This is a genomic window from Nonomuraea africana (genome assembly GCF_014873535.1).
Lineage (GTDB): Bacteria > Actinomycetota > Actinomycetes > Streptosporangiales > Streptosporangiaceae > Nonomuraea > Nonomuraea africana.
On record NZ_JADBEF010000001.1, the window covers coordinates 3,895,643 to 3,950,361 of the forward strand.

Here is a 54,719-nt window from a genome sequence, read left to right on the forward strand (position 1 = left end):
GCCGTCCTGGCCCGCTCGACGGCCTTCATGTAGCGCAGCGAGTCGGTGACCGCGTCGTCGGCGGAGCGGCCCGAGGTCTCCTGCCAGGAGCGGGCGACGGAGGCGGGATGGCGCAGCAGGAAGACGTAGCGGGCGTCGGGCCAGCAGGCGGCGATGCGCCGGTAGGCGAAGGCGTTGGCGGGCGTCTTGTCGACGACGATGCGCTTGCCGCTCCTGACCAGTTCGCGGTGCAGGACCCGGTCCCACAGCAGGTGCTCCAGGTCGGCCCGGTTGTAGCCGAGGGCGTCCATGGCCCGCTCGACCAGCGGCGTGCCGTACCCGACGGTCAGCCTGCGCACGTGCAGCTCGTGCGGGGCGTGGATCATGGAGTGGGCGTTGAGCACGGCGCGCAGGAGCGTCGAGCCCGACCTGACCGGGCACAGCAGGAACACCGGCGCGCGCAGGAGCCGGTCGGAGCCGGGATCGGCGGGCGGTCTGACCTCGGGCTCCGGTTCGGATGCGGCGACGGGCAGCCTGGTGAGCTGGAAGCCCGTCAGGTCTCCGAAGGTTTTGTTGACCCTTCGTCTCCAGTTCATGTCGAGGGAGGCTAACAACCGGAACTGGGGATTGCCTGGGCTTCCGCTCACCGGAAGCACATAGTGGCGCCGGCGGAGACTGCTGGGACCGTGAGCGCATGAAGGTCGGCAAGGTGGTCGGTTCGGCGGCGGAGGCCGTCGCCGAGGTCGGTGACGGCGCGTCGCTGGCCGTGGGCGGGTTCGGGTTGTGCGGGGTGCCGTCGGTGCTGATCGACGCGCTTTACGAGAAGGGCGCGCGCGGGCTGCGGGTGGTGTCGAACAACTGCGGCGTCGACGGGCGCGGCCTCGGGCTGCTGCTGGCGGCGGGCCGGATCGCCAGGGCGACGGGCTCCTACATCGGCGAGAACAAGGAACTCGCCAGGCGCTATCTCAGCGGGGAGATCGAGGTGGAGCTGGTGCCGCAGGGCACGCTGGCCGAGCGCCTGCGGGCCGGCGGCAGCGGGATCCCCGCCTTCTACACTCCCGCGGGCGTCGGCACGCTGGTGGCCGAGGGCGGGCTGCCGTGGCGCTACGCGGCCGACGGGAGCGTGGCGGTGGCCTCACCCGCCAAGGAGGTGCGCGAGTTCGGCGGCGTGCCGTACGTGCTGGAGGAGTCGATCACGACCGACTTCGCGCTGGTCAGGGCGGCCAAGGGCGACCGGTACGGCAACCTCGTCTTCGACAAGAGCGCGCGCAACTTCAACCCGCTGGCCGCGATGGCGGGGCGGGTCACGATCGCGGAGGTCGAGCAGCTGTGCGAGCTCGACCCCGACGAGGTCCACCTGCCGGGTGTGTTCGTCCAGCGGGTCGTGGCACTCACCCCCGAGCAGGCCGCCGACAAGCACGTGGAGAAGAGGACGGTGCGCGCCTGATGGCATGGAGCAGGGAGCAGATCGCGGCCAGGGCGGCGGCCGAGCTGGCCGACGGCTCCTACGTCAACCTGGGGATCGGGCTGCCGACGCTGATCCCGGCGTTCATCCCGCCGGGTGTGCACGTGGTCGTCCACTCCGAGAACGGCGTGCTGGGCGTGGGTCCCTACCCGCGGGAGGACGAGGTCGACCCCGGCCTCATCAACGCGGGCAAGGAGACGGTGACCGTCCTGCCGGGGGCGTCGTTCTTCGACTCGGCGCTGTCGTTCGGCATGATCCGCGGCGGCCACATCGACGTGGCGGTGCTCGGCGCGATGCAGGTCTCGGCCCGCGGCGACCTGGCCAACTGGGCGGTGCCCGGAAAGATGATCAAGGGCATGGGCGGCGCCATGGACCTGGTCCACGGCGCGCGCAGAGTCATCGTGGTCATGGAGCACCTCACCCGCGACGGCGCGCCGAAGATCGTCAAGGAGTGCTCGCTGCCGCTGACGGGCGTGGCCTGCGTCCATCGGATCATCACCGACCTGGCCGTGCTCGACGTGACGCCCGGCGGCGTGGTGCTGGTGGAGACGGCGCCTGGAGTGAGCGAGGAGGAGGTCAGGGCGGCCACCGAGCCCGAGCTCCTGCTGGAGGGTTAGGATCCGGACATGCCGCCCCCAAGCGTCGCCGGCAAGGTGATGGCGATCCTCGACGCGTTCTCCCATGGAGAGGTGCGGCTGACGCTCACCGAGATCTGCCGCAGGGCGGACCTGCCGCTGGCCACGGGGCATCGGCTGATCGGCGAGCTGACCAGGGGCGGCTTCGTCGAGCGGATGCCCGACGGCGCCTACCGGGTCGGCATCAGATTGTGGCGCATCGGCGCCCAGGCGGCCGCCGCCGCCGACCTGCGGGAGCTGGCGCTGCCGTACATGGAGGACCTGTACGAGGTCACGCACGCCAACGTGCAGCTGGCCGTACGGCGCGGCCTGAAGGCGCTCTACCTCGAACGGCTGCGCGGTCCCTCCTCGGTGCCGATCGTGAGCAGGGTGGGCGGCGAGCTGCCGCTGCACGCCACGGGGGTGGGCAGGGTGCTGCTCGCCTTCGCACCCGAGCGGGTGACCGAGGAGGTGGTCTCCTCCGGGCTGCCCGCCCTGACCAGGCACACCGTGACCGACCCGGCCAGGCTGCGGGCCGCGCTGGCCGAGGTGCGCAGGACAGGGGTGGCCGTCACCCGCGAGGAGATGACGCTCGGCACCTGCTCGGTCGCCGCGCCGGTGCGCGGCGCGGGCGGCGAGGTGATCGCCGCGCTGTCGATCGTCACCAGGCCGCGCGCCGACCTGCGCGCGGTCGTGCCGACCCTGGTCACCACGGCGCGGGCGCTGTCGCGTGACGTGAGCGGACACTACTGATGAGTTCCACTGACCGGAAGACCGGCGGCTGAGCGAGCACGCCCGAGCACGAGGATCAGGCCATGCGTACCCAGGTAGCGATCATCGGCGCCGGCCCCGCGGGCCTGCTGCTGTCCCATCTGCTGGAGCGGCGCGGCATCGACGCGGTGGTGCTGGAGAGCCGAGACAGGGCCTACTGCGAGCAGCGCCAGCGCGCGGGCATGCTGGAGCAGGGCACGGTCGACGTGCTGAGGGCCTGCGGCGCGGGCGCCAGGCTCGACCGCGAGGGCCTCACCCACCACGGGCTCGAGCTGCGCTTCGGCGGGCGGGGGCACCGGATCCCGCTCAGCGAGCTCACCGGCGGCAAGACCGTGACGATCTACGCGCAGACCGAGATCGTCAAGGACCTCATCGCGCTCGCGCCCGAGGGCAGGATCCGGTTCGGGGCCGAGGTCGTCGAGGTCGACGCCAGCACACCGCGCGTGACCTACCGCGAGAACGGCCGGCTGCACACTCTCGACTGCGACCTGATCGCCGGGTGTGACGGCTTCCACGGCGTCTCGCGCGCCGCCGTGCCGAACGCGACGGTCCACGAGCGCGAGTACCCGTACGCGTGGCTCGGCGTGCTGGCCGACGTGCCGCCCTCGACCGAGGAGCTGATCTACTGCCACCACGAGCGCGGCTTCGCCCTGCACAGCCTGCGCTCCCCCGAGGTCAGCCGCCTCTACCTGCAGGTCTCCCCCACCGACGAGCTGGCCGCGTGGCCCGACGAGCGGATCTGGGCGGAGCTGCGCACGCGGCTGGCCACCGGCGACGGCTGGACGCTCAAGGACGGCCCGATCAGGGAGAAGGCCATCACCCCGATGCGCAGCTTCGTCACCGAGCCGATGAGGCACGAGCGGCTCTTCCTGGCGGGCGACGCCGCGCACATCGTCCCGCCGACCGGCGCCAAGGGGCTCAACCTGGCCGTCTCCGACGTCACCGCGCTGGCGGCGGCGATCGCCGACGGCGGGCTCGACGGCTACTCGGAGTCGCGGCTGCGGCAGGTGTGGCGGGCCGAGCACTTCTCCTACTGGATGACCACCCTGCTGCACACCGACCACTCCGCCGACGCCTTCGCCAGGCGCCTGCAGCTGTCCCATCTCGACTACGTGGTCTCCTCCACGGCGGCCGCCACCACTCTCGCGGAGAACTACGTAGGCTTCGCCTATGACGGCCGCTGACCTGCTGCCCCATCTGCGCCGCGCCCGCGACCTGGCCGATCGCCGCTACGGCGAGCCGCTCGACCTCGACGCGCTGGCCGGCGCCGCGGGCTGCTCGCGCTTCCACTTCGCCCGCTCCTTCAAGCGGGTGTACGGCGAGACGCCCGCCCGCTATCTGACCTCCCGCCGCATCGAACGGGCCAAGGACCTGCTGCGCGCCACCAATCTCAACGTCACCGAGATCTGCGTCATGGTGGGCTTCTCCAGCCTCGGCTCGTTCAGCTCCCGCTTCACCGCCCTGGTCGGCAGGTCGCCGAGCGCCTTCAGGGAGGAGTCCGTACGGCAGGGCGGCCCGCCCCCGATCCCCGGCTGCTTCGTGCTGATGTGCACCCGCCCGCCGTTCGAGCAATCTCGAAGAAGCGGGCCCGCGGGACCGACCCCTACTGTCGGTGAGGAGGACGACGACAGAGGAGCAGTGTCATGATCACCGGAATGTCCCACACCTGCGTCTACGTGCTGGACCAGGACGAGGCCAAGGCCTTCTACACCGGCCCTCTCGGCTTCGAGGAGCGCGAGGACGTGCGGCTCGGCGACTACCGCTGGCTGACCGTCGGGCCGAAGGGCCGGCCCGAGGTCACCATCGTCCTGTCCGCGATCGGCGCGCCGCACTTCGACGAGGAGACCGCCGAGCAGATGCGCGCGGTCGTCTCGAAGGGGGCGATGGGCCCCGGCGTCATGGCGACCGACGACTGCCACAAGACCTTCGAGGAGCTGTCGGCCAAGGGCGTGGAGTTCGTGCAGGAGCCCGCCGACCGCCCCTACGGCATCGAGGCGGTCTTCCGCGACAACTCGGGCAACTGGTTCAGCCTCACGCAGCGCAGGAGCTAGCCGAGCAGGCCCTTGAGGAAGGTCCTGGTGCGCTCCCTCTCGGCGAACTCCGCCGCCACGAAGTCGGTGACCCCGGCCTTGGCCAGGCCGTCGATCTGGGCGCGCACGGCCTCCTCGTCGCCCACGATCGCCACGTCGCCGGGCGTGGCCGCGCCCTCCCTGTCCAGCATCGCCCGGTAGGAGGGCAGCTGGCCGTACACGGAGAAAACCTCGGCGGCCCGCGCCCTGGCGGCGGCCGGATCGTCGGTGACGCAGACCGGCAGCGCGCAGACCACGCGCGGCGCGGGACGGCCGGCCCCGTGCGCGGCCCCGGTGATCGCGGGCACGACGTGCTCGGCCACCGTCTTCGGCCCTGTCATCCACAGCACGGTGCCGTCGGCGACCGCGCCCGCCAGGGCCAGCATGCGGGGGGCGAGGGCGGCGATCAGCACGGGCAGGCCGGTGCCGGGGGTGCTGAGCTTGATGTTGGCCTTGAGCGTCTCGCCGCTGACCTCCGCCTTCTCGCCGCGGGCGAGAGGGAGCAGGATGTCGAGGTACTCCTTCATGTGCCGGGCGGGATGCGAGAAGTCGTAGCCGAACATGTGCTCGATGACGATCTGGTGCGACAGGCCGATGCCGAGCGCGAGGCGGCCGCCGAGGGCGGCGTTGGCGGTCAGCGCCTGCTGGGCGAGGGCGGCGGGATGGCGGGGGTAGGTGGGCACGACTGCGGTGCCGAGCTCGATGCCGGGTGTCTGGCCGCCCGCGACTGCCAGCGCGGTGATCGCGTCCAGGCCGAAGACGTGGGACAGCCAGGCCGAGGCGAACCCGTCGTCGGCGGCTTGGGCGATGGCCTCCCGCAGACCGCCGATCGGGTCGGGGCCCTGGGGCTCGTTGAGGAGCAGTCCTACTCGCATCGCAACCGAACTCCATTCTGTTTGGCTGCGGCGAGTCTAACCCGCCGGACGCCGTCGGCCGCGTCCGCCACGGCTTCGGTCAGGCTCAATCTGTAGAGTGGATCTCATGACGCACGAGCGCGCCGGGCAGCCCGCCCAGCCCTCCGACCTGGTCGACGTGGCCCGCCTGGTGACCGCGTACTACGCGCTGCACCCCGACCCCTCGGAGGTGTCGCAGCGCGTCGCGTTCGGCACCTCGGGGCACCGGGGCTCGGCCTTCGACACCGCCTTCAACGAGGACCACATCCTGGCCACGAGCCAGGCGATCGTGGAGTACCGCGCAGCGCAGGGCGTCACGGGGCCGCTGTTCCTCGGCGCCGACACGCACGCGCTGTCGGAGCCCGCGAAGATCTCGGCGCTGGAGGTCTTCGCCGCCAACGACGTGACCGTGCTGGTCGACAGCCGCGACGGGTACACGCCCACGCCCGCCGTCTCGCACGCGATCCTCACCCATCCGGGCTCCGACGGCGTCGTGGTCACGCCGTCGCACAACCCGCCCCGAGACGGCGGCTTCAAGTACAACCCGCCGAACGGCGGCCCGGCCGACACCGACGCCACCTCCTGGATCCAGGATCGCGCCAACGCGCTCATCGCGGGCGGCCTGAAGGACGTGCGGCGGGTGCCGTACCGCGCGTCGCTGGGCGAGCGCCACGACTTCCTCGCCCACTACGTCGACGACCTGCCCAGCGTGATCGACCTCGACGCGATCAGGTCGGCGGGGGTGCGCGTCGGCGCCGACCCGCTCGGCGGGGCGAGCGTGGCCTACTGGGGCGAGATCGCCGACCGGCACCGCCTCGACCTGACGGTCGTGAACCCGCTCGTCGATCCGACCTGGCGGTTCATGACCCTCGACTGGGACGGCAAGATCCGCATGGACTGCTCCTCCCCCTACGCGATGGCCTCGCTGATCCACAACAGGTCGCGCTTCGACATCTCCACCGGCAACGACGCCGACGCCGACAGGCACGGCATCGTCACGCCCGACGGCGGGCTGATGAACCCCAACCACTACCTGGCCGTGGCCATCTCCTACCTCTTCGGCCACCGTCCCTCCTGGCCGTCGACGGCGGGGATCGGCAAGACGCTGGTCAGCAGCAGCATGATCGACAGGGTGGCGGCCGACCTCGGCCGGCGCCTGCACGAGGTGCCCGTCGGGTTCAAGTGGTTCGTCTCCGGCCTGCTCGACGGCTCGCTCGGCTTCGGCGGCGAGGAGAGCGCGGGCGCCTCGTTCCTGCGGCGCGACGGGTCGGCGTGGAGCACCGACAAGGACGGCATCATCCTGGCACTGCTGGCCTCGGAGATCCTCGCGGTCACCGGCTCCTCCCCCAGCGCCCACTACGAGCAGCTCACCTCGCGGTTCGGCGCCCCCGCCTACGCCCGCGTCGACGCGCCCGCCACGCGGGAGGAGAAGGCGGTGCTGGCCAAGCTGTCGGCCACGCAGGTGACGGCGGACACGCTCGCCGGCGAGCCCATCACGCAGGTGCTGACCAGCGCGCCGGGCAACGGGGCGGCGCTGGGCGGGGTGAAGGTGTGCACCGAGAACGCCTGGTTCGCGGCCAGGCCCTCGGGCACCGAGGACGTCTACAAGATCTACGCGGAGTCGTTCAAGGGACCCGAGCACCTGGCCCAGGTCCAGGAGGAGGCCCGGGCGGTCGTCTCGGCGGCCCTCGGCTGACCCCCTGCCGTAGCGGAGGTCAGTGGATGGCGGAGCGGGAGAGGTCGGCGCGGCGGGCGGCCGAGACACCGTCGCGGTAGCCGCCACCGCTCATCCTCGGCACGCTGCGCCGGATCTTCGGGTAGACCTCGGCGACCGCCTGCTCCACCTCCGCCTTGCGGTCGGCCAGCACCAGCGCGGTCCCCGGCGCGCCCGACGCCGCCGCCTTCGACTCGGCCGCCGTCAGCAGCCGGTAGATCTCGTCGGTGAAGCCGAGCATCCACGACCGCCGGTAGGCCCGCGCCCCTTCGGGCGGCACGGGCACCCGGGCCAGGCCCGAGGCCATCTGCAGCAGCAGCGACGTGGCCAGCAGGTCGGCCCGCTCCAGGTCGGCGGCGAAGCCGAAGACGTGCACCCGCTGCCCGCCGTCCCCCTTGCCGATCAGCACGGGACGGCAGCGCAGGGCGTCGGCGACCAGGTACACCAGCCGCGCCTTCTCCCGCGCCCACGGGTCGCCCACGGTGACGACCCGGTTGCCCGGCCCGCGCGGTGACGGCTCGGCGACGGCCGAGATGCCGTACTTGGCCATCAACGCCGTCGCCGCGGCCATGAACGTCTCGCGCTCGTGCTCGTTGTCGGTGCCCTCGGCCTTGGCCAGCAGCTTCCGCACCCTGTCGAGGGTGCGGCTCATCCCCGGGTCGCTCACCCGGTGAGGATACGGTCGCCGTCCGCGATGATGGGGAAGGTACCGGTGTCGACGATGCCGTGTTCCTGGTAGAGGGCCTCGATCAGCGCGTGCGCCTGCGGCTCGAGCTTCCACAGCGCGCGGTACTCCCTCGCCGTCGCCAGCGAGATGCCGATCTCCTGGGCGATGTCGACCGTGCGGGGCACGATCCGCTTGGCGATCTGCCGGTCCCAGTACTCGCGGGCGGCCCGCATCAGCGCGGCGCGCTGGGCGGTGTCCATGACCTGCGGGGTGGTGTCGAGGACCGCGATGTCCTCGTCCTCGTCCTCCACCAGGCGGGCCAGCGCGGGCGGCAGGGCCGGCCTGGCGGGCACGTGGTGGTGGTCGGTGGCGAGCTGGTCTTGAGTGTCCCACGGCACGCGCGGGTCGGCGTCGATCAGCTTGGCGGTGTTGTAGAGCGCGCCGATCTGCTGCAGCAGCGCCTCCTGGCGGGCCGGGTCGACGGCCAGGCCGGTGTGCTCGACCGCCTGGTCCATCGCCCGGTCGAGGCGCGCCATCGCCACGCGCAGCTTGCGCTCGGAGGCGCCCTGCTCGCGCAGCGACCTGGCCTTCTTGGCGGCCAGTGCGACGCGGGTGAGCCTGCGGTGCGCGTCGACCTCGCTGGCCGTACGGTCGGACACCTCGGCCAGCCCCATCCGCACCAGCACCCGCTCGGGCGTGAAGCGCCAGTTGATGCGGCCGGTGCCGCGGATGCGGTGCCGTTCGATCGCCATGCCGCGCTCCCACAGCCAGGCGGCCACCAGCGGCGCGGCGAGCCTGAAGATCGCCTCGGCGAGGCTGCGCGCGTCCATGCTGGACAGCACCGCCGTCAGGCAGGTCAGCGCCCAGACGGCGATGCCGTCGATGCCGGCCGAGAAGTTCTCCCGCATGTTGCGCCGCGCCCGCACCGCCGAGGTGACGATCGCGACCTCGATGAAGGCGAACAGCAGCAGCCGCAGCGGGCCGTCGAGGCCCAGCACGTCGCCGGAGAAGCGCCACATGCCCTGCGCGGAGACTCCGGTGGCGATGGAGGCGGCGACGATCGTAAGGATGTCCTCGATCGGACGAGGAGCCACGACCTGCAGGTAGAAGCGCGTGCAGGCGCGGAGTGCGACGCGCAGGACGAGGAAGGCAAGCGCCAGGGCGATCAGGGCCAGCAGGCAGATGAACGCCGTGCCGACCGGGTGCTCCGACGCGAAAGTGGCGGCTTGCTCGAAGAGAGGCATCAGTCACTTTCCGTCAGTCTTGATGTCCGACTGTATATCAACGAGATCGTTGAGATTATCAGTCGGGCATACCTCCCTTTGGTCGGATCATCAAACTGATGGCTGGAGAAATCAGCCGGCCGGCGGCGCTCCTCAGGACTGGGCGGCTTGGTGCAGCGCCCTCCAGGCGGCGTGCCTGTCGTCGACGTCCGACCACCACGGGTGGCGGTTGATCTCCTCCACCAGGCGGAGGCGGTCGGACCTGGCCTCCACCAGTTCGGCCTGCCGTTCCACGTCGAACTCGACCTTCCCCTCGAGGACGGCGACGTTGGACGGCAGGGCGGCGGAGATCTCGGCGCAGCGGGCGTCTATGACGTTGAAGGCTCTCTTGAGCTCGAGCAGATCGGTCGGCGGTTCGAAGTCGGCCATCGTTCCCCCAGGTCGGCGCGGTGATGAGCCGATACTAGGACGGGCCGTGAGCGGGGCAGGTGACCGCCCCGCCGCGCCGCCGACAACCCTTTTGCCATAGGGCTTCTGGCTCGAACCGAATACGGCCGTTCGACACCATTGGCCGCTCATTCGGAGATCTTGTTGACCAGCCTGATCCAGAAGGCCGTCAGCTCCTGGCCGGTGTAGCGCCGGAAGTGGATGCGCTCGTGGCCCCGGTAGACGGCGACCTCGGTCAGGGGCGCGCCCTCCTCGTCGAAGGAGGTGTACAGGCTCGTCCAGTCGTCGTCGCCCGGCTGCCACTCGGGGAAGGCCAGGGCGGCGGCTCGGTCGCGCAGCGCGCTCAGCCACCGCTCCTCTCCCGGCGTGTCCATACTCCACGGTGACAGCCAGGACACCAAGGGTGGGCAAAACCATCCTCATGACGAGAAAGCCGGCGGCAGGCGGGTAGGGGAGCCCCATGTCGCAACAGGAACCTGAGGAAGAGCCGGACTTCGCGGAGGAGTTCACCCCCTCCCCCTCCGACCCGGCCAACCAGCCGGAGGAGGATCCCGACGAGGAGGTGTACGGAGCCGCCGAAGGGTACGACAGGCCAACCGATCTTCCACCGTCAGGATGAGTCGCATCTCATCCCAGGGGATCACATAACCGGCACCCCCTCCCCCTACGCTGAAGGTCGTGTCTGAAAACGAGTTTCCGCTCGTGCAGTTCATGCGCGAGGGCTTCGACCCCGTGGCCGAGCTCGCCCGGATCCGCACGGAGCAGCCGGTCTTCCCCATGCAGATCCCCGGCGGGCAGACTGTGTGGCTGGCCACCCGCTACGAGGACGTGCGGGCCGTCCTCGGCGACACCGGACGATTCAGCAACGACTTCGGCAACGTGACCGGCATGGGCGCCACGCAGGACGACCCGGGCGGCCTCGGCTTCCGCGACCCGCCCGAGCACACCAGGCTGCGGCGCTACCTGACCCCCGAGTTCACCATGCGGCGGCTGCGCAGGCTGGAGCCGCGCATCGAGGCCATCGTCGAGGAGCACCTCGACGCGATGGAGCGCAAGGGCTCGCCCGTCGACCTGGTCGAGGCGTTCGCGCTGCCGATCCCCTCACTGGTGGTGTGCGAGCTGCTCGGCGTGCCGTACGAGGAGCGGGCCGACTTCCTCCGGCTCAGCACCGACAGGTTCGACTTCTCCGCGGGCCCCGAGGCCTCGCTGGACGCGGTGAACGAGTCGATGGCCTACCTCACCGAGCTGGCCGTCAGAGAGCGCAAGAACCCCGGCGACGGCCTGCTGGGCCAGCTGGTGCGCGACTACGGCGACGAGATCTCCGACAAGGAGCTGGCCGGGTTCGCCGACGGGCTGCTGACCGGCGGTCACGACACCAGCACCAGCATGCTCGCGCTGGGCACGCTGTGGCTGCTGGAGAACCCCGACGAGCTGGCGAAGGTCCGCGAGGGCGGCGAGCACGTCACCAGAGTGGTGGAGGAGCTGCTGCGCTACCTGACCGTGGTGCAGGTGGCCTTCCCCCGCTTCGCCCGCGAGGACCTCGATCTAGCCGGGCAGCGCATCGCCAAGGGCGAGATGGTGCTGTGCTCGCTCACCGCGGCCAACCGCGACCCCGCGCTCGGCCCCGACATGGACAGCGTGAACCCGCTCCGCGACGTGCCCTCCCACCTGGCCTTCGGGCACGGGGTCCACCGCTGCATCGGCGCGCCCCTCGCGCAGATGGAGATGCGGATCGCCTACCCCGCGCTGCTGCGGCGCTTCCCCTCGCTCAGGCTGGCCGTGCCGTACGACGAGGTGCCCTTCAGGGAGCTGGCGATCGTCTACGGCGTGAAGGAGCTCCAGGTCGCCTTCTAGGTCAGGATCAGCAGCGTCACCACGGCGACCGCGACCACGCCGAGCGTCATCACCACCACGGTGGCCAGCAGCACTCGCACGTTCAAGACTTGGCCACTCCCCGCATGGCATGTCAAGGCGTAGCGTCAGTGATGTGCCAGCAATCGATCTGAGCGGGATCAGGGCCGTCGTGTTCGACACCGACGGCGTCGTCACGGACACCGCCCGTGTCCACGCCGCCGCGTGGAAGAGCGTGCTCGACCCCTTCCTGCGCGGGCGTTCGGAGCCGTTCGACGTGCGCGAGGACTACCTCTGCCACGTCGACGGCCGCACGCGCCTCGACGGGGCGCGCACCTTCCTCGCCTCCAGGGGCCTCAGCCCCACCGAGGAGGAGGTGGCCGCCCTCGGCGCGGCCAAGGACCGCGTCTTCGTGGAACAGATCGAGCGGTACGGCGTGGCCGCCTTCCCCGCCGCCGTCCGGCTCCTGCACGAGCTGCGGCACCGGGGCTGCCGCACCGCCGCGGTCTCCGCCAGCACGCACTGCCACAAGGTGGTGACGGCGGCCGGCCTCATGCACCTGTTCGACGTGGTGGTCGACGGCCGCCACGACCAGCCGGGCCCCGCCTCCTTCGAGGAGGGCGCCGCCCTGCTGGGGGTGCCGCCTGCGGAGGTCGCGGTGGTGGGCGACACGCTGCCCGGCATCGAGGCGGCCGGTCGCGGCGGGTTCGGACTGATCGTGGCGGTCGACCGGGCGGGGCTCGCCTTCAAGGAGCCCTTCAAGGAGCTGGGCGCGCACGTCGTCATCTCCGATCTCGCGGAGCTGGACGTCACAGGGCGTGTTCGCCTATAACGTGCGGACTATGACCGACAATCTCGATCTCGCCGCCCGCGCCCAGGAATTCGCCGACAACGCTCCGGCTGGGTCGCTCAGCCGTACGGCCGCCCATTCGGTGGCGATCACGCTCGCGACCACACGGGACACCGACCACGCGAGGAGCGTGCTGGACGGCCTGGACCCGGCGGAGGTACGCCAGGCCGCCCTCGACCTCTTCGGAGACCTGACGCAGGCCTGACGGGGGTCTGGCGGGGGTCTGGGGGAGGCGGTCGTCCTCCCCCGCTCTGGCGGCGCTCATCATCCGGGAACGGATGGCGGGCCGCCGGGCGGGTTTGGGGCCGGGCTGGGAGGGGAAGCGGGGACCCGGCGTCATATCCTGGAGTCGCCCTTGTCCGCCGACCCAAACGGTGATCTTCATGTTCGAGGTCTTCTCGGCTCTCGCGCCTCCCGCGATCGTGGCCACCGCCTTCCTGCTGGGCGTGCGTGCCCTGCTCAACCACGAGAAGGCCGCCAGGGCCGAGGAACGTCGTCAGGCTCTCGCCGAGCGGCAGGCCGCCGCCGGACAGTAGCGCTCAGGCCGCCTCCTCCGGCGCCTCGAGCCCCGCGAGGAGGTTGAAGGCCCCCGTCATCAGGTTGAGCGCGACCAGGCCGACGATCTCCGCGATCACCCGGTCGCTCCATCCGTGGCCGCGCAGTTCCGCCACGTCCGTGTCGGTGATCGACCCGGGCTCGGCCAGCACCCGCACCGCCACCGCGATCAGCGCCGCCTCCCTCGCGTCGGCCGAGGTGCCCTGCCTGGCCAGCTCGATGTCGGCCGCGCTGAGGCCCGCCGTACGCGCCGCCTGGGTGTGCGCCGCCATGCACAGACCGCACCCGATCCACTCCTGCAGCGCCAGCGAGACCTTCTCGCTGAGCGCCCGGGGCATCTTGACGCGTTTCATGGCGCGCGAGAAGTCGAGATAGCCCTGGAGCAGCGCGGGCGAGTGCGCCATCGTCGAGACCATCTCCCCCGCTCTGCCATGACGCTCGACGATTCCGCTGAGCAGTTCTCTCGACTTCTCCGGTGCCTGCTCGGGCTCCACCCGGTCCAGACGTCTCATGTCTCCTCCTTGGATCTTCCGCATCGAACCATACCCCCCTAGGGTTTATTCCTGCGAGAGGCCCGGCGGGCTTTCCACGGGCCCAGCGAAGGGCGCCGCGACGGTGCTCGACGAGGCGAGGAGGTGTCAGGCAGAGGGCGGTGGGCGATTGTTGAACACCAAGCGCGCGGGTCTTCCCAAAGATCGTCGGTGAATCTAGCGTCGCACTCAACGGCCCGACTTTTCGGCTGACGGGAAGGGACACCGGGATGTCCGATGCGTCGATCACCACCGAGTTATCCGATGACGGTCTCGCCCGCGACGACTACGCGCTCCAGCGGGTGCCCGCCTCCGCCCGCTACGGCTGGGTGACGGTCGCCGTCCAGCGCTTCGGCATGCTGAGCGCGCTCAGCCAGTTCCTGCTCGGCGCCACCCTCGGCATGGGCATGACCTTCTGGGACGCGGTGCTGGCCATCACGCTCGGCGCTGTCATCCTCGAGGTCGTCGCGATCGCCATCGGCATCGCGGGCATGCGCGAGGGCCTGTCGACGACCGTGCTCGCCCGCTGGGCCGGGTTCGGCAGGTACGGCGCGGGCATCGTCGGCATGGTCGTCGCGATCTGCCTGCTCGGCTGGTTCGGCGTGCAGTCGGCGGTCCTGGCCCAGGGCCTCGCCGCGCTGCTGGGCGGGCCGCCCGTGTGGGTGTGGTCGATCCTGGCGGGGCTGGCGGTGACCGCGATCGTCGTGCACGGCTTCGCGGGAATGGCCTGGACCGCGTGGATCACCGTTCCCGCCTTCCTCGTCCTGGCGGGGTGGGCGATCGCCGTGGAGCTGTCGAAGCAGTCGCTCGGCACCCTGGTCGCCTCGGCGCCACCGGGACCGGCCATGAGCCTCGCCGAGGGCGCCACCATCGTCGCGGGCGGGTTCATCGTCGGCGCGGTCATCTCCCCCGACATGTGCCGGTGGAACCGCAGCGCGGCCGACGTGGTCAAGCAGACCGTGCTCGGCATCACGCTCGGCGAGTACGTCGTGGCCCTGGTCGGGGTCCTGCTCGCCCACGCGCTGCGCACCGGCGACGTGATCGCCATCGTCACCACCACCTCGGGCGCGGTGGGCACGATCGTCCTGGTCACCGCCACCTTGAAGATCAACGACTGGAACCTCTACGCCGCCTCTCTCGGCATGACCAACACCCTGCACACCGCGTTCGGCAAGCGCGCGAACCGGGCCGCCGTCACCGTCGCACTCGGCGTGATCGGCACCGGCCTGGCCGCGGCGGGCATCCTCGACCATCTCGTCGACTTCTTCGTCCTGCTCGGCGTCGCCATCCCGCCCGTCGCCGGCATCATGGTCGCCGAGTACTACGTCGTCCGCCGATGGCGACCCGCGCTCGACGCCTCACGAGCCTCCGGCGCGCTCCCGGACACGGCGCCTGGCTGGGCGCCGGCCGCGCTGATCATCTGGCTCGTCTCCGCGCTGGTCGGCAAGTACGTCGCGTGGGGCATCCCCGCCCTCAACGCCCTGCTCGTGGCGTTCGCCGCCTACGCGGTCGCGGGCAGGCTGGGCCTCACAGGGGCGCCGCGGGACGAGCGAGCCGTCCTCTGATCGTTTTCCACTGACGCAGACAGGAGCAGCATTCGTGCGTGTCGGGATCGACGTGGGCGGCACCCACACCGACGCCGTCCTGATGGCGGGGACCACCGTCCTGGCCGAGATCAAGACAGCTACCACTCTCGACGTGACCGGCGGCGTCGTCACCGCCCTGGAACGACTGCTGGCCGCCTCCGGCGTCGACCGGGCGCGCGTCACCGCCGTGATGATCGGGACGACCCACTTCACCAACGCGCTGGTGACCGGCCGCCGCCTGGCCCGCACCGCGGTGGTACGGCTGGCGCTGCCCGCCACCGCCGCGCTGCCGCCCATGGTCGACTGGCCCGACCGGTTGACCAAGGCGATCGATCCCAGCGTCCATCTGTGCGACGGCGGCCACGAGTTCGACGGCCGCCCGATCTCGCCGCTCGATCCGGACCAGCTCAAGCGCATCGCGGCCGGCCTGGGTGGTCAGGGGATCAACACCGTCGCCATCAGCAGCGTCTTCTCCCCCGTCAACGCGGAACTCGAGGAGCGGGCCGCCGAGATCTTCCTCGCGGAGCTGCCTCACCTGCATGTGAGCCTGTCCCATCAGATCGGCAGGGTGGGACTGCTGGAGCGGGAGAACGCCACCGTCGTCAACGCCTGCCTGCGCGATCTGGCCGACGAGATCGTCGACGCCTTTGCCGAGGCGCTCCGGGCGGTCGGCATCCGGGCGCCGCTGTACCTGTCGCAGAACGACGGCACGCTGATGGACGCCGAGTACACCCGCCGCTACCCCGTTCGCACGTTCGCCTCAGGGCCGACCAACTCCATGCGGGGCGCGGCGTTCCTGGCCGACCTGGCCGACTGCGCCGTGGTCGACATCGGCGGCACCACCACCGACGTCGGCGTGCTGAGCGGCGGCTACCCCCGCCAGGCCACCGGCGAGGTGGACATCGGCGGCGTGCGCACCAACTTCCGCATGCCGGACGTGCTGTCGATCGGGCTCGGCGGCGGCAGCCGCGTCACCGGCGCGCCGATGCCGGAGATCGGGCCCGACAGCGTCGGCTACGAGTTGACCAGTCAGGCGCTGGTCTTCGGCGGCCAGGTCCTCACCGCCACCGACCTCGCGGTCGCCGCGGGGCTGGCCGACATCGGCGACGCCTCCCTCGTCCGCCATCTCGGCAAGGACCTGGTCAGGAACGGAGTGGCGTGGATGTCCGGCAGGGTGGCCGAGCTCGTCGACCAGATGCGCGTCTCGGCCCGGCCGCTGCCGGTCGTCGTGGTCGGCGGCGGCAGCGTCCTGATGCCCGACCACCTGCCGGGCGTGCCGGCCGTCCACCGGCCCGAACATCACGCGGTGGCCAACGCCATCGGCGCCGCGACCGGCCAGATCGGCGGCGACGTCGACCGGCTGTTCGCCATCACCGCCGCCCGCACCCGCGAGGACGTGCTCGACCAGGCCCGCGCCGAGGCCGTCGAGCGGGCCATCGCGGCAGGGGCCGACCCCGACACCGTCGACGTGGTCGACGTCGACGAGGTGCACGTGGCCTACCTGCCCGGCAACGCCGTGCGGGTGCGGGTCAAGGCCGTCGGCGACCTTCGCCTCAGCGATCCCGCGACCACCGAGGAGGTGCAGGTGTGATGGGCGTGGACCTGACGGTCGACGCGCTGCGCGATCTGGCCGAGGGCGCCGCCGTCCTGGGCACCGGCGGCGGGGGCGACCCCTACATCGGCAGGCTCCTGGTCGAACGGCAGCTGCGCGAAGGCCGCCGGGTGACCATCATCCCGGTCGACGAGTTGCCCGACGACGCGCTCGTGCTGCCGTCGGCGATGATGGGCGCGCCCACCGTCTTCGTCGAACGGCCGCCCTCTGGCAAGGGCAACGTCGCCGCTCTGCGCGCCCTGGAAAGGCATCTGGGCCGTACGGCGGCCGCCACCATGCCCATCGAGTGCGGCGGTCTCAACAGCATGATGCCGCTGCTGCTCGGCGCCCAGCTCGGCCTGCCGGTCATCGACGCCGACGGCATGGGCAGGGCCTTCCCCGAGCTGCAGATGGAGACGTTCGCCGTGTACGGCGTGCCGGGCTCGCCCATGTCGATCGCCTCCGACCACGGCGACGTCGCCATCATCGACGCCCTCGACAACGTCCGCATGGAACGGCTGGCCCGCGTCATGACGGTCGAGATGGGCGGCGCCGCCTACATCTGCGACTACCCGATGGACGCGGCCACCGTGCGCCGCACCGCCGTACCGGGCACGCTGACCCTGGGCATGCGGATCGGCGCGGCGCTCCGGACCGCGCGCGAGCGGCACGACGACCCCTTCGACGCGCTCACGGCGGCGCTGGCCGGCACCATCTACAGCCACGGCCTGGTGTTGTTCAGGGGCAAGGTCGTCGACATCGACCGCAGGACCGTCGACGGATTCGCCCGCGGCCAGGTGACGCTGGCCGCGCTCGACGACCCGGCCGACCAGCTGGTGATCACATTCCAGAACGAGCATCTCGTCGCCCGCAGTAACGGCGAGGTGGTCGCGATCGTGCCCGATCTGATCTGCACGCTCAACGCCGACACCGGAGCGCCCGTGACGACCGAGGCGCTGGCCTACGGGCAGCGGCTGACCGTCTACGCCATCTCCACACCCGAGATCATGCGCAGCCCCGCGGCGCTGGACTGCTTCGGCCCCGCGGCGTTCGGCCTCACCGACCCCTATACCCCCGTCGAGCGGCTCGCCGCCAGAGCACGGGCCGGCGCCTGACCCCCTGGACACCGCCACCACCTCACCGCACCACGTCGCCGCACCGCACCACTTCGCCGCCGGAGCGGCCCGGCCCGGCGGCGGCGACGCAGGCGCCAGGGTGCGAGCCGGCTCTTGAGGCGCCCTTGATCAACCAGACTGCCTACAAATCCTGACTTATCCCGCTAAGGTGCATGAGGTTGATCTCGCCCGCCTCAGGAGTCACTCCTCATGCCGCAAGCCGCACCCCTGCGTGAAGGTGACCCGGCCGCGATAGGCGCCTACGTGATCGTCGGCCGGCTCGGAGAGGGCGGCCAGGGCGTCGTGTATCTCGGCCGGGCCCCCGACGGCAGGCTCGTGGCCGTCAAGGTCCTGCGCGACGGCGTCGCCGCCGACGACCGCTTCGCCAAGGAGATCGCCGCCGCGCGCAGGGTGGAGCCGTTCTGCGTCGCCCAGGTGCTCGACGCGTCGCTGAGCGGCCGGCCGTACATCGTGACCGAGTACGTCGACGGCCCCACCCTGCAGCAGGCGGGCCGCCACAGCGGGGCGGACCTGCAGCGGCTGGCCGTGGCCACGGCGACCGCGCTGGCGGCGATCCACCAGGCAGGGGTCGTCCACCGGGACTTCAAGCCGGCGAACGTGCTGCTGGGCCCGGGCGGCCCGCGGGTCATCGACTTCGGCATCGCCCGCGCGGCGGACTCCGCCCTCACCGTCACCAGCAGCGTCGTCGGCACCCCCTCCTACATGGCCCCCGAGCAGCTCGCGGGCGCGCAGGTGGGTCCGGCGACGGACGTGTTCGCGTGGGCGTCGGTGATGGTGTGGGCCGCCACGGGCGCGCCGCCGTTCGGCGAGGACACCCTTCCCGCGATCATCAACCGCATCCTGCACAACGAGCCCTGGCTGGGCGACCTCCCCGAGCCGCTGCGTTCGATCGTCCACGACTGCCTGGCCAAGGACCCGGCGCACCGGCCCACCATGCGGGACGTCCTCCTGCGGCTCCTCGGCGGGGGCGGGCAGTCCACGGCGCCCACGGCGCCCACGCGCGGCCGCCGCGCGGTTCCCGGCCGGAGGCGCGTCCTCGTCCCCCTGGTCGCGGGAGGCGCCGTCGTGGTGTCCGCGGCGCTGGTGGCGGCCGTCGTCTGGCGGATGCCCGCGGCGGACGGCTCCGGGCCCCCTGCGCTCGCCGCCGTCACCACGTCGTCCGATGCAACCACGTCGTCCGATGCGACCACGTCGTCCGACGACACCACGCAGTCCCCGTCGCCGGCCAAGCCGTCCAAGAGCAGGCCGCCGAGGGCGAAGACCCCCAGGCCCACGCCGTCCGGCGAGCCCGGCGCCGCGCCCAGCCGCACGCCCTCGGACCGGGCCACCACGCGCACCACCAGGCCGTCCCCCACGGCCACGCGCACCACGCGCAAACCCGCGGCGAGCCTCGACGTCGACATCCAGCCCATCAGCCTGTCCGGAGGGCCCGGCCAGGTCGAGGCCGAGGGCTGCTACATGCCTCCGGTGCACTTCCAGACCACGGCGTCGGCGAGCAGGAAGGGGTTGTGGCTCTCCTACCAGTGGCTCGTGGACGGGAAGGTGAAGGAGAGCAGCAGGAGCTGGGTCCCCGAGGACGACTACACCGCGTTCATCACCGCGGGGCAGTACATGCTGGACGCCGGGCGGCACACCGTCTCCCTGCGGATCACCTCGCCGGCCACCGCCAGCAGGAGCATCTCGTTCTCCGTCTGCTCCCTGGAACACTGATGACGGCGTCCTTCATCGGCCCCTACCGGGTCGTCAGACCGCTCGGCGAGGGCGGCCAGGGTGTGGTCTATCTCGCCACCGCGCCTGACGGACGGCCCGTGGCGGTCAAGACGCTGCGCGAGGGGTTCGCAGGAGACGACCGCTTCGCCAAGGAGATCGCCGCCGCGCGCCGGGTGGAGCCGTTCTGCATCGCCCAGGTGCTCGACGCGTCGCTGGGCGGCCGGCCGTACATCGTGACCGAGTACGTCGAGGGCCCCTCCCTGCAGGAGGCGGGCCGCCACCTGGGCGCCGACCTGCAACGGCTGGCGATCAGCACCGCCACCGCGCTGGCCGCCATCCACCGGGCGGGCGTCGTGCACAGGGACTTCAAGCCCGCCAACGTCCTGCTCGGCAGGGACGGGCCGCGGGTCATCGACTTCGGCATCGCCCGCGCGGCGGACTCCGCGCTCACCGTCACCAGCAGCGTCGTCGGCACCCCCTCCTACATGGCTCCCGAGCAGCTCGCGGGCGAGGAGGTCGGGCCCGCCACGGACGTGTTCGCCTGGGCGGGGGTGATGGTGTTCGCCGCCACCGGCACGCCGCCCTTCGGCAGAGGGTCGCTGCCCGAGGTGATCAGGAGGGTTCAGTACGGCGAGCCGCACCTGGACGCGGTGCCGGACGCGCTGCGCCCGATCGTGGCCCGCTGCCTGGACAAGGAGCCCGCCCGCCGTCCGAGCATGCAGGACGTGCTCTTCGAGCTCATCGGCGGCCAGACACTTCCGAGAAGCGCTCCCGCCCGCCGCCGCCCCCGTCCCGCGCTCGTGGCGGGCGGCGCGGCGCTAGCCGTGACCTGCGTCGCCGCCGCCGCGTGGGGAGCCGCCTCGTTCTGGGACGGCGGCGCCGGCACGGCCGCCGTCCCCCTCCCTTCCGTCGAGCAGACCGGGAAAATCGAGCAGACCGGGAAGACGTCGCAGACCAGGAAGACACCGCAAACCGGGAAGACACCGCAGCCCGGGAAGACATCGCAGGCCGGGCAGACGGAGAGCGAGCGCCTGGCGGGGAAGACGCGCAGGCCCGAACCCACCAGGAGCCCGACTCCCACCATGAAGCCCGCTCCCACCAGGGCCGTCACCTCGCCCGCGAGCAAGCCCACCGCGTCGCCCACGACCAAGAGGCCCACCAGCGGCGGTGGGGTGAGCTCGGCGACCCTGCGCTACGAGGGCATCAGGCTGGGCGACTGCTGGCGCTATGACCTGAACATCTTCGCCGATGTGAAGGCCTCGGGCACGTTCAGCTACCGGTGGCTGGTCAACGGGCAGAACATGGGCCGGCACGAGGCCCGCTCCGGCGACAAGGTGGTGCTCCCTTCCATCACGTGGAAGCAGGCGGGCTCGTATCGCGTCGTGTTCGAGGTGATCACCCCCTCGGCCGTACGGCGCGGCGTCACGGTCGACATCTGCGACTTCGACGAGGGCTGGTAGGGCGTTCCGCTTGACCCAGCGTAGTCATGCGGTTACAACTCTGAGGGCCAGTCTTCCCAGCGAAAGGTTCTCCGCACATGCGCACAGCTCTCAGGACAGCCGCACTCACGGTCACCGGCCTCGCCGTGAGCCTGCTCGCCCTTCCCGGCCAGGCAGGTGCCTCGGCCGCGGCGATCCCCGCGGGGAACGCGCCGACCTGCGTCACCGTCTGGGAGCACACGGGCCGCATCACCAAGACCGGCTACGCCAGGAACGACTGCAGGTACACGCTGAATTTGAAGATCGTCTGGGCCCGGGGCACCGATGGGCCCTGCCGCACCGTACGGCCGGGAGAGACGATCAGCACCCAGGTCCCGCGCGGTATCCGCTCGTTCGACGGCGCCGACCGCTGCTGACCTGACCCGCTGGACGCCGCCGCCCCGTCCACCGGCCGGAACGCCGGACCGTCCGCCAACCGGAGGGCGGTGCGGCGCGCTCCATCGGACCGCTCACCGGCGCACAGCAGACAGCATGCGCGACCGCACACTCCATCAGACCGCTCGCGCGCGGCCCTCCTTCGGCCGCTCTGGGCAGGAGACGGCGCACGCCGCGCGGTCGTCCTTGGCACAAGCACAGGAGACGGCGTGCCGGGCGGTCCTCTTCGGCGGAGGTGCTCGCTAGGACGCGAGGATGTCGAAGTGGAAGCCCACGGCCAGCAGGATGGCCGCGAGCCCGTAGACGACCGGCTCCCACCGGCTGGCGAACAGCCTGCCCAGCCCGCGAACGATCCCGACCAGGAGCGCCGGGATCGCCACCCCGATCAGACCGGTGATCAGCGCACCGAGGACGTACAACCAGACGCTGGACAGGAAGTCGACTCCCGCGCCCGCCAGGACCTGAATCTGCATCACCATGACGATGGGCACTCCGACGAACATGAGACGCTGCCTGACCCGCTCCTGGTCCGCGGTCCACTTGCCGAACTGCTGCAGGCGTTCGGCACCGATGGCGTCCAGGATGATCGTCGCCCCGCTGACGAAGCTGATGACCTTGCCGATGCGCCCCCACCACAGCAGCTGGAGCCCCCACAGGTCATAGCCGGCCACCGGCTTGCCCGCCTGCCACATCGCCCACGCCTCGAAGTAGCTGATGTCCGCCACTACCTGAGCGTAGAGGCGACGGCCACGGCTGACCAGTGGCGTCAGGACGGCCGCGACCCGGCGATCCCGCCGGTCACCGCGTCAGCCACCACACCGCCACCACGACGACGGCGAAGAGGAGGGCGACGCCGTATCCGAGGAGCGCTCGGCCGATTCGCCGCACGACGTAGCCACGCCGATGCCGATCGACAGTCAAGGTGTCGCCCCCCTGCTGAGATGAACGGGTCCCCAACGAGAGCAGGTCCCTCCCGTGGTCGTGTGCCGAGATTATCGGCAGGCGTCGTGAGACGCGCGGTGGAGTCAGGCCGGCGATCTGGAGGGGGACAGGAGATGGGCCGGATCCACCCCTCAGATGCAGGGTCACCCAGTCAGTCACTCGGAAGATCAAAAAGGCCGCTTCCCGAAACGGGAAGCGGCCTTTGAGCTGGTGGGCGATACTGGGATCGAACCAGTGACCTCTTCGGTGTGAACGAAGCGCTCTCCCCCTGAGCTAATCGCCCGCCCTGTCTGGCTCCTTGCGGCGCCGACGGGGAAAACCATACCGCACTTCCGGCCCGCTGGCGAAGCGACGCCGCACACCGCTGGGTCACGGGCCTGAGGCGGGTTTCGGGCCAATGGGGGCGGTTGCCCGTCAGCATGGTGGCTCGTTGGCATACCATCAAGCTGTTCCGGAAGGCCCCGATCGCCCGAAAGGTCGTAGAGGGGCGCGCTGGAACGACGCCAGCAACGCGCAAAACCCTCGCAAACATCACCCAGTTGATGATGTTTAGCCAGGTAGATGCCCAAATGTCCAGCTGTGAGTTGCGTTACAGAAGGGCCTGGAGGCGGAATCTTTCCTACAGGTTTCTTCGTTCCGCGTCATAGCTCAGGACGAAGTCCGTCAGAGCAGTGAAAGCCCCGAAGAGGGGACCGTACGACGAAAAGGTTTGGCTGACGATGAACAGCACCACCGTCTCCGCCGAGCTTGGCCTTCGGCTTGTGGTCCCCGACCGTACCACCGTCCCCCTGCTCGCCGGACTGAGTTACACAGCCGACGACCCGTACGCCATCCGCATGGCCTTCCACGTAGGGAACGACGAACCGGTCGAGTGGATCTTCGCCCGAGAACTACTGACTGTAGGCATTGTGAGACGTGTCGGCGACGGCGACGTGCAGGTTTGGCCCGCACGCGCCGACGGCGAGCGCACGCTTCACATCAGCCTGACGTCACCGTTCGGACAGGCGCTCTTCGAAGTCCCGCTGGCTCCTCTCACCGAGTTCCTGCACCGCACGTACGACCTCGTGCCCGCAGGCCGGGAGACCGATTTCATGGACCTGGACGCCGAGCTGACCAACATGCTCTGGCCGTCCTGACCTTCTCCACCCCCCGAAAGCCCCCGAAAACCCCGAAAGCCCCCTGAAAGCCTGGCGAGCCCACACCCCCAAGGCGCTCCCGCGATGCCCATGCCGTCCCGGCATGGGCATTGTGATCTACGGGGTCAGCAGCTCCCGCATGCGGGCGATCTCGATGCCCTGGCCCGCGAAGACGTCGTCGGCCATGAGGCGCATCGTCTGGTCCCGCCCGCCGGACAGCTCCTCCCGTGCCATCCGCCGCGCGCCCTCGTGATGTCTGATCATCAGTTCCAGGAAGAGCCGGTCGAAGGCGGCGCCGCGCGCCGCGCGCAGCCTGTTCATCTCCTCCAGCGAGGCCATCCCGTAGCCGTCACCGCCCCCGTGTGAGCTGTGATCGGGTACGGCCCGGCCGAGGCCGTCCAGCCAGTCGGACATCAGCGTGATCTCGGGCTGCTGGGTGAGCGTGATCTGCCGTGCCACGGCGCGCACGCTCTTGGTGGTGGTGCGCGCGTCGACGAGTCCGGCCATCTCCAGCGCCTGCCGGTGGTGGGGGATCATGCCCTCGGCGAAGCGCACGTCCGCCGCGACCGCCGTCCAGTCCCTGGTCGGCAGGCTCTCCCCCGGCCCTGCCGTACGGCCTGCCTCGCCCGGGCCGCCTGGAACGATCACCGGCGCGCCCGGGCCAACGGGCGAGGGCCCCTGGGGTCCCGCCGAGCATCCCGCGAGCGTCAATGTCGTCATAACCGTGACGAGAACCCCGCACGCTTGGACCTTGGCTGACATAGCTTCCATACTGGTTCATAATTTCGAAGGGGGCGCATGTGATCTTTTCCCGATTGGGTGGCGTGGCGGCGTTGGTGCTGGTGGTGTCGGCGTGCGCGTCGTCTCCACCACCCTCGCGCTCCCCGCAGGCGGCCCCCTCCTCGCCCCCGGCGACCTCCGCCGCCTCCCCCTCGGTCACCGCCGCCCCCGGCGACGTGATGACCAGCGACAACGTCAAGCTGGTCGCGAACCTGCCGCGTGAGGCGCCGCTCGACGGCGACATGGATCTGAACTCCGACCTGGCCTTCCAGGGCGACTACGCGTTCGTGGGGAACTTCGGCGGTTTCACCGTCTACGACATCAGCAATCCCACCAGCCCGAAGCGGGTCAGCACGGTCGCCTGCGAGTCCCAGCAGAACGACGTCTCGGTCTACGGTGACCTGCTGTTCCTGTCAGTGGACGAGCCCCGCTCCGACGAGACCTGCCAGTCCAAGCCGCTGAGCGCGGACGGCGGGCAGGGCGGCAGGCCGTGGGAGGGCATCCGCGTCTTCGACATCAGCGACAAGACCGCGCCGAAGTACGTGAGCTCGGTGGCGACCGACTGCGGCTCGCACACGCACACGATGGTGCCCGGCAAGGATCCCGACACGCTCTACATCTACGTCTCCTCGCCGGGCTCGGCCGGCCCGGAGTCCGACTCCCCGACCTGCCCCTCGCCGCACGAGCTGATCCAGATCGTCGAGGTGCCCGTCAAGGATCCGAAGCAGGCCAAGGTCGTTGCCTCGCCCAACATCTTCCCCGAGGGACAGGGCGAGGGATCCTTCGCGGCCGGCTGCCACGACATCACCGCCTTCCCGGAGAAGAACCTGGCCGCGGCCGCCTGCTTCGGCGACGGCGTGCTGCTCGACATCACCGACCCGGTGCAGCCGAAGGTGCTCCAACAGGTCAAGGACAGGGAGAACTTCGAGATCTGGCACTCGGCGACGTTCAACAACGACGCCACGAAGGTGGTCTTCGGCGACGAGCTCGGCGGCGGCGGGATGCCGACCTGTGACGCCAGGACCCCCGCGACGAAGGGCGCGAACGCGATCTACGACATCGTGGACGGCAAGCTCGAGCGGCGCGGATACTTCAAGATGCCGCGTGAGCAGACGTCCAAGGAGAACTGCGTCGCGCACAACGGCTCGCTGATCCCGGTCAAGGGCAAGGACATCATGGTCCAGTCGTGGTACCAGGGCGGAGTGTCGATCTGGGACTTCACCAACTCCGACGCGCCCAAGGAGATCGGCTTCTTCGAGCGCGGCCCTGAGCCGCAGGACGGCGTGATCGCGGGATCGTGGTCGGCGTACTACTACAACGGCTACATCTACTCCAGCGACATGCTGCGCGGCCTGGACGTCATCGAGATCACCGATCCGCTGACCGACCCGGCGAAGTCGGTGCGTATGACCGACTTCAACGTGCAGACCCAGAAGGTCTACTGACCGCTCATGCGTGAAGGGCCCTCTTACGGCAAGCCCGCCGTGAGGGCCCTTGTCCGCGGCATGAGCGTTCCCCTTGCCCTGCTCGGCCTGCTCGACCGGGAGCCGAGCCATGGGTAGAACTCAACCGCGACTACGACATCACCGCGCTGGCGGTGTCGTGGTGCTGCTCGAGTCGGCGCTGCCGCCGGTCCTGGCCGCCGGAGCGGGGTCGGGCCGCCGTCACCTCGGCCGGGCCCGGGTGCGGGATCCGGCACTCGGGAAACGGGCGACGTGACGGCGGGGACCGGAGTCCCGCTGGAGGACGCGTGATGGACGGGCGGTCAGCGGTGACCCCGGTGGCCTTGGGGCGGCCTGCCGTACCGGACGGTCAGCGGGGGTCGGGGTCGGCCGCGGCACGGGCCGCGAAGATCTCCTGCGCCTTGGCGGTGACCGGCCCCGGCGCGGACGGCAGGACGGTGCCGTCGACCAGGCGGATCGGCTGGATGTCGCGGGTCGTGGAGGTGAGGAACGCCTCGTCGGCCTCGTAGAGCGCCGCCAGCGGCACGTCGGCCTCCTCGCCGCCGCACCACTCCAGCGTCAGCGCGCGCGTGACACCCGCCAGGCAGCCGGACGCCAGGGTCGGGGTGATCAGCCTGCCGCCCTGGACCAGGAAGACGTTGGAGCCGGTGCCCTCGCAGAGGTTACCGGCCAGGTTCTCGAAGATGGCCTCGCCACCGCCGCGGGCCTTGGCGAAGGCCAGCGCCTTGGCGTTGTCGCCGTACGACGTCGACTTGACCCCGGCCAGCGCCCCGCGCTCATTGCGCGGCCACGGAACCACGGTCACGTCGGCGGTGAGCGGGAAGGGCGCCTGCTCGCCCACGATGACGATCGCGGTGGCGCCCTCGTTGCCCCGGTCGGAGCCGAGCGGGCCGGGCCCGCTGGTGTAGGTGATGCGGATGCGGCCGAGCGGCCAGGCGGGGGCCGCGGCCAGGCAGCGGCGCACGCCGTCGGCGATGGCGTCGAGGTCGGGCTCGGGCAGGTCCATGCGCTGGGCCGACAGCTTGAGCCGGTCGAGGTGCCTGGTGAGCGCGAACGACTGGCCGCCCACGGCCTTGACGGTCTCGAACACGCCGTCGCCGACCATCAGCCCGTGGTCGAACACCGAGACGGTGGCCTGCGCCGGATCCAGCAGTTCCCCGTTGACCCAGACGGGAACGTTCATCGATTTCCTCCTGAGGATGCCAAAGTGATGAGCCGCGACGCCTTCAGCTCGGTTTCGCGCCACTCGCGGCGAGGGTCGCTGCCCCAGGTGATGCCCGCTCCTGTGCCGAAGCGGATCTCCCCGGCGGTGATCCAGAACGTGCGGATCCCGACGGCCAGCGCCGCCGTGCGCCGGTCGGCGTCGACCCAGCCCACCGCCCCACAGTACGGCCCTCGCGGCTCGGGTTCGAGCTCATTGATGATGCGCAGGGCCGAAGATTTCGGAGCTCCGGTGACCGAGCCGGGCGGGAAGGTGGCGGCGAACAACTCGGACCAGCCCATCCCCTCGGCCAGCCTGGCCCTGACGGTCGAGACCAGGTGCACCGAGCCCGGGTAGTCCTCCACCTCGCAGAGCGAGGGGACGGTGACCGAGCCCACCTCGGCGACCCTGCCCAGGTCGTTGCGGACCAGGTCGACGATCATGACGTTCTCGGCGTAGTCCTTGTCGAGCAGGTCGTCGGCGGTGACGCCGGTGCCCTTGATCGGCCTGGACTCCACCACGTCGCCGTCGCGCGAGAGGTAGAGCTCGGGCGAGGCCGACACGACGCTCGTGCCCGGTACGTCGATGACGGCCGCGTACGCGGCGGGGTTGCCCTGCCTGAGCCGGTGCGCCAGGGCCAGCGGGTCGGCGCCGGACGGCAGCGGCGCCGACAGGACGCGGCAGAGGTTGGCCTGGTAGACCTCGCCCTGCTCGATGTAGTCGCGGATGCGCTGGACGCCGCGCTCGTAGGCGGCCTGGTCGAGCGAGCTGCGCCACTCGCCCGGCCCGATCCACGGGCCCGACTTGGGCAGCGGCGCGGGCCGTACGTCGTCGAAGCGCGCGCACGTCACCTTGCCCTCGTAGTCGACCACGACCGCCCACCAGCCCGCGCTGTCGAGCGCGGCCAGATCGGTCGTGAGATCACGGAGCCTGGTCGCCAGGAGCCCCCCGACATGGGCGAAACTGTCGTGCACGACCCTATTGTCCCAGTAGTTCGACGAACGCGAGCGCGGACGGCAGCGGCACCTCGGGCAGCGCCGCGTAGACAGTCCTGCGCGGCCCCTCCTCGGAGATCGGCCGGAGCACCACGTCGTCGGGCACGGCGCGGGCGGCGAGCTCGGGCACCAGCGTCACCCCGAGGCCCGCGGCCACGTAGCCGAACTTGCCGGTCCACTCGGCCACGCGCAGCCCGCCGCGCGGGGTGAACCCCGCCCGCGCGCAGGCCGCCTGCAGGATCGTCGGCTGACCTCGTGGAGCCGCCTCGATCCATGTCTCCCGCGCCAGGTCGCGCAGGTCGATCACCTCGCGGTCGGCGAGACGGTGCCCCTGGGGCAGCGCCACCAGCAGCCGCTCCTCCAGCAGCCGCACGGTCTCGGCCGCCACGGGCAGCCCCGCGGGGTAGTCGCTGACCACGGCCACGTCGAGGGCCCCGGCGTGGAGCCGGTCGAGCAGACGTCCCGTCAGCCCCTCGGCCAGGCGCAGTTCGACCTCGGGCCGCCTGGCCTTGAACGCCTTCAGCGCCTGCGGCACCAGCCACACGTTCGCGGTGGCGAACGCGCCGATCCGCAGCGTGCCCCCACCGCCCCGGTGGATGGCGGCCAGCTCCTCCTCCGCCTTGTCGAGACGGTCGAGGACGGCCTCCGCGTGCCTGCGCAGGGCGGCGCCGGCGGGGGTGAGCCTGACGCCCCTGGCCAGACGCACGAACAGCGGCCCTCCCGCCTCTTTCTCCAGCGCGGCGATGCGCCTGGACACCGCGGACTGCGTGTAACCGAGCAGCTCGGCGGCGGCGGTGAAGGACCCTTCGCGGGCGACCTCGTGGAACAGTCGCAAATCATTCGTATCTAGCATGGCTGGTATGCAATGTAGTCGGTGGTGGAATGCCTCGCATCCGGCTTGAATCAGAACGTGATTGCATTTCTCGGACAGGGACGCATGGGCGTCCCCATGGCTCGGCGACTCGTGGAGGCCGGGCATGAGGTGAAGGTGTGGCGGCGCGGCCTCGGCCCGGTCAGCTCGGCGGTGGAGGGCGCGGACCTGGTCATCACCATGCTGCGCGACGGACCCGCGGTCGAGGAGGTGCTGCGGCAGGCGCTTCCCGGGCTGCGGCCGGGGGCGACGGTGGTGGAGATGTCCACGATCGGGCCCGAGGCGGTGCTGGCGCTGCGCGAGCTGCTGCCGTCCTCCGTGGGCCTCGTGGACGCGCCGGTGCTGGGCAGCGTCGGCCCCGCCGCCGACGGCACCCTGACGGTGCTGGCGGGCGGCGACCTGACGGCGTGCCGGTCGGTGCTGTCCGTCTTCGGGACGGTGCGCGAGCTCGGGGCGCTGGGGGCGGGCGCCGCGCTGAAGGTGGCGGTGATGGGCGCGCTGGTGCCCGCCCAGGTGCTGCTGGCGGAGACTTTCGCGTACGGCGAGGCGCACGGGGTCAGCCGGTCGGCGCTGGCCGAGGTGCTGGAGGGGACGCCACTGGGGGTGCTGGCCGCTCGGGTGGCGGCGCCCGCAGAGGAGACGCGGTACGCGCTGGGGTTGGCGGCGAAGGATGTGCGGCTGGGTGCTTGGGAGGGGGCGACGATGGCCCGGGCCGCGAGCGCCCGCCTGGAGTCCGCCGAGGCGTCGGGCTACGGGGATCACGACGTGACGTCGATCGCCACCCACATCGCCGACTCCCCCACCCCGGCGTCCTCCTCCTCCGGAGACACCGGGACTTCGGGCTCGCCTGCCTCAGGAGACAGCGGCTCATCGGAAGGCTCGGTTTCTTCCGGCGACGTCGGGGCTTCGGGAGGTGCCGTCTCCTCGGGTGGGACGGAGGCTTCCGGGGGGGCGGTTTCCCCCAGGGGTTCCGGGAGCAGGGCGGTGCGGGTCAATCCGGGGAGCGTGCCTGCCACCAACGGGTTCTACTCGCACGCCGTCCGGGTCGGGGACATGCTCTACGTCTCGGGTCAGGCCGCCTTCGACGAGCGGGGCGCCGTGGTCGGTGAGGGCGACATGACGACGCAGGCGGAGGTGGTCTTCCAGAACATCGGCAAGATCCTCGCCGACCAGGGTGCGGACTTCGCCGACATCGCCTTCATCAGGACCTACCTGACGGACCTGGACCTGCGGATGGAGTACGGCGCGGTGCGCAGGAAGTACCTCACGGGACCTCCGCCCGCCAGCACGACCGTGGAGGTGTCGAAGCTCTTCATGCCCGGGTTGCTGCTGGAGGTGGACCTGATCGTCGCCCTGCCTTGACCTGACCGGCGCGAGGGACGGGCCGCGTCTGCCACGGCGGGACCGCGAGGGACGGGCCGCGTCTGCCAGGCGTGGCTAAGGGGGGCAGGCCGCGTATGGGCGGCCCGCCCCGCGCTCCCGAGGAGCGTCACCCTGGACGGGGCCCCGCCCCGTGCCGGGGGTGGGGCCACACGGCTTGCCGTACCGGCCGGTCCTGGGTTGTCCCGCGACAACGGGAAACGACCGCGCGAACGAACCCAGGACGCCGCACGCGGACGACCTCAGAACGCCGCGCGGACGACCCCAGGGCTCCGCGGAGAAGGAGAGATCAGGCCAGGGGGCCGGTGACGGACTCCGCGGTGGTGACGATGGTGCCGTCGGCGACCAGGCGGACCACGGACTCGATCTCGGGTGCGAGGAAGCGGTCGGGCCCCGGGCCCGCCACGCTGTCCCTCAGCGCGCCGACCACCGCGCCCGTCGCCGGTGCGGGCTGGAGCGGGGCGCGCAGGTCGATGGCGCGTGCGGCGGTCAGGATCTCGATCGCCAGCACCCTGGTCAGGCCGTCCACCGAGCGGCGCAGCTTGCGGGCGGCCGACCAGCCCATGGAGACGTGGTCCTCCTGCATGGCCGAGCTCGGGATCGAGTCGACGCTCGCCGGGGCCGCCAGGCGCTTCATCTCGGAGACGATGGCCGCCTGGGTGTACTGGGCGATCATGTGTCCCGAGTCGACGCCGGGGTCGTCGGCGAGGAACGCGGGCAGCCCGTGGTTGCGGGCCACGTCGAGGAAGCGGTCGGTCCTGCGCTCGGACATGGAGGCCACGTCGGCGGCGACGATGCCCAGGAAGTCGAGCACGTAGGCGACGGGCGCGCCGTGGAAGTTGCCGTTGGACTCGACGCGTCCGTCGGCGAGGACGGCGGGGTTGTCGACGGCGGAGGCCAGCTCCCAGGTGGCGACGTTGGCCGCGTGGGCGACGGTGTCGCGGGCGGCTCCGGCCACCTGCGGGGCGCAGCGCAACGAGTAGGCGTCCTGGACGCGGGTGCAGGCGTTGGGGTCGCGGTGGCTCTCCATGATGCCGGAGTCCTTGAGGACACGGACCATGTTCGCCGCGGCCAGCGCCTGGCCCGGCTGGGGACGCAGGGCCTGCAGTTCGGGGGCGAAGACGCGGTCGGTGCCGAGCAGCGCCTCCACGCTCATGGCGGCGCTGATGTCGGCGGTCTTGAGCAGCCTGGTCAGGTCGTCGATGGCGAGGATGAGCATGCCGAGCATGCCGTCGGTGCCGTTGATGAGGGCGAGACCCTCCTTGGCGGCCAGCTCGACGGGCTCGAGTCCGGCCTGCTTGAGCGCCTCGGCCGACGGCCCGATATTTCCGGACTTATCCCTCACGACGCCTTCGCCCATCAGGGTCAGGGCGACGTGCGCGAGCGGGGCGAGGTCTCCCGAACAGCCCAGGCTGCCGTATTCGTGGACGACAGGGGTGATGTGCGCGTTCAGCAGGCCCGCCATGGCCTTGGCGGTCGTCGGGCGGATGCCCGTGTGCCCGGTGGCCAGCGTGTGCAGGCGCAGCAGCATGAGCGCGCGCACCACCTCGGTCTCCACCTCGGGCCCGCTTCCGGCCGCGTGCGAGCGCACCAGCGAGCGCTGGAGCTGGGCGCGCAGTTCGGGGTCGATGTGCCTGGTGGCCAGCGCGCCGAACCCGGTCGAGACGCCGTAGGCCGGGACCGGGCTCTCGGCCAGCTCGTCGATCCGCTGGCGCGCGGCGGAGATCGCCGCCATCGCGTCGTCGGTGAGGTGTACGGCGGCGCCGTGTCGGGCCACTTGGATGACGTCCTCGAAGCTCAACGGCTCCGGTCCTACGTTCACGACTGCGTTGTCGCGCATGGTGCCACTCTCTCGATCAGGTAACCGGCGTATGCGATGTTAGCTCCTTACAGGACAACACCGTCGCCCTGCCTCCCCTGCCCCGGTCAGGCGAGATTCACCCGCACGGCCCGCCTCCGCGGCCCTCGATCTCACCGCCGCACCCAGGTCACGGGGTGCGACCGGACAACGGGCACTGCTGGACGGCGGGCACGACCGGACGACGGGCACGGGTGGACGGCTGACGTGGCGGGAGCGCGGCCACCCTCACGAGCGCCTCTCCTCGAGGCCTCCGGGTCAGGACTTCGCGACCGCGCACAGCAGGCGGTTGTTGCCGCGCTGCCACAGGGTCCCGACCTCCGCGAACCCGGCCGCCACCAGCGCGTCCACGTGCGTGGACAGCAGGTGGGACTCGGAGCCGTGGTGCCCCGCGCCCGCCGTGCTGCGGGCCGTGTTGAGCTCGGCCAGGTCGGGATCGGCGGCGATCGCGTCCCACCACTCCCGCCACCCCTCCGGACGCCCGTCGGCGAAGGCGCGCGCGGTCTCCTTGTCGTGGACGGCCCGCTCCAGCGCGGCGATGGACGGCGTGGCGTCGTCGGACTCGAAGTGGTCGCCGTTCAGCAGCAGGCCACCGGGCCGCAGCAGCGACGCGACCTCGGCGTACATGGCGGTCAGCTCAGGGCCCGTGATCCAGTGCAGTGCGGTCGTGCTCACGGCGGCGTCCACCGGACGGTCCAGTCCCAGCCCCTCGCTCCAGCCCGGCGTGCGGAGGTCACGCGAGAAGAAGGTCAGGTGCGGGTAGGCGGCGCGGCCAAGACCGAGCAGGAGCGGGTCGGCGTCGATCGCGATCACGGTGGCCTTCGGCACCTTCTCCAGCAGCCTCGCGGACAGCGAACCGGGCCCGCAGCCCAGGTCGAGCACCAGCGGATCCGGACGTCCCGCGGCCTCGACGGCGTCGATCAGCGCGGTGAAGCGCTCCTCGCGGTCCGGCAGGTAGCCCTCCTGCTGGCGGTCCCAGCGCGCGATCCATTCGAGTGCGGCATCGTTGGTGAGCACAGAAGGCCTCCTTGTGACCGTCGTCTATACTTTCGACAGTCACAACTTAGAACGTGAGGGTGTAACCGGTCAAGTGGAATTCAACAGTCACAACGACGGAGTGGTTCTGGTCGCCGTCGGCCTGGTCAACGCGCTCACGCCCGGCGAGCGGCGCGGCCGCCCCTTCCCCGTGCCCGCCGACCTGCCCGCCGCCGCCACCGAGGCGCTGCGGAACGGTTACCCGAACCACCACGAGATCGCCGAGGGCGACGCGGGCGAGCTGGCCAAGGTCGCCGCGCGGCTGCGGGTGGTGTTCGAGGCGGTCTCCTCCGGCGACATCGACACCGCCGCGGGACAGATCAACCACCTGCTGGACGAGACCCGCGCCAGGCCGCGCCTCGACCGTCACGACGGGGAACCGTGGCACCTGCACTTCCACGGGCCCGGCGGCACGATGGCCGGAGACTGGGCGGCCAGTTGCGCGACGGGTCTGGCGATCGTGCTGGGCAGCGAGTTCCACGATCGGCTGGGGGTGTGCACGGCGCCGCACTGCGACCGCGTCTACGTGGACGTCTCCCGCAACGGCACCCGCCGCTTCTGCTCCACCGCCTGCCAGAACCGGGTCAAGACAGCAGCCTTCCGCGCCCGCACCAAAACTCCCTGACCCGGACCGCCGCGTCTCCCCGCAGCCCAGCAGGACGCCGACACCTGGCGCAAGGCGGCCGCGCGTCCCCGAGGAACGGGCTCGATGGGGCCGACGGACCGGCCTGGCCCGCCTGTCCCTCCGGCCACGGGCGGTCCAGGCAGGCGGTTCTGGCATATGGCCTCAAGTCGCGGGTCAGCAGGAGCCGTCGACCGTGCAGACGCCGTCGCCGTCGAGCACCTCGGTGGGGGCGATTTCCCGCCACGCGCGGTCGATCAGGTCGGTGAAGACCTCCACCGACTGGGCCCCCGACACCGCGTACTTTTCGCCGAACACGAACGTCGGCACGCCCGAGACGCCCAGCCGCCGCCCCAGCGCCTCGTCCTGCCGAACTGCCGCGGCGAAGTCGTCGCTCCCCAGCATCGCCCGCGTCGCGGCGGGGTCCAGGCCGCACTCGGCGCCGAGCCGTACCAAAGTGTCGTGATCGGACACCACCGCGCCCTCTCCCGTGTACGCCCGCAGCAGCCGCTCGCGCACCCGCTCCCCCGCGCCCTCCTGGTCGGCGTAGCGCATCAGCCGATGGGCGTCGAAGCTGTTCACCGGCCTGGCCAGGTCGAGGCGGTAGGTCAGGCCTGACTCCGCCGCCAGGTCGCTCAGCCAGCCGATGCGCCGACGGGCCTCCTTGATCGTGCCCCCGACGTCCTTCCGGTGGCGCTCGGGAAGCGTGAGGTCGGCCTCCGTGCTCCCGTCGGGGTCGAGCTCGAAACTGCGCCACCGCACCTGTACGGCGTCGCGCCGCGCGAACCCGTCGAGCGCGGTCTCGAACCGGCGCTTGCCCAGGTAACACCAGGGGCAGACGATATCGGACCAAATATCCACCATGAGAGTGCTCATACGGCTAACCATAAGCCACGAGCTAACTTGAGGTAAGTATGAACCTGATCGTAAGGGGCTTACCCGAAACGGTTTGGGGACTCGGCCAGGATTCGCTAGAGTTCTCTACGTCGCCGCGAACGAGCGGCAACGCGGAAGTGGCTCAGTGGTAGAGCATCACCTTGCCAAGGTGAGGGTCGCGGGTTCGAATCCCGTCTTCCGCTCTGGTTCACCCGAGGACGATTAGCTCAGCGGGAGAGCGCTTCCCTGACACGGAAGAGGTCACTGGTTCAATCCCAGTATCGTCCACCCGATGGAGAGGCTGGATCCGAGACGACGGATCCAGCCTCTCGCGATTTCCGGGGTACCCGTCAGAGTCCAGAGCTCAGACGCAGGCGGCGGCGGTACTCCCGCGGCGGCAGCCCGAACGCCCCGCTGAAGACGCGGCTGAAGTGGAAGGGGCTGACGAAGCCCGACGCGTTCGCGACCTGGCCCACGTCGAGGTCGGTGACCTCGAGCAGCCGGGCCGCGTGCCGTACTCTCGCCTCTCTGACCGCCTGCATGGGCGTGCGACCGGTCTGCTCGGAGAACAGGTGCGCCAGCCGCGACGGCGACAGCGCGACCGCGCGGGCCAGCGAGGCGACGGTGTGCCGGGCCGAGGGTTCGGCCGCGATCAGGGCCTCGACCTGCCTGACGCGCGGATCACCCGTTCCCGGACGGCGCGCCGCCGCCGTGGCCAGCACCAGCACCTCCTCGACCGCGCCCAGGACGAGCTCGCGGGCCTCGGCGGCAGCGGCGACGACCGGCTGGGCCGGTCGGGAGGGAACGGCGGGCGGGCCGTGCCCCGTCCATCTGGCGTCGGCGCCCGCGCGCAGGAGCGCCTGCTCGATCCGGTCGTGGCCGACGCCGTGGATCACGTGGCAGCCAGGGGCGAGGGCGTACGGCGCGAGCCAGGGCAGCCAGGCGGGCCTGGGCTGGAAGTGCACCCACCAGAACCGCCACCGGTCCTGCCCCGGCGCGGTCCGGTAGAACTGGGCCGCCGCCGACCCGAGGACGACCAGGTCGCCGGGGCCCGCCGTGGTGCGGATCCCCGCCTGCTCGACCAGCCCCGCACCGGCCTGCGTCCACATGAGCAGCCAGCTGGGCGAGCCCCTGGTGCGACGCGTCGCGTAGCCGGCCGGCTGGTCGAAGTGGCCGACGATCACGAGTTCGGCAGCAGGAACGGACATGTCCTCAACCGTCACGGGCATACCATCGCACGGCCGCCCTCCCTAGCGTGAAGGGCATGAGAACCACCGACTTCCACGATCAGGGATACGTCGTCGTGCCCGGCCTGTTCGGCGCAGGTGAGGTGGCCGAGCTGCGCGAGGAGTTCATGCGGCTGAAGGAGCGCGGCCCCGTCCCCGGGCACTTCACCCCGACGCCGCAGGAGCCCGGCCGGCCGTACGACGTGCTGCTCGAGTTCCCCCGGGTGATGCACCCGCACCAGGTGAACGACGTCGCGCTGCGCTACCTGCTCGATCCCAGGATCGCCGCCATCCTGCGCGAGCTGCTCGGTGAGGAGCCGATAGCAGCGCAGAGCATGTTCTACTTCAAGCCGCCCGGCGCGCGCGGCCAGGCGCTGCACCAGGACAATTTCTACCTGCGGGTCGAGCCCGGCACCTGCGTCGCCGCATGGGTCGCGATCGACCGGGTCGACCGGGCGAACGGCGGGCTCGAGGTGGTCCCCGGCACGCACCTGATGGACCTGTTCTGCCCCGAGGAGGCCGACACGGAGGTCTCGTTCACCCGTGAGTACGTCCCGCCGCCGCCTGGTCTGGAGCGCGTTCCCGTCGACATGGAGCCGGGTGACGTGCTGTTCTTCAACGGCAGCCTGGTGCACGGCTCGGAGCCCAACTCGACGGCCGACCGGTTCAGGCGCAGCTTCATCTGCCACTACGTCGGACGGTCCACCGAGCGGATCTCCTCCTGGTATCCGACGCTCACCATGGCGGGCGAGCCGGTGGCCATCGCCGCCGCGACCGGCGGCGGCCCCTGCGGAACCGAGGCAACGGGCCCGCACTGAGGTCCCGCAGACACCCCGGAACCGGTCTCCGGGCCGAGGAGACCGTGGCCGACACCAGGAGGATGCCTTCGGGGGCGAGGAGACCGGGGCCGCATGAGAGGCCGCCCTGGACGTGCCCGCTCCCCCTCTGCCGTCCGCGCCTGGGCGAGCGGGATGGGAGCGCGGGGCCTCGAACGCCAAGGCCCGCGCGCTCGGCTGGCGGCCGGCCCACCCGTCGTGGCGGACCGGCTTCCCCGCGCTGTCCCGCTGATCGCCCGGTCAGAACAGCCAGCGGGTCTGGCCGTACTCGCCTTCCCTGGCGAACCCGAAGGCCCGCTCCGGCGCGACCGCGAAGACCAGCGCTCTGCCGCCCTCGCCTGCGAAAGCGCCGTCGGCGACGTCGAAGTGCCAGTCGGGGCCGTACTTCTCCTCGTAGGCGGCGGCCAGGCGGCGCAGGACCTGCTCGTCGCGCACCTGGACCGCCTCACCCTCGACCACCACGTCGGTGCCCTCGCTGAGCGAGTTGCCGCCGGTGGTGAGGACGCAGTGGGAGTTGGACTCGAGGTTCTTCGCCTTGCGCTCGGCCGGTCCGGTGCAGAAGTGCAGCGCGCCGTCCAGCCAGATCCCGATCAGCGGGGTGACGTGCGGCCGCCCGTCGGGCCGGACGGTGGACAGCCAGTAGATCTCCGCGCGCTCCAGGAGACCCCGTGCGTCGGACCAGCTGACGGGGGTCGCCTTGTCGCTGCTGAACCGGGCGTCGAGCTCGGTCGTGGGCTCTTTCTCTGCCATGCCCTCCGGCATATCACCTGGACAAGGAGCGGCGCACCAGGGCGCGCACGTCTTCCTCGAATTCGGGGACCGGGCCCTCGACCTGGACGCCGAGGACGACCTCCTGGATCGGGATCGGCCTGACCGGCGCGGCGGGCGCGCCCAGCTCGGCCCGCCAGGCGGTGAGCTGGGCGGCGGAGGTGGCGTAGACGATGCGGCCCAGCCCCACCCAGCCGTGCGCGGCCGAGCACATCGGGCAGTGCTCGCCCGAGGTGTAGAGGGTGGCGGCGGCCCGCTCCTCGGCGGACAGGTGGGTGGCGGCCCACCTGGCCAGGTCGATCTCGGGGTGCCTGGTCGGGTCACCCGAGGAGGTCTCGTGGTTGCGGCCCTCTCCGAGAACGGTGCCGTCGGCGGCGACCAGCACCGAGCCGAACGGGTCGTCGCCCGCCTCGATGGCCTCGGCCGCCAACTCCACACACCGTCGCAGATGCCGTAGATCGATCTCGTTCACCCGGCCATGCTAGAGGTCCCGCGCGCGTGATCAGCGGAGGAAGGCGGCGGCCACTCCCGCGTCGACCGGGATGTGGAGCCCTGTCGTGAGCGACAGGTCGCCGCCGGTCAGGGCGAACACCGCCGCCGCGATGTGCTCGGGCAGCACCTCTCGCTTGAGCAGGGTCCGCTGGGCGTAGAACTCGCCGAGCTTCTCCTCCTCCACCCCGTACACCGCCGCCCTGTTGGCGCCCCAGCCCGAGGCGAAGATGCCCGATCCGCGCACCACGCCGTCCGGGTTGACCCCGTTGACGCGGATACCGTGCGCGCCGAGCTCGGCCGCCAGCAGCCGCACCTGGTGGGCCTGGTCGGCCTTGGCGGCGCCGTAGGCGACGTTGTTCGGCCCGGCGAAGACGGCGTTCTTGGAGGAGATGTAGACGATGTCGCCGCCCAGGTCCTGGGCCAGCAGGACCCTGGCCGCCTCGCGGGAGACGAGGAAGGAGCCGCGAGCCATGACGTCGTGCTGGAGGTTCCAGTCGTCGACCGTGGTCTCCAGCAGCGCGCGCGACAGGGAGAGGCCCGCGTTGTTGACGACCAGGTCGAGGCCGCCGAAGGCCAGGACGGCCTGCCGTACGGCCGCGACGACCTGCTCCTCCGAGGTGACGTCGACGGCCGCGGCGACGGCCACGTCGGAGGGGCGGTGGGCACGGGCGCCGAGTTCGGCGGCGACCTTCTCCGCGGACCCGAGGTCACGGTCGGCGACTACGACGCAGGCGCCCTCGGCGGCCAGGCGCCGGGCGGTGGCCGCGCCGATGCCCGAGCCGCCCCCGGTGACCAGGGCCACGCGCCCGGCCAGCGGCTTGGGCCTGGGCAGGCGGCGCAGTTTGGCCTCCTCCAGCTCCCAGTACTCGATGCGGAACTTCTCCGACTCGGGGATCGGGGCGTAGACGGAGACGGCCTCGGCGCCGCGCATCACGTTGATGGCGTTGACGTAGAACTCGCCGGCTACGCGGGCGGTCTGCTTGTCCTTGCCGAAGGAGAACATGCCCACGCCCGGCACCAGCACGATCGCGGGGTCGGCGCCGCGCATCGCCGGGGAGCTCTCCACGGCGTGCCGCGCGTAGTAGGCGGCGTACTCCTCACGGTAGGCGGCGTGCAGGACGCGCAGCCGCTCCGTGACCTCCTCCAGCGACGCCTCGGGCGGCAGGTCCACGACGAGGGGGGCGACCTTGGTCCGCAGGAAGTGGTCGGGGCAGGAGGTGCCGAGCGCGGCCAGGCGGGGGTGTTCGGCACGCGAGAGGAAGTCGAGGACCTCGGGGCTGTCGGTGTAGTGGCCGACCTGGCGGACGTCGGTCGAGCACAGCCCCCTGACCAGTGGGAAAAGCGCCGCCGCGCGCTCCCTGCGGGCCACCTCGTCGAGCGGCTCGTGGATGACCGGGCCGAACGGCTCGGGCCTGCCGTGCTCCTCGATGTACCGCGCGGCCGTACGGATGATCTCCAGGGAGTTGGCCTGACACTCCTGGCTGGTCTCGCCCCACGCGGTGATCCCGTGGCCGCCGAGTACGCAGCCGATCGCCTGGGGGTTGGCCTCCTTGAGCGCGGCGATGTCGAGCCCGAGCTGGAAGCCGGGCCGCCGCCACGACACCCACAGCACCCGGTCGCCGAAGATCCGCGCGGTCAGTTCGGGGCCGTCCTGGGCGGTGGCGATGGCGATGCCGGAGTCGGGGTGCAGGTGGTCGACGTGGACGGCGTCGACGAGGCCGTGCATGGCGGTGTCGATGGACGGCGCGGCGCCGCCCTTGCCGTGCAGGCAGAAGTCGAACGCGGCGACCATCTCGTCCTCGCGCTCGACGCCCGGATAGGTGTCGGCCATGGCGCGCAGCCGGTCGAGGCGCAGGACCGCGAGCCCTTCGGCGGTGAGCGTGCCCAGGTCGCCGCCCGAGCCCTTCACCCACATGAGCTCGACGTCGCCGCCGGTCACGGGGTCGCGCTCCACCCCCTTGGCGGAGGCGTTGCCGCCCGCGAAGTTGGTGTTGCGCGGGTCCGAGCCGAGGGCGTGCGCCCGGTCGAGCAGCTCGGTAACCGTCATCAGAATCTCTCCCTTGGATGTGCGTGATCGAGGTGCGGTCCGTACCGCGGGCGCGGTCAGGCGCCCCAGCCCGCCTGGGCGCCGCCGACACGCTCGGCCGCGATCTTCTCGAAGTAGCCGGACCTGGCGTAGGCGGCCATGGGGTCGGGGTCGAGCCCCATCTCCTCACGCAGCTCACCGAGCAGCGGCCGGACGTCGGTGTTGTAGGCGTCCATCAGCACGGCGTTGGCGCCGAGCACGTCACCCGCCCGCTGCGCGGCGGCCAGCGCCTCGCGGTCCACCAGGAGCGCCTTGGCGGTCGCCTCCTGGACGTTCATCACCGAGCGGATCTGCCCGGGGATCTTCGGCTCGATGTTGTGGCACTGGTCGAGCATGAACGCGACGTGCGGGCCGTACCCGCCGCCGCCGATGACCTCGAACATGATCCGGAACAGCTGGAAGGGGTCGGCCGCGCCCACCATGAGGTCGTCGTCGGCGTAGAAGCGGGAGTTGAAGTCGAAGCCGCCGAGCTTCCCCTCGCGCAGCAGGAACGCGACGATGAACTCGATGTTGGTGCCGGGCGCGTGGTGGCCGGTGTCGACCACCACCTGGGCCCTGTCGCCGAGCTTGAGGCAGTGGGCGTAGGCGGTGCCCCAGTCCGGCACGTCGGTGGTGTAGAAGGCGGGCTCGAACAGCTTGTACTCCAACAGGAAACGCTGGCCGTCCCCGAGTCGCTCGTAGACGGCCGCGAGCGCCTCGGCGAGCCGGTCCTGGCGCGCTCTGATGTCGTCCTGGCCCGGGTAGTTGGTGCCGTCGGAGAACCACAGCTTGAGCGTGTCGGAGCCGGTGGCGTCCATGATGTCGACGCAGTCGAGCAGGTGGCCGAGCGCCTTGCGGCGGACGGCGGGGTCGGGGTGGGTGACGCTGCCCAGCTTGTAGTCGTCGTCCTGGAACACGTTGGAGTTGATGGCCCCGATGCCCACCCCCAGGTCGCGTGCGTGCCGCGCCAGCGCCGCGTAGTCGTCCACCCGGTCCCACGGGATGTGCAGCGCCACGGTGGGCGCCATCCCCGTGAAGGCGTGGACCTGCGCGGCGTCGGCCAGCTTCTCATAGGGGTCGCGCGGCACCCCCTGCTGAGCGAACACCTTGAACCTGGTGCCGGAGTTGCCGTAGGCCCAGGAGGGCGTCTCGACACGCTGCCGGCGGAGCAAGTCCTTGATCATTTATCGTCCCCGATCTCAGTCCAGGTGGAAGACTTCGTCCAGCAGCAGGAACCCTCGGTCGGCGCCTTCGAAGAAGGGCGCCATCTCGGCCTGCCAGCGCGCGTCGACGTCGGTCTCGGCCATGGCCGAGCGGGCCGCCTCGAAGTCGTCGGTCTCCAGGTAGCCGACCAGCAGGCCGTCGTCGCGCAGGAAGAGGGAGTAGTTCCGCCAGCCCGTCCCGCTGAGCGCCTCGAGCATCTCCGGCCACACGTTCCTGTGACGTTCGCGGTACTCCTCCAGGCGATCCGGCTTGACCTTGAGAAGGAAACACACGCGCTGCACCGAACCTCCACAGAACTTACCAAAACGTTTTAATGGAATCTAGGCGGGGCTCGTCGGGGCGTCAATGCCAGGTTCCGCCTGGCCTGGTTTGTACGTTTTAATCGTGGAATGCGATTCACAGCTGTCGATCTGGGCGCCTCCAGCGGACGGGTGATGCGGGCCGAGATCTCCTCGGGCCGGGTGGACCTCGTCGAGGTGCACCGCTTCGCCAACCGTCCCGTCAGCGTGGCGGGCACCCTGCACTGGGACGTGCTCGGTCTCTACGCGGAGGTGCTGGACGGCCTGCGCAGGGCCGGACCCGTCGAGTCGGTCGGCATCGACTCGTGGGCGGTCGACTACGGGCTGCTGGACGGCGACGGCCGGCTGATCGGCAACCCCGTGCACTACAGGGACGCTCGCACCGCCCGCTACACCGAACGCCTCGACGCCGACCGCTACGAGGTGAACGGCCTGCAGTTCCTCCCGTTCAACACGCTCTACCAGCTGCTCGAGGACCGCCTCGACCAGGCGGAGACGCTACTCATGATCCCCGACCTGCTCGCCTACTGGCTGACCGGGCTCAGGGGCGCGGAGCTGACGAACGCCTCCACGACCGGCCTGTTCGACGTCAGGGAGCGGACCTGGGCGCGGCCGCTCATCACGCGGCTCGGGCTGCCGGCGCGCATCTTCCCCGAGATCTCCGAACCGGGGAGCGTGGTCGGTCCGGTGACCGCGGAGCTGGGCTTCGACACGGTCGTCACCCGGGTCGCCTCCCACGACACCGCCTCCGCCGTCGCCGCCGTGCCGGCAAGCACGCCGAACTTCGCCTACATCTCCTGCGGCACCTGGTCGCTGGTCGGGGTCGAACTCGACTCGCCCGTGCTCGGCGACGACAGCAGGGCGGCCAACTTCACCAACGAGGCGGGCATCGACGGCACGATCCGATACCTGCGCAACGTCATGGGGCTGTGGATCCTGCAGGAGTGCCTGCGCGCGTGGGGCGAGTGCGACCTGGAGGGCCTGCTCCAGGCCGCCGCGCGCGCCGAACCTGGGCAGATGACCATCGATCCCGACGACCCGAGCTTCCTGCCGCCGGGGGACATGCCCGCGCGCATCGCCGCCTACTGCTCGCGCACAGGTCAGCCCGCACCGGCCGACAGGGCGCAGGCCGTACGATGCATCCTGGAGAGCCTGGCCCTCGCCTATCAGCGAGCGGTCAGCGACGCCGCGCGGCTGAGCGGACGGGAGATCGACGTCGTGCACCTGGTGGGAGGCGGCGCGCGCAACGCGCTGCTGTGCCAGCTGACGGCCGACGCCACGGGCCTGCCCGTGGTCGCGGGCCCGGTGGAGGCGGCGGCGCTGGGCAACGTGCTGGTCCAGGCCCGCGCGAGGGGGCTGGCGGGCGACCTGCGCGAGTTCGTACGGCGCAGCCAGCCGCTGCGCACCTACCACCCCGGGGGCGGGCTTGTCTGAAACGGTCAGCATCAAGGAGGTCGCCGCAAGGGCGGGCGTCTCACCCGGCACGGTGTCGAACGTGCTCAACAGGCCGGAGAAGGTCGCGGGCGCCACGCGCAGCAGGGTCGAGCAGGTCATCCGCGAGCTGGGCTTCGTCCGCCACGGATCGGCCTCCACGCTGCGCGCCGGCCACAGCCGCACGATCGGCCTGTCGGTGATCGACATCGGCAACCCGTTCTTCACAGACGTCGCCGCCGGCGTGGAGGACCTGGCCAGCGACCGAGGCTACGCGGTGATCCTCGGCAACTCGGCGGGCAGCAGGTCGAAGGAGGAGCGCAACCTGCTGGTCTTCGCCGAGCAGCGGGTGCGCGGCGTGCTCATCACCCCCTCGGACGACGACCCGCACCGGCTGGAGCGGCTGCGAGGGCGCGGCATCAACGTCGTGCTCGTCGACCACCCCGCCGATCGGGCCGACCAGTGCGCGGTCTCGGTCAACGACGTGACCGGCGGCACCATGGCCGCCGCCCACCTGCTCGAGGGCGGCGCCGAGCGCCTCGCCTACGTCGCGGGGCCCGCCACCATGCGCCAGTGCAGGGAGCGCAGGACGGGCGCGGAGCGGGCACTCGCGGCGGCGGGACGCGATCCGGCGCAGCTGCGGGTGCTGGAGATGACCGCGATGACCGCCAAGGCCGGCCAGCAGGCCGCCGAGCTGCTGCTCGCCGACCTGCCCGACGCGGTGTTCTGCGCCAACGACCTGCTGGCCCTCGGCCTGCTGCGGGGCCTGCTGCAGGCGGGCGTACGGGTGCCCGAGCAGGTGTCGCTGATCGGCTACGACGACATCGACTTCGCCTCGGCCTCCACCGTTTCGCTCAGCTCGGTCCGCCAGCCGACCTACCAGCTCGGCAGGGTCGCCACCGAACTGCTGCTCGACGAGTGCGACAACCCCGACACCCACGCCCACCAGCAGATCATGTTCCAGCCCGAACTCGTGGTCAGGGAATCCAGTCGCTGACGCTCTAGACTGCCCCCTATGTCCAACGCTGCCCGCCATGTCCTCGGAGTGGTCGCTGGACTGCTCCTGACCCCTTTGCTGATGCTCGGCCTGACGTACGGCTCCGGCCAGGTCGTGTACGCCTTCAGGACCGACTTTTCGACTTCGTGGCCAGGGGCCGCCGTGCTGGCGGCCTGCGCCGTCGCGCTGGGCTTCCTGGCCGGCTCGCGACTGTCGCCCCTCGCCTCGCTGGTGACCGGGCTCGGCTACACCGGCATGGGCACGGTGCTGCTGATCCCCATGCTCTACCCCAGCGACCTGGCCGACCTGCTGCCCGCCCCGCTCCGCTGGGGTTTCGACATGCTCGGCCCGACCGGCGTGCTCTTCATCGTCGGCATCCTGCTGCTGACCGCCTCCGCCTTCCCGTCCAGGTGGCGCGCGGCCAGGCCGGCTCCGCCCGCCCCCTCGTACGGCCCGCCGCCACAGCCGTACCCGCCGGCGTTCACGCCCTTCCAGCCGCCCGCGCCCGGTGACGAGGACCAGACCCGCCCGATGCCCCGCTGACCCGTGTCGTCGCCGGGATGCGGAAGAATGCGTGATCGTGCCCGACGAGATCATCGACCGGCTGCGGGAGGCCTACGATGCGTGATGTCCTGATCGTGCAGAACGCCGCCAGTGGCGGCCCTCGCAGGATGGGCGACTGGCTGGCGGCGGACGGCCTCGAGCTGGAGATCGTGCGGGCCTTCGAGGGCGCCCCCGTACCCGACGAGCTGGGCGAGCGTGCGCTGGTCGTGCTGGGCGGCGGCTACCTGCCCTCGGAGGACGACAGAGCGCCGTGGCTGGCCGCGACCAGGGCGCTGGTGCGCGAGGCGCTCGACGAGGGCCGGCCGTACCTGGGGGTCTGCCTGGGCGGGCAGATGCTCGCCGAGGTCGCCGGCGGGCTGGTGAAGGGCGACGCGGGCGAGCCCGAGAACGGCAGCACGCCGATCACCCTTCGGCCCGAGGCGGCCGACGACGCGCTCTTCCACGGCCTGCCCGAGGTCGTCACCGCGATCGAGCACCACAAGGACGCGATCGTGGCGCTGCCGCAGGACGCGGTCTGGCTCGCCCAGACCGAGGCCTGCCCCTACCAGGCCTTCAGGGTCGGCCCCGCGGCGTGGGGCGTGCAGTTCCACCCCGAAGTGTCACCCGAGCGGATGCTGGAGTGGGACGACCACGGCTTCGACCTGGCCGCGCTGCACCGGCAGGCGCTGCTCGACGAGCCCGCGGCCACACCCGTCTGGCGCGAGGTCGTCAGGCGGTTCGCCGAGGTCAGCCGAAACTCGTAGACGACGCCGCGGCCCTCGGTTACTTTGCGATGATGCGATTAATCCGATCACGCACCCTTATCGCCATGACCGCGGCGGCCGGGCTCGTCCTTGCCACTCCCGCGGCCGCCACCGACAGGGGCCCGGGGGCGCCGGGCATCGGAGACTCCTACTTCCCCAACCACGGCAACGGCGGCTACGACGCCAGGCACTACAGCCTCAACCTCGACTACCAGCCGGGCGCCGACCTGCTGCGTGGCAGGGCGCGGATCCTGGCCACGGCGACCCAGCACCTGACCCGGTTCAACCTCGACTTCCTGCTCAAGGTCGACACCGTGAAGGTCGACGGCAGGCCCGCCACGTTCGCCAGGACGGGGCTGCACGAGCTGGAGATCACCCCCGCCCAGGCGCTGACCAGCGGCAAGCCGTTCATGGTCGAGGTGAGCTACGCCGACACGCCGTCCAAGGTGCCGGTGCCCGACGAGACGGGCGGCTTCCAGCCGTGGCTCGCCACCGCCGACGGCGCGCTCGCCCTGGGCCAGCCGCAGGTGGCGTGGTGGTGGTTCCCGAGCAACGACCACCCGCTCGACAAGGCCACCTACGACATCACGGTCAGCGTGCCGAAGGGCACCCAGGCCATCACCAACGGCATCAAGGTCAAGGAACGCACCTCGGGCGACAAGACCACCTCGACCTGGGTGATGGACAAGCCGATGGCCACCTACCTGGCCACGCTCTTCATCGGCCAGCTGGAGGTGCGCACCGGGCAGTCCAACGGCCTGCCCGTGGTGACCGCCTACAGCAAGGACCTCGGCCGGTACGAGGCGGCGGCCAAGGAGTCGATCGAGCAGACACCGCAGGTCGTCGACTGGCTGGCCGGCTACTTCGGCCGCTACCCGTTCCGCTCGATGGGCGGCTCGGTCACCAGCGCGCTGCCCGGCTTCGCGCTCGAGACACAGACGCAGCCGGTCTACGACCCGCGCTTCTTCAGCAGGGGCCCCGACACCTACGTGGTCGTGCACGAGAACGCGCACCAGTGGTTCGGCGACAGCGTCGCGGTCAAGGACTGGAAGCACATCTGGCTCAACGAGGGCTTCGCCACCTACGCCGAGTGGATGTGGTCGGAGAAGCTGGGCGAGGGCACGGCTGCGGAGGTCGCCGACTACTTCTACGGCCTGTGGCCGGCTGACGACGAGTTCTGGCAGGTCAAGCCGGGCGACCCGGGCGCGGCCGACCTGTTCCACAACGCCACCTACTACCGGGGCGCGATGGCGTTGCAGGCGCTGCGGGTCGAGGTGGGCGACGCGGCGTTCTGGAACATCGTCAAGACCTGGCCGAGCGTCAAGCGGCACGGCAACGCCGAGACGGCCGAGTTCGTCGCGCTGGCCGAGCGGATCTCCGGCAAGCAGCTCGACGCGGTCTTCGACACCTGGCTGTTCACCGTGGGCAAGCCCGCCACCTCGCCGAACGGCACGGCGGCGGCCACCGCCAAGGCGGCCGCGGGCGAGCCCGCCTCGGTCGCGAAGATCAAGGCGGTGCACGAGCTGCTGAGGCACACCAAGTAATCCCCTGAGCCGGTACGGCGGGCCCCGCCCGCCGTACCGGCCCGGTCAGGTGAGGGCGTCGACGCCCAGCGTGACCGCGACGGCCAGCCCGCACGCCGCCGCCAGGTAGCGCAGCGAACGGCCGGGCAGGCGGCGGGCGATCGAGGGCCCGAGCCACCCGCCGATGAGGAAGCCCGCCGCCAGCGGTGCGACGGCCCACCACACCACCGGGCCGAACAGCGCGAACGCCACCGCGGCGACGAGGTTGGCCAGCCCCGAGACGACGTTCTTGACCGCGTTCACCCTGGCGGGCGCCTGGTCCAGGATGGCGGTGAGGACGGCGAACATGAGGATGCCGCCCGCGGCGCCGAAGTAGCCGACGTAGATCGCCACCGCGAACAGCGCCACCCTCGCCAGGACGCTGTGGTTGCCGCCGGGCCGGACGCCGGGCGGGCGGATCAGCAGCAGCGAGGCGATCGCGATCAGGAACGGCGCGATCAGCTCGAACGTCCTGGATGGGGTGATCAGCAGCAGGAGCGCGCCGGTCGCGCCGCCCAGCGCGCTGACCCAGCCCAGGCGCAGCACCGCGCCGCCCTGCCCCTTCAGCTCCGGCCGGGAGCCCGCCGCCGCGCCGAGACCGGTGAACACCAGCGAGACGGTGTTGGTGACGTTGGCGGCCAGCGGCGACAGGCCGAAGGCGAGCAGCGCGGGATAGGAGATGATCGAGGCCAGGCTGACCACGGTGCTGACCACCCCGGCCACGACACCCACCGCGAGCAGGCCGAGGACTTCGAGCATCCCGACATGCTAGGACGCGGGCGCCGGCCGGCCCCAGGCGGGGTCGGGGCCGAAGCCGGGGATCCAGCGTTCGGCCTCGGCGCGGAAGCGGCCCGTGGCGGCCAACTGCGACAGGATGCCGTAGCCGGCGGTCAGCACGCGGAAGCTCACCACGTAGTCGGGTGGCACGTTCAGCATCCTGAAGATGCTCGACCCGTCGCTGAACATGTACAGGCCGCGCTCGCGCATCCAGTCGCGGGTGAAGGAGAACTCCGGGACGGCGATCGGCTCGGCGTAGGGGGCGACGAAGGAGGCCAGCGCGTCGAGGTCCACCTCGACGCCCTCGCGGATCACGCCCTCCTGCCTGAAGACCTCGGCCACGCCCTCGATGTCGCCGGCCGCGCCGCAGCGCAGCAGCGGGCCGATGGCGGGAGGGTGGCCGCCGGGCAGCCGCTTGACCGCGCCGAAGTCGAGCACGCCGAGCCGGCCGTCCTCGGTGATCTTGAAGTTGCCCGGGTGCGGGTCGCCGTGCAGCAGGCCGCAGCGGGTGGGCGAGGAGAAGGAGAAGCGCACGAGGAGCAGCGCGGCCCTGTCGCGCTCCTCCTGCGTGCCGCCCTCGACGATCCTGGACAGCGGCGTGCCGTCCAGCCACTCTGTGACGATCACGTGCTCGGACGCGGCCACGACGGGAGGCACCGCGAAGTCGGGGTCTTCGGCGTACTCCTCCGCGAAGGCGTGCCAGGCCTCGGCCTCCAGCCCGTAGTCGAGCTCCTCGGCCACCCGCTCCTGCAGCTCCTGCACGAACGCCCGCACGTCGAGACCGGGCAGCAGCACGCCGAACAGCTTGGCCACCCTGCCGACCTGCCGGAGATCGCTGCGCAGCGCCTTGGCCGCGCCGGGGTACTGCACCTTGACCGCGACCTTCCTGCCGTCGGCCCACACCGCTCTGTGCACCTGCCCGATCGAGGCGGAGGCGGCCGGCAGGTCGTCGAAGGCGGCGAAGTGGTCGCGCCAGCCCTCGCCGAAGTCCTCGGCCAGCACCCTGTGCACGGTCGCGGCGGGCATGGGCGGCGCGGAGTCCTGCAGTCTGGTCAGCGCCGCCCGGTACGGCTCGACGACGGCCGGCGGCAGCGCCGCCTCCAGCACCGAGAGCAGCTGGCCGATCTTCATCGCGCCGCCCTTGAGCTCGCCCAGCACCTTGAAGATCTGTTCGGCCGTGCGCAGCTGGACCTCGGTGGCGACGAGCTCGGCGGGCCTGCCGAGCACGCGCTTGCCGAGCCCCAGCGCGGTACGTCCTGCGTAACCGAGGGGGAGCGTGGCGAGCTTGGCGGTTCGCGTCACCGCCAGACGGGGAAGATCGGCCATACGGCCCATTTTTTGGACTGTTTGCCAATAAGGCAACGTGACGGTCACCACACAGGGCCGGCGGGCGGCGTCACGCCTCGGCGGCAGGCACGTGGAGATCCCTGACTCGCGGATGCTCATCCCGCTCGACAACCCCGCGGCCCTGAGCGCGCAACTGCGCCGCTTCATCACCTCGACCGGCACCGGCAGGATCTGATCCGCGGGCGCGGCCTCACCCCAGCCCGAGCAGGCCGATCGAGCGCTCGCGCATCTCCACCTTCCTGATCTTGCCGGTGACGGTCATCGGGAACGCGTCGACGACGTGGACGTAGCGCGGGATCTTGTAGTGGGCGATCTCCCCCGCGCAGAACTCCCTGATCGCCTCGGCGGTCAGCGGCTCGGCCCCCTCGCGCATGACGATCCAGGCCATGAGCTCCTCGCCGTACTTCTCGTCGGGCACACCGATGACCTGCACGTCGGCGATGTCGGGGTGGCGGTGGAGGAACTCCTCGATCTCCCTGGGGTAGATGTTCTCGCCGCCCCTGATCACCATGTCCTTGATCCGGCCGACCACGTTGACGTAGCCGTCGTCGTCCATGGTGGCCAGGTCGCCGGTGTGCATCCAGCGGGCCCTGTCGATCGCCTCGGCGGTCTTGCCCGGCTCCTCCCAGTAGCCGAGCATCACCGAGTAGCCGCGGGTGCACAGCTCGCCGGGCTCCCCGCGCGGGACGGTCAGGCCCGTCTCGGGGTGCACGATCTTCACCTCGACGTGCGGCATGACCCGGCCGACCGTCTCCGTGCGCCGCTCCAGGCCGTCGGCGGTCCTGGTCATCGTGGAGACGGGCGAGGTCTCGGTCATGCCGTAGCAGATGGCGACCTCGGTCATGTTCATCTCGCCGACCACCCGCCTCATGACCTCGACCGGGCAGGGCGAGCCCGCCATGATGCCGGTGCGCAGGCTGGACAGGTCGTAGTCCTTGGCCGGGTTCTCCAGCAGGGCCAGCTCGGCGATGAACATGGTCGGCACGCCGTACAGGCTGGTGCAGCGCTCCCGCTCGACCGCGCGCAGGGTGGCCTCGGGGTCGAAGCCCGCCGAGGGGATGACGATGCACGCGCCGTGCGAGGTGGCGCCGAGGTTGCCCATCACCATCCCGAAGCAGTGGTAGAACGGCACCGGCAGGCAGACGCGGTCGTGCTCGGTGTAGTGGATCAGCTCGCCGACGAAGAAGCCGTTGTTGAGGATGTTGTGGTGCGACAGGGTCGCGCCCTTGGGGAAGCCCGTCGTGCCAGAGGTGTACTGGATGTTGATCGGGTCGTCGAAGGTCAGCTCGATGTCCTTCAGCGGGGCCTGCTCGGCCAGCAGGGCGCTCCAGCTCTCCTCCCCCAGGTAGACCACGTCGCCGAAGCCGATCTCCTCGATCATCGCCCGGTAGTCGCTGCCCTTGTGGGCGACGGCGCTGATCAGCAGGCGCATGCCCGACTGCTTGACCACGTACTCCAGCTCGTGGCTGCGGTAGGCGGGGTTGACGTTGACCAGGATCGCGCCGATCTTGGCCGTGGCGTACTGCACGAAGACCCATTCGGCGCAGTTGGGCGCCCAGATACCCACCCTGTCGCCCTTGCCGATGCCCCTGGCCGTGAGGGAGCGCGCCAGGTGGTCCACCTCGTCGTTCAGCCGCGCGTAGGTCCATCGGCGGCCTGTCGGCACCTCGACCAGCGCCTCCCGGTCGCCGAAGCGGCGGACCGCTCGCTCGAAGTTCTCCCCGATCGTCTCGCCGAGCAGCGGAGCGTCCGTGACGGCGCTGGAGTAGGACTGCATAGGGACAGTCTGCGACCGGCCGCCGTCGCGCACCACCCCGGCGCGCCCGGGCTCCTACCGGAGGATCCGCTTCACGCCCGCGGGCCAGCCGGGATCGCCGTCCCTGACGAAGCGCACCCATGCTCCGTGCATCTCGCGGGCCAGCGCCTGGGGCGCGCCCTGGCCCGCGGTGCGGGCCACACCGGGCGCGTCGAGCACGTCGAAGGCGAAGGGCAGGTCGAGATTGTGCACGGCCCCGACCCGGCCGCCGCCCGCCGGGCTCTCGACTGGCGACTCCCAGCGGAACTCGTAGGCGTAGGTGGGCGCGATGGCCGCCGAGCGGGCCCGCAGGAGCAGGCGGGTCTCCCTGGTGAACAGGTGGTGGGTGACGGCCCTGGCCACCAGCTCGGCGGGCGGCAACTCAGGGTCGTAAGGGAAGCCGAGCCCTTCGGCCGCGCCCCGCGCGGTGCCGGCGTCGATCCCTTCCACCATGCGCCTGACGAACACGTCGGCCTCCTGGGAGGTGCAGCCCGCCAGCAGCCGCAGGTGGCCGCCGATGCCGGTGCCGATCGCCTCGAGCGGGACCCCCGGCACCACCTCGCCGTCGACGACCGGCTTGATCGGGACCGACTCGCCCAGCGAGTCGAGCTGTCCTGTCATCGGCGGCGGCTGCTCGGCCAGCAGCCGTTCAGGGGGCAGCGCCGCGAAGTCCTCCCGCAGCGGCCGGACGCCCAGCCTGGCCGCCAGCTCCTTGGCGTGGGCCCTGGCCTCGGCCAACGGGGCCACCAGCGTGGCCGATCCGCTCATGACGATCGACCTGCGAAACAGGCCGGCCGCGTCGGGCATGGTCATGAGCGTGACCACCGCGGCTCCGCCCGCCGAGTGGCCCGCGAGCGTCACGTCGGCGGGGTTGCCGCCGAAGGCCGCGATGTTGGCCCGCACCCAGCGCAGCGCGGCCAGCCAGTCGAGGACGCCGAGGTTGGCGGGGGCGTCGTCGAGCGCGAGGAACCCCTCGAAGCCGAGCCGGTAGTTGGCGGCCACGAAGACCACGCCGTCGCGGGCGAAGCGGTGGCCGCGCTGCCACGCGGCGGAGTTGGCGCCGGTGGAGAAACCCCCTCCGTGAATCCAGACCAGGACGGGCAGCCCGGCCACTCCGAGGTCGGGGGTGTAGACGTCGAGGTTCAGGCAGTCGGCGCCGGGCCGGAAGACGTCGGGCGCGAACAGGCCGATGTCCTGGGCGGGCAACTGCGGCGCGGCGGGACCGTGCTCGACGGCGGGCCGCACGCCCTCCCACGGCTCGGGCGGCGCGGGCGGGCGGAAGCGGCGCTCGCCGAACGGCGGCGCGGCGAAGGGCACGCCGAGGAAGGCGTGCACCCCGTCCACGCGTGTGCCGGAGACCCGTCCAGCGGCCGTCTTCACGATCATGCCTGGTCCATCCCGCCGTTCCCTCGACGATCCTGATCGCCACGTGGGCTCGGTGGCAAGAGGCCCGGCACACCGACCTTCCCGACGATCGGGTCGCGACACGCGGTGACGCCCCGGACGGAAGGCGTGCGCGGCCCACCTCGCCACTGGACGCAGCTGCCCCGACTCACGGCCGACCTCCTCGCGGGAGCGGTTCGGGGCAGGGCGTGGGAGGTGTTCCTGCTCGTGTGAGGGGTAGGCGCAGACTCCTCTCGAGAGGAGTACGCCCATGGGCGACCGACACACGGTGCCTGAGCTGATGGACGAGAACGACGTCGTCGACCTGCTCCTACGGCAGCACGCCCTGATCAGGGACCTGTTCGCCGAGGTCGCGAGCGCGCCGGAGGACGCGCGGGGCGAGCCGTTCCAGAGGCTGGTGCGCCTGCTGGCCGTCCATGAGACGGCTGAGGAGGAGATCGTGCACCCCTACGCCCGGCGCAAGCTGCCCGGCGGGGACGAGGTGGTGGACGAGCGGCTGGCCGAGGAGAACGCGGCCAAGGACATGCTCACCCAGATGGAGAAGGCGGGCGTGGCCGACCCGCAGTTCCTGGCCAATCTGGATGTACTGCGCTCCGCCGTGCTGACCCACGCGAGGGCGGAGGAACGGTACGAGTTCACCCGCCTGCGCGCCGAGACCAGCGTCGCCGAGCGCAGGGCGATGGCGGCGGGGGTGAAGGCGGCCGAGGCGATGGCGCCCACGCATCCGCACGCGGGCGTCGAGACCGCGATGGCGAACCTGCTGGTCGGGACGCCCATCGCGATGGCGGACCGGATCCGCGACGTCATCAGGAAGGCGATGGGCAAGCAGAGCTGATCCGGCGAGACCGGGTTGGCGTGTGCCGGGGCCCGCGGAGGCGCCGTCGGCCGGGCGCCTCTCGGGCCGGATGAGCGTGGTGCGGACCGGATGCTCGCCCCGATAGCGGTGATCAAGTGCGCCAACCACGCCTCACATCATGACTTATCTTGATTTCTTCCATGTGATCGCCCCGGCGACCAGCAATGCGGCCGCGGCGGCCCCTGCCCATCGGCGCTGGCGGGCGATCCGCCGTTCCACCTCGGCGTACGGGGTGGTGGTGAAGGAGACCAGCTCGTAGCGGGAGACGTAGCGCCCGGGCAGCACCCGCTCCAGCGCGTGCTCGATCCGCTTCTGCGCCAGGAACACCCTGGAGCCGACCTTGTCGCGCATCTCCACGAAGTTGTCCAGTGCGAGGCGGGCGATGACGTCGGTGTCGGCCTTGCGGCGCTGGAACAGCTCCAGCGCCCTGCCGAAGTCGTCTCCGGTCTCCTCCAGGCACCTGTCGAGCTCGACGCAGTCCTGGAAGCCGCAGTTGGCGCCCTGGCCGTAGAAGGGGACGATCGCGTGGGCCGCGTCGCCGACCAGCCCGAGCAGCGTGCCGCCGACCTCGCCGTGCCACGGGTCGCAGCGCACCGTCACCAGATGGCCGACGGGGTTGCGCGCGTAGTCGGAGGCCAGGTGCGGCATGACCTCCGCGGCGTCGGGATACTCCTGCGTGAAGTGCGCGCGGATCTTCTCGGGCGTATCGAGCCCGGCCAGCGCCTCGTGCGGCCAGAAGAGCGTGCAGGTGAACGACTTGTCCGGGTTCGGCAGTGCGATCATCATCGACCGGCCCCGCGGCCAGATGTGCAGCGCTCCGGGATCGAAGGCGAACTCCCCCAGCTTGGGCGGGATCGTCAGCTCCTTGTAGCCGTAGTCGAGGTACTCCTGGCTGAAGTTCGTGCCCTGCATCGCCTGCAGCCTCGCCCTGACCGCGCTGCGGGCGCCGTCGGCGCCGATGACGACCTGCTGGCCCTTCTCGGTGACCAGGCCGGCGTCGGTCTCGAACTCCAGGGTGCCATGGCCGATCCCGACCAGCCGGTGGCCGAACTTCGCCGTGACGTTCGGCCGCGCCTCGGCGGCGTCGAGGAGCTTGCGGTTGAGCGCGGCGCGGCTGATGGAGTTGATCGCGTGCGCGCCGTCGGCCGAGTAGGGCTGGAAGGTGAGGGTGCCGTCGGTGGCGTGCATCATCCTGCCCGGCATCGGCAGCGCGTCCGCCAGCGCCATTTCGTCCAGGCCGAGCCTGCGCAGGGCGTCGATGCCGCGCTCTGAGACGGCCAGATTGATCGACCTGCCACGCTCGGCTCCGGCCGTTCGGGGGTCGGGACGCCGCTCGTAGAGGGTGACCTCGTGTCCTCTCCGGGAGAGGTAGCAGGCGAGCAGGCAGCCGACCAGACCGGCTCCGACGATGGTGACCTCCACGATGACTCCCTTCCCTTCCCCTCCTTCGTACGGCGCGGCGCCCGAAAACGCCACCACGCGACGACAGGCGCCGCCCTGTCTCGCGCTACGGTTTCGGGCCGGCTCGACGGAAGAGCCGTCGCCGGACGGCCCTCCGGTCCTCGTCCCCCCGAGTCGGCGCCGGCGGCATGTCGAGTTGGCCGCGGGGTGGGCGAGCGGTTTCGAGTCGGCAGGGCCCGCCCTCTCGA

At 71.3% G+C, this 54,719-nt stretch carries 57 protein-coding genes and 3 tRNA genes (1 of these 60 cut by a window edge); 32 read left to right on the forward strand and 28 right to left on the reverse strand.

Going from position 1 to position 54,719, the window contains the following annotated elements; all coding sequences use genetic code 11:
- Positions 1 to 575 carry the 5' portion of a sulfotransferase family protein gene (locus H4W81_RS18415; RefSeq protein ID WP_192775950.1) on the reverse strand. The gene continues 256 nt to the left of window position 1, outside the view, so 575 of the gene's 831 nt are visible here — the first part of the coding sequence; its start codon is at positions 573 to 575; its stop codon lies off the left edge, out of view.
- A 98-nt stretch (positions 576 to 673) separates the two neighbouring features.
- On the opposite strand from H4W81_RS18415, the gene H4W81_RS18420 reads away from it, so the two are divergent.
- The 6 genes from H4W81_RS18420 (at position 674) to H4W81_RS18445 (ending at position 4,880) form a co-directional block, all read left to right on the forward strand.
- Positions 674 to 1,426, forward strand: coding sequence for a CoA transferase subunit A (locus H4W81_RS18420; protein ID WP_192775951.1), 753 nt, complete (start codon positions 674 to 676; stop codon positions 1,424 to 1,426).
- A complete protein-coding gene (locus H4W81_RS18425; RefSeq protein WP_192775952.1) occupies positions 1,426 to 2,061 on the forward strand; it encodes a 3-oxoacid CoA-transferase subunit B in 636 nt (211 codons plus the stop codon). Before H4W81_RS18420 ends, H4W81_RS18425 begins: the two co-directional genes overlap by 1 nt.
- A gap of 9 nt (positions 2,062 to 2,070) precedes the next feature.
- Positions 2,071 to 2,811, forward strand: coding sequence for an IclR family transcriptional regulator (locus H4W81_RS18430; protein ID WP_192775953.1), 741 nt, complete (start codon positions 2,071 to 2,073; stop codon positions 2,809 to 2,811).
- 62 nt (positions 2,812 to 2,873) lie between these two features.
- On the forward strand, positions 2,874 to 4,013 hold the full coding sequence (locus tag H4W81_RS18435) for a 4-hydroxybenzoate 3-monooxygenase (RefSeq protein WP_192775954.1): 1,140 nt from the start codon (positions 2,874 to 2,876) through the stop codon (positions 4,011 to 4,013).
- Complete coding sequence (locus H4W81_RS18440) at positions 4,000 to 4,476, forward strand: helix-turn-helix transcriptional regulator (RefSeq protein WP_192775955.1); 477 nt, start codon at positions 4,000 to 4,002, stop codon at positions 4,474 to 4,476. The genes H4W81_RS18435 and H4W81_RS18440 overlap by 14 nt, the downstream gene beginning before the upstream one ends.
- Entirely contained in the window at positions 4,473 to 4,880 is a 408-nt protein-coding gene (locus H4W81_RS18445; RefSeq protein ID WP_192775956.1) for a VOC family protein, read from the forward strand. The genes H4W81_RS18440 and H4W81_RS18445 overlap by 4 nt, the downstream gene beginning before the upstream one ends.
- Here H4W81_RS18445 and H4W81_RS18450 read toward each other — a convergent pair.
- Complete coding sequence (locus tag H4W81_RS18450) at positions 4,877 to 5,773, reverse strand: TIGR03564 family F420-dependent LLM class oxidoreductase (RefSeq protein WP_192775957.1); 897 nt, start codon at positions 5,771 to 5,773, stop codon at positions 4,877 to 4,879. The genes H4W81_RS18445 and H4W81_RS18450 overlap by 4 nt on opposite strands.
- 106 nt (positions 5,774 to 5,879) lie before the next feature.
- Here H4W81_RS18450 and pgm point away from each other — a divergent pair, with 106 nt between their 5' ends.
- Positions 5,880 to 7,487 (forward strand): phosphoglucomutase (alpha-D-glucose-1,6-bisphosphate-dependent), encoded by a 1,608-nt coding sequence (pgm, locus tag H4W81_RS18455; protein ID WP_192775958.1) that lies wholly within the window; start codon positions 5,880 to 5,882, stop codon positions 7,485 to 7,487.
- Positions 7,488 to 7,506: 19 nt separating this feature from the next.
- Here the strand turns inward: pgm and H4W81_RS18460 are convergent, their stop codons facing one another.
- The 4 genes from H4W81_RS18460 to H4W81_RS18475 all read right to left on the reverse strand — a co-directional run bounded on the left by H4W81_RS18460 (position 7,507) and on the right by H4W81_RS18475 (position 10,216).
- The gene (locus H4W81_RS18460; protein WP_318781807.1) at positions 7,507 to 8,172 is read right to left on the reverse strand and encodes a DUF2786 domain-containing protein; all 666 of its coding nucleotides are present in this window, start codon (positions 8,170 to 8,172) and stop codon (positions 7,507 to 7,509) included.
- Positions 8,169 to 9,416 carry a hypothetical protein gene (locus tag H4W81_RS18465; RefSeq protein WP_192775959.1) on the reverse strand — a complete coding sequence of 416 codons (1,248 nt, stop codon included), beginning with the start codon at positions 9,414 to 9,416 and terminating at the stop codon, positions 8,169 to 8,171. The genes H4W81_RS18460 and H4W81_RS18465 overlap by 4 nt, the downstream gene beginning before the upstream one ends.
- A 132-nt stretch (positions 9,417 to 9,548) precedes the next feature.
- Complete coding sequence (locus H4W81_RS18470) at positions 9,549 to 9,824, reverse strand: hypothetical protein (RefSeq protein WP_192775960.1); 276 nt, start codon at positions 9,822 to 9,824, stop codon at positions 9,549 to 9,551.
- Between the two features lie 146 nt (positions 9,825 to 9,970).
- Positions 9,971 to 10,216 carry a hypothetical protein gene (locus H4W81_RS18475; RefSeq protein WP_192775961.1) on the reverse strand — a complete coding sequence of 82 codons (246 nt, stop codon included), beginning with the start codon at positions 10,214 to 10,216 and terminating at the stop codon, positions 9,971 to 9,973.
- 86 nt (positions 10,217 to 10,302) lie between these two features.
- Between H4W81_RS18475 and H4W81_RS18480 the strand changes: the two genes are divergently transcribed.
- The 5 genes from H4W81_RS18480 to H4W81_RS18500 all read left to right on the forward strand — a co-directional run bounded on the left by H4W81_RS18480 (position 10,303) and on the right by H4W81_RS18500 (position 13,079).
- Positions 10,303 to 10,461: a hypothetical protein gene (locus tag H4W81_RS18480; RefSeq protein ID WP_192775962.1), complete on the forward strand. Its 159-nt coding sequence runs from the start codon at positions 10,303 to 10,305 to the stop codon at positions 10,459 to 10,461.
- Between the two features lie 59 nt (positions 10,462 to 10,520).
- A complete protein-coding gene (locus tag H4W81_RS18485; protein ID WP_318781808.1) occupies positions 10,521 to 11,696 on the forward strand; it encodes a cytochrome P450 in 1,176 nt (391 codons plus the stop codon).
- Positions 11,697 to 11,829: 133 nt separating this feature from the next.
- Positions 11,830 to 12,525: an HAD family hydrolase gene (locus H4W81_RS18490; RefSeq protein WP_318781809.1), complete on the forward strand. Its 696-nt coding sequence runs from the start codon at positions 11,830 to 11,832 to the stop codon at positions 12,523 to 12,525.
- A 10-nt stretch (positions 12,526 to 12,535) separates the two neighbouring features.
- The gene (locus H4W81_RS18495) at positions 12,536 to 12,748 is read left to right on the forward strand and encodes a hypothetical protein (RefSeq protein WP_192775964.1); all 213 of its coding nucleotides are present in this window, start codon (positions 12,536 to 12,538) and stop codon (positions 12,746 to 12,748) included.
- Between the two features lie 178 nt (positions 12,749 to 12,926).
- A complete protein-coding gene (locus tag H4W81_RS18500) occupies positions 12,927 to 13,079 on the forward strand; it encodes a hypothetical protein (RefSeq protein ID WP_192775965.1) in 153 nt (50 codons plus the stop codon).
- 3 nt (positions 13,080 to 13,082) lie between these two features.
- Here H4W81_RS18500 and H4W81_RS18505 read toward each other — a convergent pair whose 3' ends face one another.
- On the reverse strand, positions 13,083 to 13,610 hold the full coding sequence (locus H4W81_RS18505) for a carboxymuconolactone decarboxylase family protein (protein WP_192775966.1): 528 nt from the start codon (positions 13,608 to 13,610) through the stop codon (positions 13,083 to 13,085).
- Between the two features lie 248 nt (positions 13,611 to 13,858).
- Here H4W81_RS18505 and H4W81_RS18510 point away from each other — a divergent pair, with 248 nt between their 5' ends.
- The 6 genes from H4W81_RS18510 (at position 13,859) to H4W81_RS18535 (ending at position 21,506) form a co-directional block, all read left to right on the forward strand.
- Positions 13,859 to 15,193, forward strand: a complete 1,335-nt coding sequence (locus H4W81_RS18510; protein ID WP_192775967.1) for a purine-cytosine permease family protein — start codon at positions 13,859 to 13,861, stop codon at positions 15,191 to 15,193.
- A 34-nt stretch (positions 15,194 to 15,227) separates the two neighbouring features.
- Entirely contained in the window at positions 15,228 to 16,805 is a 1,578-nt protein-coding gene (locus H4W81_RS18515; protein ID WP_192775968.1) for a hydantoinase/oxoprolinase N-terminal domain-containing protein, read from the forward strand.
- On the forward strand, positions 16,805 to 17,920 hold the full coding sequence (locus H4W81_RS18520) for a DUF917 domain-containing protein (protein WP_192775969.1): 1,116 nt from the start codon (positions 16,805 to 16,807) through the stop codon (positions 17,918 to 17,920). The genes H4W81_RS18515 and H4W81_RS18520 overlap by 1 nt, the downstream gene beginning before the upstream one ends.
- A gap of 210 nt (positions 17,921 to 18,130) precedes the next feature.
- Positions 18,131 to 19,651 (forward strand): serine/threonine-protein kinase, encoded by a 1,521-nt coding sequence (locus H4W81_RS47345; protein WP_225958685.1) that lies wholly within the window; start codon positions 18,131 to 18,133, stop codon positions 19,649 to 19,651.
- Positions 19,651 to 21,111: a protein kinase domain-containing protein gene (locus H4W81_RS18530; protein WP_192775970.1), complete on the forward strand. Its 1,461-nt coding sequence runs from the start codon at positions 19,651 to 19,653 to the stop codon at positions 21,109 to 21,111. Before H4W81_RS47345 ends, H4W81_RS18530 begins: the two co-directional genes overlap by 1 nt.
- Positions 21,112 to 21,188: 77 nt before the next feature.
- Positions 21,189 to 21,506: a hypothetical protein gene (locus H4W81_RS18535; protein WP_192775971.1), complete on the forward strand. Its 318-nt coding sequence runs from the start codon at positions 21,189 to 21,191 to the stop codon at positions 21,504 to 21,506.
- Positions 21,507 to 21,767: 261 nt separating this feature from the next.
- On the opposite strand, the gene H4W81_RS18540 is transcribed toward H4W81_RS18535, so the two are convergent.
- The 3 genes from H4W81_RS18540 to H4W81_RS18545 form a co-directional block, all read right to left on the reverse strand.
- Positions 21,768 to 22,250: a hypothetical protein gene (locus H4W81_RS18540; protein ID WP_192775972.1), complete on the reverse strand. Its 483-nt coding sequence runs from the start codon at positions 22,248 to 22,250 to the stop codon at positions 21,768 to 21,770.
- Positions 22,251 to 22,323: 73 nt separating this feature from the next.
- Positions 22,324 to 22,446 (reverse strand): hypothetical protein, encoded by a 123-nt coding sequence (locus H4W81_RS48685; protein WP_264083173.1) that lies wholly within the window; start codon positions 22,444 to 22,446, stop codon positions 22,324 to 22,326.
- A 229-nt stretch (positions 22,447 to 22,675) separates the two neighbouring features.
- Positions 22,676 to 22,750 (reverse strand) — tRNA-Val (locus tag H4W81_RS18545).
- Between the two features lie 436 nt (positions 22,751 to 23,186).
- Between H4W81_RS18545 and H4W81_RS18550 the strand changes: the two genes are divergently transcribed.
- The gene (locus tag H4W81_RS18550) at positions 23,187 to 23,603 is read left to right on the forward strand and encodes an SsgA family sporulation/cell division regulator (protein WP_183659751.1); all 417 of its coding nucleotides are present in this window, start codon (positions 23,187 to 23,189) and stop codon (positions 23,601 to 23,603) included.
- Positions 23,604 to 23,720: 117 nt separating this feature from the next.
- Here H4W81_RS18550 and H4W81_RS18555 read toward each other — a convergent pair whose 3' ends face one another.
- Positions 23,721 to 24,323: a DUF305 domain-containing protein gene (locus H4W81_RS18555; protein WP_225958686.1), complete on the reverse strand. Its 603-nt coding sequence runs from the start codon at positions 24,321 to 24,323 to the stop codon at positions 23,721 to 23,723.
- An 80-nt stretch (positions 24,324 to 24,403) separates the two neighbouring features.
- Here H4W81_RS18555 and H4W81_RS18560 point away from each other — a divergent pair, with 80 nt between their 5' ends.
- Positions 24,404 to 25,828 carry an LVIVD repeat-containing protein gene (locus H4W81_RS18560; RefSeq protein ID WP_318781810.1) on the forward strand — a complete coding sequence of 475 codons (1,425 nt, stop codon included), beginning with the start codon at positions 24,404 to 24,406 and terminating at the stop codon, positions 25,826 to 25,828.
- 367 nt (positions 25,829 to 26,195) lie between these two features.
- Here H4W81_RS18560 and H4W81_RS18565 read toward each other — a convergent pair whose 3' ends face one another.
- Genes H4W81_RS18565 through H4W81_RS18575 form a run of 3 tightly spaced genes read right to left on the reverse strand, consistent with a single transcriptional unit; the run spans position 26,196 to position 28,877 of the window.
- Positions 26,196 to 27,029, reverse strand: a complete 834-nt coding sequence (locus tag H4W81_RS18565) for an aminotransferase class IV (protein WP_192775974.1) — start codon at positions 27,027 to 27,029, stop codon at positions 26,196 to 26,198.
- On the reverse strand, positions 27,026 to 28,021 hold the full coding sequence (locus tag H4W81_RS18570; protein ID WP_192775975.1) for a chorismate-binding protein: 996 nt from the start codon (positions 28,019 to 28,021) through the stop codon (positions 27,026 to 27,028). Before H4W81_RS18570 ends, H4W81_RS18565 begins: the two co-directional genes overlap by 4 nt.
- 4 nt (positions 28,022 to 28,025) lie before the next feature.
- Positions 28,026 to 28,877 carry a LysR family transcriptional regulator gene (locus H4W81_RS18575; protein WP_264083174.1) on the reverse strand — a complete coding sequence of 284 codons (852 nt, stop codon included), beginning with the start codon at positions 28,875 to 28,877 and terminating at the stop codon, positions 28,026 to 28,028.
- 75 nt (positions 28,878 to 28,952) lie between these two features.
- Between H4W81_RS18575 and H4W81_RS18580 the strand changes: the two genes are divergently transcribed.
- A complete protein-coding gene (locus tag H4W81_RS18580) occupies positions 28,953 to 30,275 on the forward strand; it encodes a Rid family hydrolase (RefSeq protein WP_318781811.1) in 1,323 nt (440 codons plus the stop codon).
- Between the two features lie 307 nt (positions 30,276 to 30,582).
- On the opposite strand, the gene hutH is transcribed toward H4W81_RS18580, so the two are convergent.
- Together hutH and H4W81_RS18590 are read right to left on the reverse strand one after the other, a co-directional pair.
- On the reverse strand, positions 30,583 to 32,133 hold the full coding sequence (gene hutH / locus H4W81_RS18585) for a histidine ammonia-lyase (RefSeq protein ID WP_192775977.1): 1,551 nt from the start codon (positions 32,131 to 32,133) through the stop codon (positions 30,583 to 30,585).
- Positions 32,134 to 32,409: 276 nt separating this feature from the next.
- Positions 32,410 to 33,168, reverse strand: coding sequence for a class I SAM-dependent methyltransferase (locus H4W81_RS18590; RefSeq protein ID WP_192775978.1), 759 nt, complete (start codon positions 33,166 to 33,168; stop codon positions 32,410 to 32,412).
- 73 nt (positions 33,169 to 33,241) lie between these two features.
- Between H4W81_RS18590 and H4W81_RS18595 the strand changes: the two genes are divergently transcribed.
- Complete coding sequence (locus H4W81_RS18595; protein WP_192775979.1) at positions 33,242 to 33,811, forward strand: CGNR zinc finger domain-containing protein; 570 nt, start codon at positions 33,242 to 33,244, stop codon at positions 33,809 to 33,811.
- 174 nt (positions 33,812 to 33,985) lie between these two features.
- On the opposite strand, the gene H4W81_RS18600 is transcribed toward H4W81_RS18595, so the two are convergent.
- Positions 33,986 to 34,684 (reverse strand): DsbA family oxidoreductase, encoded by a 699-nt coding sequence (locus H4W81_RS18600; protein WP_192775980.1) that lies wholly within the window; start codon positions 34,682 to 34,684, stop codon positions 33,986 to 33,988.
- Between the two features lie 131 nt (positions 34,685 to 34,815).
- Between H4W81_RS18600 and H4W81_RS18605 the strand changes: the two genes are divergently transcribed.
- Both H4W81_RS18605 and H4W81_RS18610 read left to right on the forward strand, forming a co-directional pair.
- Positions 34,816 to 34,887, forward strand: a tRNA-Gly gene (locus H4W81_RS18605).
- 13 nt (positions 34,888 to 34,900) lie between these two features.
- Positions 34,901 to 34,972, forward strand: a tRNA-Val gene (locus H4W81_RS18610).
- 62 nt (positions 34,973 to 35,034) lie between these two features.
- Here H4W81_RS18610 and H4W81_RS18615 read toward each other — a convergent pair.
- Positions 35,035 to 35,892: a helix-turn-helix domain-containing protein gene (locus H4W81_RS18615; protein WP_225958688.1), complete on the reverse strand. Its 858-nt coding sequence runs from the start codon at positions 35,890 to 35,892 to the stop codon at positions 35,035 to 35,037.
- A 56-nt stretch (positions 35,893 to 35,948) separates the two neighbouring features.
- Between H4W81_RS18615 and H4W81_RS18620 the strand changes: the two genes are divergently transcribed.
- Entirely contained in the window at positions 35,949 to 36,728 is a 780-nt protein-coding gene (locus H4W81_RS18620; protein WP_192775982.1) for a phytanoyl-CoA dioxygenase family protein, read from the forward strand.
- Positions 36,729 to 36,986: 258 nt separating this feature from the next.
- On the opposite strand, the gene H4W81_RS18625 is transcribed toward H4W81_RS18620, so the two are convergent.
- Genes H4W81_RS18625 through H4W81_RS18645 form a run of 5 tightly spaced genes read right to left on the reverse strand, consistent with a single transcriptional unit; the run spans position 36,987 to position 41,576 of the window.
- The gene (locus tag H4W81_RS18625) at positions 36,987 to 37,496 is read right to left on the reverse strand and encodes a pyridoxamine 5'-phosphate oxidase family protein (RefSeq protein ID WP_192775983.1); all 510 of its coding nucleotides are present in this window, start codon (positions 37,494 to 37,496) and stop codon (positions 36,987 to 36,989) included.
- Between the two features lie 13 nt (positions 37,497 to 37,509).
- The gene (locus tag H4W81_RS18630) at positions 37,510 to 37,986 is read right to left on the reverse strand and encodes a nucleoside deaminase (RefSeq protein ID WP_192775984.1); all 477 of its coding nucleotides are present in this window, start codon (positions 37,984 to 37,986) and stop codon (positions 37,510 to 37,512) included.
- A gap of 30 nt (positions 37,987 to 38,016) precedes the next feature.
- Complete coding sequence (locus H4W81_RS18635; protein ID WP_192775985.1) at positions 38,017 to 40,053, reverse strand: bifunctional aldolase/short-chain dehydrogenase; 2,037 nt, start codon at positions 40,051 to 40,053, stop codon at positions 38,017 to 38,019.
- A gap of 56 nt (positions 40,054 to 40,109) precedes the next feature.
- The gene (rhaI, locus tag H4W81_RS18640) at positions 40,110 to 41,255 is read right to left on the reverse strand and encodes an L-rhamnose isomerase (protein ID WP_192775986.1); all 1,146 of its coding nucleotides are present in this window, start codon (positions 41,253 to 41,255) and stop codon (positions 40,110 to 40,112) included.
- A gap of 15 nt (positions 41,256 to 41,270) precedes the next feature.
- Complete coding sequence (locus tag H4W81_RS18645; protein ID WP_192775987.1) at positions 41,271 to 41,576, reverse strand: L-rhamnose mutarotase; 306 nt, start codon at positions 41,574 to 41,576, stop codon at positions 41,271 to 41,273.
- Positions 41,577 to 41,684: 108 nt separating this feature from the next.
- On the opposite strand from H4W81_RS18645, the gene H4W81_RS18650 reads away from it, so the two are divergent.
- From H4W81_RS18650 to H4W81_RS18670, 5 genes are all read left to right on the forward strand, one after another.
- Positions 41,685 to 43,028, forward strand: a complete 1,344-nt coding sequence (locus H4W81_RS18650) for a rhamnulokinase (protein ID WP_192775988.1) — start codon at positions 41,685 to 41,687, stop codon at positions 43,026 to 43,028.
- Positions 43,021 to 44,022 carry a LacI family DNA-binding transcriptional regulator gene (locus tag H4W81_RS18655; RefSeq protein ID WP_192775989.1) on the forward strand — a complete coding sequence of 334 codons (1,002 nt, stop codon included), beginning with the start codon at positions 43,021 to 43,023 and terminating at the stop codon, positions 44,020 to 44,022. Before H4W81_RS18650 ends, H4W81_RS18655 begins: the two co-directional genes overlap by 8 nt.
- Before the next feature lie 18 nt (positions 44,023 to 44,040).
- On the forward strand, positions 44,041 to 44,565 hold the full coding sequence (locus tag H4W81_RS18660; RefSeq protein WP_192775990.1) for a hypothetical protein: 525 nt from the start codon (positions 44,041 to 44,043) through the stop codon (positions 44,563 to 44,565).
- 77 nt (positions 44,566 to 44,642) lie between these two features.
- Positions 44,643 to 45,329 carry a type 1 glutamine amidotransferase gene (locus tag H4W81_RS18665; protein ID WP_192775991.1) on the forward strand — a complete coding sequence of 229 codons (687 nt, stop codon included), beginning with the start codon at positions 44,643 to 44,645 and terminating at the stop codon, positions 45,327 to 45,329.
- Positions 45,330 to 45,394: 65 nt separating this feature from the next.
- Positions 45,395 to 46,873: a M1 family metallopeptidase gene (locus H4W81_RS18670; RefSeq protein WP_225958689.1), complete on the forward strand. Its 1,479-nt coding sequence runs from the start codon at positions 45,395 to 45,397 to the stop codon at positions 46,871 to 46,873.
- 45 nt (positions 46,874 to 46,918) lie between these two features.
- Here H4W81_RS18670 and H4W81_RS18675 read toward each other — a convergent pair whose 3' ends face one another.
- Positions 46,919 to 47,650 carry a sulfite exporter TauE/SafE family protein gene (locus tag H4W81_RS18675; protein ID WP_192775992.1) on the reverse strand — a complete coding sequence of 244 codons (732 nt, stop codon included), beginning with the start codon at positions 47,648 to 47,650 and terminating at the stop codon, positions 46,919 to 46,921.
- Between the two features lie 9 nt (positions 47,651 to 47,659).
- Complete coding sequence (locus H4W81_RS18680; RefSeq protein ID WP_192775993.1) at positions 47,660 to 48,994, reverse strand: ABC1 kinase family protein; 1,335 nt, start codon at positions 48,992 to 48,994, stop codon at positions 47,660 to 47,662.
- A gap of 37 nt (positions 48,995 to 49,031) precedes the next feature.
- On the opposite strand from H4W81_RS18680, the gene H4W81_RS18685 reads away from it, so the two are divergent.
- Complete coding sequence (locus H4W81_RS18685) at positions 49,032 to 49,190, forward strand: hypothetical protein (RefSeq protein ID WP_192775994.1); 159 nt, start codon at positions 49,032 to 49,034, stop codon at positions 49,188 to 49,190.
- 15 nt (positions 49,191 to 49,205) lie between these two features.
- Here the strand turns inward: H4W81_RS18685 and H4W81_RS18690 are convergent, their stop codons facing one another.
- Complete coding sequence (locus tag H4W81_RS18690) at positions 49,206 to 50,792, reverse strand: AMP-binding protein (RefSeq protein WP_192775995.1); 1,587 nt, start codon at positions 50,790 to 50,792, stop codon at positions 49,206 to 49,208.
- 54 nt (positions 50,793 to 50,846) lie between these two features.
- On the reverse strand, positions 50,847 to 52,196 hold the full coding sequence (locus H4W81_RS18695) for a carboxylesterase/lipase family protein (RefSeq protein ID WP_192775996.1): 1,350 nt from the start codon (positions 52,194 to 52,196) through the stop codon (positions 50,847 to 50,849).
- Between the two features lie 268 nt (positions 52,197 to 52,464).
- Here H4W81_RS18695 and H4W81_RS18700 point away from each other — a divergent pair, with 268 nt between their 5' ends.
- Complete coding sequence (locus H4W81_RS18700) at positions 52,465 to 53,049, forward strand: hemerythrin domain-containing protein (RefSeq protein WP_225958690.1); 585 nt, start codon at positions 52,465 to 52,467, stop codon at positions 53,047 to 53,049.
- Positions 53,050 to 53,193: 144 nt separating this feature from the next.
- Here the strand turns inward: H4W81_RS18700 and H4W81_RS18705 are convergent, their stop codons facing one another.
- Entirely contained in the window at positions 53,194 to 54,492 is a 1,299-nt protein-coding gene (locus H4W81_RS18705; RefSeq protein WP_318781812.1) for an FAD-dependent oxidoreductase, read from the reverse strand.
- Between the last annotated feature and the right edge of the window lie 227 nt (positions 54,493 to 54,719).

Coding starts and splice junctions, on each gene's coding strand:
- H4W81_RS18430 (WP_192775953.1), top strand. CDS start 2,071: ATGCCGCCCCCAAGCGTCGCCGGCAAGGTGATGGCGATCCTCGACGCG.
- H4W81_RS18665 (WP_192775991.1), top strand. CDS start 44,643: ATGCGTGATGTCCTGATCGTGCAGAACGCCGCCAGTGGCGGCCCTCGC.
- H4W81_RS18435 (WP_192775954.1), top strand. CDS start 2,874: ATGCGTACCCAGGTAGCGATCATCGGCGCCGGCCCCGCGGGCCTGCTG.
- H4W81_RS18500 (WP_192775965.1), top strand. CDS start 12,927: ATGTTCGAGGTCTTCTCGGCTCTCGCGCCTCCCGCGATCGTGGCCACC.
- H4W81_RS18635 (WP_192775985.1), bottom strand. CDS start 40,053: ATGACGGTTACCGAGCTGCTCGACCGGGCGCACGCCCTCGGCTCGGAC.
- H4W81_RS18670 (WP_225958689.1), top strand. CDS start 45,395: ATGACCGCGGCGGCCGGGCTCGTCCTTGCCACTCCCGCGGCCGCCACC.
- H4W81_RS18530 (WP_192775970.1), top strand. CDS start 19,651: ATGACGGCGTCCTTCATCGGCCCCTACCGGGTCGTCAGACCGCTCGGC.
- H4W81_RS18615 (WP_225958688.1), bottom strand. CDS start 35,892: ATGTCCGTTCCTGCTGCCGAACTCGTGATCGTCGGCCACTTCGACCAG.
- H4W81_RS18465 (WP_192775959.1), bottom strand. CDS start 9,416: ATGCCTCTCTTCGAGCAAGCCGCCACTTTCGCGTCGGAGCACCCGGTC.
- H4W81_RS18565 (WP_192775974.1), bottom strand. CDS start 27,029: ATGAACGTTCCCGTCTGGGTCAACGGGGAACTGCTGGATCCGGCGCAG.
- H4W81_RS18555 (WP_225958686.1), bottom strand. CDS start 24,323: ATGACGACATTGACGCTCGCGGGATGCTCGGCGGGACCCCAGGGGCCC.
- rhaI (WP_192775986.1), bottom strand. CDS start 41,255: ATGATCAAGGACTTGCTCCGCCGGCAGCGTGTCGAGACGCCCTCCTGG.
- H4W81_RS18420 (WP_192775951.1), top strand. CDS start 674: ATGAAGGTCGGCAAGGTGGTCGGTTCGGCGGCGGAGGCCGTCGCCGAG.
- H4W81_RS18680 (WP_192775993.1), bottom strand. CDS start 48,994: ATGGCCGATCTTCCCCGTCTGGCGGTGACGCGAACCGCCAAGCTCGCC.
- H4W81_RS18700 (WP_225958690.1), top strand. CDS start 52,465: ATGGGCGACCGACACACGGTGCCTGAGCTGATGGACGAGAACGACGTC.
- H4W81_RS18470 (WP_192775960.1), bottom strand. CDS start 9,824: ATGGCCGACTTCGAACCGCCGACCGATCTGCTCGAGCTCAAGAGAGCC.
- H4W81_RS18675 (WP_192775992.1), bottom strand. CDS start 47,650: ATGCTCGAAGTCCTCGGCCTGCTCGCGGTGGGTGTCGTGGCCGGGGTG.
- H4W81_RS18425 (WP_192775952.1), top strand. CDS start 1,426: ATGGCATGGAGCAGGGAGCAGATCGCGGCCAGGGCGGCGGCCGAGCTG.
- H4W81_RS18450 (WP_192775957.1), bottom strand. CDS start 5,773: ATGCGAGTAGGACTGCTCCTCAACGAGCCCCAGGGCCCCGACCCGATC.
- H4W81_RS18505 (WP_192775966.1), bottom strand. CDS start 13,610: ATGAGACGTCTGGACCGGGTGGAGCCCGAGCAGGCACCGGAGAAGTCG.
- H4W81_RS18620 (WP_192775982.1), top strand. CDS start 35,949: ATGAGAACCACCGACTTCCACGATCAGGGATACGTCGTCGTGCCCGGC.
- H4W81_RS18625 (WP_192775983.1), bottom strand. CDS start 37,496: ATGGCAGAGAAAGAGCCCACGACCGAGCTCGACGCCCGGTTCAGCAGC.
- H4W81_RS18535 (WP_192775971.1), top strand. CDS start 21,189: ATGCGCACAGCTCTCAGGACAGCCGCACTCACGGTCACCGGCCTCGCC.
- H4W81_RS18445 (WP_192775956.1), top strand. CDS start 4,473: ATGATCACCGGAATGTCCCACACCTGCGTCTACGTGCTGGACCAGGAC.
- H4W81_RS18695 (WP_192775996.1), bottom strand. CDS start 52,196: ATGATCGTGAAGACGGCCGCTGGACGGGTCTCCGGCACACGCGTGGAC.
- H4W81_RS18690 (WP_192775995.1), bottom strand. CDS start 50,792: ATGCAGTCCTACTCCAGCGCCGTCACGGACGCTCCGCTGCTCGGCGAG.
- hutH (WP_192775977.1), bottom strand. CDS start 32,133: ATGCGCGACAACGCAGTCGTGAACGTAGGACCGGAGCCGTTGAGCTTC.
- H4W81_RS18600 (WP_192775980.1), bottom strand. CDS start 34,684: ATGAGCACTCTCATGGTGGATATTTGGTCCGATATCGTCTGCCCCTGG.
- H4W81_RS18440 (WP_192775955.1), top strand. CDS start 4,000: ATGACGGCCGCTGACCTGCTGCCCCATCTGCGCCGCGCCCGCGACCTG.
- H4W81_RS18550 (WP_183659751.1), top strand. CDS start 23,187: ATGAACAGCACCACCGTCTCCGCCGAGCTTGGCCTTCGGCTTGTGGTC.
- H4W81_RS18650 (WP_192775988.1), top strand. CDS start 41,685: ATGCGATTCACAGCTGTCGATCTGGGCGCCTCCAGCGGACGGGTGATG.
- H4W81_RS18660 (WP_192775990.1), top strand. CDS start 44,041: ATGTCCAACGCTGCCCGCCATGTCCTCGGAGTGGTCGCTGGACTGCTC.
- pgm (WP_192775958.1), top strand. CDS start 5,880: ATGACGCACGAGCGCGCCGGGCAGCCCGCCCAGCCCTCCGACCTGGTC.
- H4W81_RS47345 (WP_225958685.1), top strand. CDS start 18,131: ATGCCGCAAGCCGCACCCCTGCGTGAAGGTGACCCGGCCGCGATAGGC.
- H4W81_RS18480 (WP_192775962.1), top strand. CDS start 10,303: ATGTCGCAACAGGAACCTGAGGAAGAGCCGGACTTCGCGGAGGAGTTC.
- H4W81_RS18520 (WP_192775969.1), top strand. CDS start 16,805: ATGGGCGTGGACCTGACGGTCGACGCGCTGCGCGATCTGGCCGAGGGC.
- H4W81_RS18510 (WP_192775967.1), top strand. CDS start 13,859: ATGTCCGATGCGTCGATCACCACCGAGTTATCCGATGACGGTCTCGCC.
- H4W81_RS18495 (WP_192775964.1), top strand. CDS start 12,536: ATGACCGACAATCTCGATCTCGCCGCCCGCGCCCAGGAATTCGCCGAC.
- H4W81_RS18475 (WP_192775961.1), bottom strand. CDS start 10,216: ATGGACACGCCGGGAGAGGAGCGGTGGCTGAGCGCGCTGCGCGACCGA.